Source organism: Providencia sp. UF-224 (assembly GCF_058245955.1).
Map to the genome: position 1 here is coordinate 1 of NZ_JBSICC010000029.1, position 47,922 is coordinate 47,922.

General features: G+C 40.5%; 44 protein-coding genes and 1 tRNA gene. 16 read left to right on the top strand and 29 right to left on the bottom strand.

Annotation, left to right across the window (positions count from 1 at the left end; translation table 11 throughout):
* Positions 1 to 134 precede the first annotated feature (134 nt).
* Together AC4IFO_RS19150 and AC4IFO_RS19155 are read right to left on the bottom strand one after the other, a co-directional pair.
* Entirely contained in the window at positions 135 to 854 is a 720-nt protein-coding gene (locus tag AC4IFO_RS19150) for a TonB family protein (protein ID WP_490736819.1), read from the bottom strand.
* 126 nt (positions 855 to 980) lie between these two features.
* Positions 981 to 1,154, bottom strand: a complete 174-nt coding sequence (locus AC4IFO_RS19155; protein ID WP_206086122.1) for a YciY family protein — start codon at positions 1,152 to 1,154, stop codon at positions 981 to 983.
* A gap of 289 nt (positions 1,155 to 1,443) precedes the next feature.
* On the opposite strand from AC4IFO_RS19155, the gene cls reads away from it, so the two are divergent.
* Together cls and AC4IFO_RS19165 are read left to right on the top strand one after the other, a co-directional pair.
* Positions 1,444 to 2,904 carry a cardiolipin synthase gene (gene cls, locus AC4IFO_RS19160; protein WP_349424563.1) on the top strand — a complete coding sequence of 487 codons (1,461 nt, stop codon included), beginning with the start codon at positions 1,444 to 1,446 and terminating at the stop codon, positions 2,902 to 2,904.
* A gap of 22 nt (positions 2,905 to 2,926) precedes the next feature.
* The gene (locus AC4IFO_RS19165; RefSeq protein ID WP_490736821.1) at positions 2,927 to 3,259 is read left to right on the top strand and encodes an HI1450 family dsDNA-mimic protein; all 333 of its coding nucleotides are present in this window, start codon (positions 2,927 to 2,929) and stop codon (positions 3,257 to 3,259) included.
* Positions 3,260 to 3,297: 38 nt separating this feature from the next.
* On the opposite strand, the gene AC4IFO_RS19170 is transcribed toward AC4IFO_RS19165, so the two are convergent.
* From AC4IFO_RS19170 to AC4IFO_RS19205, 8 genes are all read right to left on the bottom strand, one after another.
* Positions 3,298 to 4,683 carry an SMI1/KNR4 family protein gene (locus AC4IFO_RS19170; protein ID WP_490736823.1) on the bottom strand — a complete coding sequence of 462 codons (1,386 nt, stop codon included), beginning with the start codon at positions 4,681 to 4,683 and terminating at the stop codon, positions 3,298 to 3,300.
* 168 nt (positions 4,684 to 4,851) lie between these two features.
* Positions 4,852 to 5,853: a murein tripeptide/oligopeptide ABC transporter ATP binding protein OppF gene (gene oppF, locus AC4IFO_RS19175; RefSeq protein ID WP_219247739.1), complete on the bottom strand. Its 1,002-nt coding sequence runs from the start codon at positions 5,851 to 5,853 to the stop codon at positions 4,852 to 4,854.
* Positions 5,850 to 6,839 (bottom strand): ABC transporter ATP-binding protein, encoded by a 990-nt coding sequence (locus AC4IFO_RS19180; protein WP_490736825.1) that lies wholly within the window; start codon positions 6,837 to 6,839, stop codon positions 5,850 to 5,852. Before AC4IFO_RS19180 ends, oppF begins: the two co-directional genes overlap by 4 nt.
* A gap of 11 nt (positions 6,840 to 6,850) precedes the next feature.
* Positions 6,851 to 7,759, bottom strand: coding sequence for an oligopeptide ABC transporter permease OppC (oppC, locus tag AC4IFO_RS19185; protein ID WP_490736827.1), 909 nt, complete (start codon positions 7,757 to 7,759; stop codon positions 6,851 to 6,853).
* Between the two features lie 13 nt (positions 7,760 to 7,772).
* Entirely contained in the window at positions 7,773 to 8,693 is a 921-nt protein-coding gene (gene oppB, locus AC4IFO_RS19190) for an oligopeptide ABC transporter permease OppB (RefSeq protein WP_219247737.1), read from the bottom strand.
* Positions 8,694 to 8,760: 67 nt separating this feature from the next.
* Positions 8,761 to 10,401, bottom strand: a complete 1,641-nt coding sequence (gene oppA / locus AC4IFO_RS19195; RefSeq protein ID WP_490736830.1) for an oligopeptide ABC transporter substrate-binding protein OppA — start codon at positions 10,399 to 10,401, stop codon at positions 8,761 to 8,763.
* A 90-nt stretch (positions 10,402 to 10,491) separates the two neighbouring features.
* Positions 10,492 to 12,099: an ABC transporter substrate-binding protein gene (locus AC4IFO_RS19200; protein ID WP_490736832.1), complete on the bottom strand. Its 1,608-nt coding sequence runs from the start codon at positions 12,097 to 12,099 to the stop codon at positions 10,492 to 10,494.
* Positions 12,100 to 12,599: 500 nt separating this feature from the next.
* Positions 12,600 to 13,244: a YchE family NAAT transporter gene (locus AC4IFO_RS19205; protein WP_206086132.1), complete on the bottom strand. Its 645-nt coding sequence runs from the start codon at positions 13,242 to 13,244 to the stop codon at positions 12,600 to 12,602.
* A 498-nt stretch (positions 13,245 to 13,742) separates the two neighbouring features.
* Between AC4IFO_RS19205 and adhE the strand changes: the two genes are divergently transcribed.
* Positions 13,743 to 16,451 carry a bifunctional acetaldehyde-CoA/alcohol dehydrogenase gene (adhE, locus tag AC4IFO_RS19210; RefSeq protein WP_490736834.1) on the top strand — a complete coding sequence of 903 codons (2,709 nt, stop codon included), beginning with the start codon at positions 13,743 to 13,745 and terminating at the stop codon, positions 16,449 to 16,451.
* A gap of 179 nt (positions 16,452 to 16,630) precedes the next feature.
* Here adhE and AC4IFO_RS19215 read toward each other — a convergent pair whose 3' ends face one another.
* On the bottom strand, positions 16,631 to 17,260 hold the full coding sequence (locus AC4IFO_RS19215; protein ID WP_490736836.1) for a thymidine kinase: 630 nt from the start codon (positions 17,258 to 17,260) through the stop codon (positions 16,631 to 16,633).
* A gap of 529 nt (positions 17,261 to 17,789) precedes the next feature.
* Here AC4IFO_RS19215 and hns point away from each other — a divergent pair.
* Positions 17,790 to 18,197 (top strand): histone-like nucleoid-structuring protein H-NS, encoded by a 408-nt coding sequence (hns, locus tag AC4IFO_RS19220; protein ID WP_490736838.1) that lies wholly within the window; start codon positions 17,790 to 17,792, stop codon positions 18,195 to 18,197.
* A gap of 442 nt (positions 18,198 to 18,639) precedes the next feature.
* Here hns and galU read toward each other — a convergent pair whose 3' ends face one another.
* The gene (galU, locus tag AC4IFO_RS19225; RefSeq protein ID WP_490736840.1) at positions 18,640 to 19,560 is read right to left on the bottom strand and encodes a UTP--glucose-1-phosphate uridylyltransferase GalU; all 921 of its coding nucleotides are present in this window, start codon (positions 19,558 to 19,560) and stop codon (positions 18,640 to 18,642) included.
* Positions 19,561 to 19,726: 166 nt separating this feature from the next.
* On the bottom strand, positions 19,727 to 20,737 hold the full coding sequence (gene rssB / locus AC4IFO_RS19230; RefSeq protein WP_490736842.1) for a two-component system response regulator RssB: 1,011 nt from the start codon (positions 20,735 to 20,737) through the stop codon (positions 19,727 to 19,729).
* 124 nt (positions 20,738 to 20,861) lie between these two features.
* On the opposite strand from rssB, the gene AC4IFO_RS19235 reads away from it, so the two are divergent.
* The 3 genes from AC4IFO_RS19235 (at position 20,862) to AC4IFO_RS19245 (ending at position 22,540) form a co-directional block, all read left to right on the top strand.
* A complete protein-coding gene (locus tag AC4IFO_RS19235; RefSeq protein WP_490736844.1) occupies positions 20,862 to 21,341 on the top strand; it encodes a YchJ family protein in 480 nt (159 codons plus the stop codon).
* A gap of 101 nt (positions 21,342 to 21,442) precedes the next feature.
* The gene (purU, locus tag AC4IFO_RS19240; RefSeq protein ID WP_490736846.1) at positions 21,443 to 22,291 is read left to right on the top strand and encodes a formyltetrahydrofolate deformylase; all 849 of its coding nucleotides are present in this window, start codon (positions 21,443 to 21,445) and stop codon (positions 22,289 to 22,291) included.
* 164 nt (positions 22,292 to 22,455) lie between these two features.
* A tRNA-Tyr gene (locus AC4IFO_RS19245) sits at positions 22,456 to 22,540 on the top strand.
* A 1-nt stretch (position 22,541) separates the two neighbouring features.
* Here the strand turns inward: AC4IFO_RS19245 and AC4IFO_RS19250 are convergent.
* Entirely contained in the window at positions 22,542 to 23,417 is an 876-nt protein-coding gene (locus AC4IFO_RS19250) for a LysR family transcriptional regulator (protein WP_490736848.1), read from the bottom strand.
* A 544-nt stretch (positions 23,418 to 23,961) separates the two neighbouring features.
* Between AC4IFO_RS19250 and xthA the strand changes: the two genes are divergently transcribed.
* Positions 23,962 to 24,774, top strand: coding sequence for an exodeoxyribonuclease III (gene xthA / locus AC4IFO_RS19255; RefSeq protein ID WP_490736850.1), 813 nt, complete (start codon positions 23,962 to 23,964; stop codon positions 24,772 to 24,774).
* Positions 24,775 to 24,826: 52 nt separating this feature from the next.
* Here xthA and AC4IFO_RS19260 read toward each other — a convergent pair whose 3' ends face one another.
* Genes AC4IFO_RS19260 through AC4IFO_RS19270 form a run of 3 tightly spaced genes read right to left on the bottom strand, consistent with a single transcriptional unit; the run spans position 24,827 to position 28,361 of the window.
* Positions 24,827 to 26,752 carry a DNA topoisomerase III gene (locus AC4IFO_RS19260; protein WP_490736852.1) on the bottom strand — a complete coding sequence of 642 codons (1,926 nt, stop codon included), beginning with the start codon at positions 26,750 to 26,752 and terminating at the stop codon, positions 24,827 to 24,829.
* A gap of 3 nt (positions 26,753 to 26,755) precedes the next feature.
* Positions 26,756 to 27,799, bottom strand: coding sequence for a selenide, water dikinase SelD (gene selD / locus AC4IFO_RS19265; protein WP_490736854.1), 1,044 nt, complete (start codon positions 27,797 to 27,799; stop codon positions 26,756 to 26,758).
* Positions 27,800 to 27,809: 10 nt separating this feature from the next.
* The gene (locus tag AC4IFO_RS19270; RefSeq protein ID WP_490736856.1) at positions 27,810 to 28,361 is read right to left on the bottom strand and encodes an NAD(P)H nitroreductase; all 552 of its coding nucleotides are present in this window, start codon (positions 28,359 to 28,361) and stop codon (positions 27,810 to 27,812) included.
* 349 nt (positions 28,362 to 28,710) lie between these two features.
* Here AC4IFO_RS19270 and sppA point away from each other — a divergent pair, with 349 nt between their 5' ends.
* The 3 genes from sppA (at position 28,711) to pncA (ending at position 32,393) form a co-directional block, all read left to right on the top strand.
* The gene (sppA, locus tag AC4IFO_RS19275; RefSeq protein WP_490736858.1) at positions 28,711 to 30,567 is read left to right on the top strand and encodes a signal peptide peptidase SppA; all 1,857 of its coding nucleotides are present in this window, start codon (positions 28,711 to 28,713) and stop codon (positions 30,565 to 30,567) included.
* Positions 30,568 to 30,735: 168 nt separating this feature from the next.
* Positions 30,736 to 31,755 carry an asparaginase gene (gene ansA, locus AC4IFO_RS19280; RefSeq protein ID WP_490736860.1) on the top strand — a complete coding sequence of 340 codons (1,020 nt, stop codon included), beginning with the start codon at positions 30,736 to 30,738 and terminating at the stop codon, positions 31,753 to 31,755.
* Positions 31,756 to 31,766: 11 nt separating this feature from the next.
* Complete coding sequence (pncA, locus tag AC4IFO_RS19285) at positions 31,767 to 32,393, top strand: bifunctional nicotinamidase/pyrazinamidase (RefSeq protein WP_490736886.1); 627 nt, start codon at positions 31,767 to 31,769, stop codon at positions 32,391 to 32,393.
* Positions 32,394 to 32,485: 92 nt separating this feature from the next.
* On the opposite strand, the gene AC4IFO_RS19290 is transcribed toward pncA, so the two are convergent.
* On the bottom strand, positions 32,486 to 32,788 hold the full coding sequence (locus AC4IFO_RS19290) for a YeaC family protein (protein ID WP_490736862.1): 303 nt from the start codon (positions 32,786 to 32,788) through the stop codon (positions 32,486 to 32,488).
* Between the two features lie 120 nt (positions 32,789 to 32,908).
* Positions 32,909 to 33,322, bottom strand: coding sequence for a peptide-methionine (R)-S-oxide reductase MsrB (gene msrB / locus AC4IFO_RS19295; RefSeq protein WP_490736864.1), 414 nt, complete (start codon positions 33,320 to 33,322; stop codon positions 32,909 to 32,911).
* Between the two features lie 355 nt (positions 33,323 to 33,677).
* On the opposite strand from msrB, the gene gapA reads away from it, so the two are divergent.
* Positions 33,678 to 34,673 (top strand): glyceraldehyde-3-phosphate dehydrogenase, encoded by a 996-nt coding sequence (gene gapA, locus AC4IFO_RS19300; protein ID WP_273803150.1) that lies wholly within the window; start codon positions 33,678 to 33,680, stop codon positions 34,671 to 34,673.
* 231 nt (positions 34,674 to 34,904) lie between these two features.
* On the top strand, positions 34,905 to 35,786 hold the full coding sequence (locus AC4IFO_RS19305; RefSeq protein ID WP_273826647.1) for a D-hexose-6-phosphate mutarotase: 882 nt from the start codon (positions 34,905 to 34,907) through the stop codon (positions 35,784 to 35,786).
* Positions 35,787 to 35,856: 70 nt separating this feature from the next.
* On the opposite strand, the gene AC4IFO_RS19310 is transcribed toward AC4IFO_RS19305, so the two are convergent.
* The 4 genes from AC4IFO_RS19310 to fadR form a co-directional block, all read right to left on the bottom strand.
* Positions 35,857 to 36,609 carry a MipA/OmpV family protein gene (locus AC4IFO_RS19310; protein WP_490736865.1) on the bottom strand — a complete coding sequence of 251 codons (753 nt, stop codon included), beginning with the start codon at positions 36,607 to 36,609 and terminating at the stop codon, positions 35,857 to 35,859.
* Between the two features lie 132 nt (positions 36,610 to 36,741).
* Entirely contained in the window at positions 36,742 to 37,821 is a 1,080-nt protein-coding gene (gene alr / locus AC4IFO_RS19315; RefSeq protein ID WP_490736867.1) for an alanine racemase, read from the bottom strand.
* A 62-nt stretch (positions 37,822 to 37,883) separates the two neighbouring features.
* Positions 37,884 to 39,185: a D-amino acid dehydrogenase gene (locus tag AC4IFO_RS19320; protein WP_490736869.1), complete on the bottom strand. Its 1,302-nt coding sequence runs from the start codon at positions 39,183 to 39,185 to the stop codon at positions 37,884 to 37,886.
* 498 nt (positions 39,186 to 39,683) lie between these two features.
* Positions 39,684 to 40,400 (bottom strand): fatty acid metabolism transcriptional regulator FadR, encoded by a 717-nt coding sequence (gene fadR / locus AC4IFO_RS19325; protein ID WP_047756875.1) that lies wholly within the window; start codon positions 40,398 to 40,400, stop codon positions 39,684 to 39,686.
* A 220-nt stretch (positions 40,401 to 40,620) separates the two neighbouring features.
* On the opposite strand from fadR, the gene nhaB reads away from it, so the two are divergent.
* Both nhaB and dsbB read left to right on the top strand, forming a co-directional pair.
* On the top strand, positions 40,621 to 42,168 hold the full coding sequence (nhaB, locus tag AC4IFO_RS19330) for a sodium/proton antiporter NhaB (RefSeq protein WP_490736871.1): 1,548 nt from the start codon (positions 40,621 to 40,623) through the stop codon (positions 42,166 to 42,168).
* A 156-nt stretch (positions 42,169 to 42,324) separates the two neighbouring features.
* Positions 42,325 to 42,846 (top strand): disulfide bond formation protein DsbB, encoded by a 522-nt coding sequence (dsbB, locus tag AC4IFO_RS19335; protein WP_490736873.1) that lies wholly within the window; start codon positions 42,325 to 42,327, stop codon positions 42,844 to 42,846.
* Between the two features lie 73 nt (positions 42,847 to 42,919).
* Here dsbB and AC4IFO_RS19340 read toward each other — a convergent pair whose 3' ends face one another.
* The 3 genes from AC4IFO_RS19340 to AC4IFO_RS19350 all read right to left on the bottom strand — a co-directional run bounded on the left by AC4IFO_RS19340 (position 42,920) and on the right by AC4IFO_RS19350 (position 44,904).
* Positions 42,920 to 43,219: a DUF333 domain-containing protein gene (locus AC4IFO_RS19340; protein WP_490736875.1), complete on the bottom strand. Its 300-nt coding sequence runs from the start codon at positions 43,217 to 43,219 to the stop codon at positions 42,920 to 42,922.
* Positions 43,220 to 43,258: 39 nt separating this feature from the next.
* Complete coding sequence (locus AC4IFO_RS19345) at positions 43,259 to 43,591, bottom strand: DMT family transporter (protein ID WP_490736877.1); 333 nt, start codon at positions 43,589 to 43,591, stop codon at positions 43,259 to 43,261.
* Between the two features lie 113 nt (positions 43,592 to 43,704).
* Positions 43,705 to 44,904, bottom strand: coding sequence for a sugar transporter (locus tag AC4IFO_RS19350; RefSeq protein WP_490736878.1), 1,200 nt, complete (start codon positions 44,902 to 44,904; stop codon positions 43,705 to 43,707).
* Between the two features lie 404 nt (positions 44,905 to 45,308).
* Between AC4IFO_RS19350 and AC4IFO_RS19355 the strand changes: the two genes are divergently transcribed.
* Entirely contained in the window at positions 45,309 to 45,530 is a 222-nt protein-coding gene (locus AC4IFO_RS19355) for a DUF2594 family protein (protein ID WP_490736880.1), read from the top strand.
* A 176-nt stretch (positions 45,531 to 45,706) separates the two neighbouring features.
* Here AC4IFO_RS19355 and AC4IFO_RS19360 read toward each other — a convergent pair whose 3' ends face one another.
* The 3 genes from AC4IFO_RS19360 to htpX form a co-directional block, all read right to left on the bottom strand.
* Entirely contained in the window at positions 45,707 to 45,985 is a 279-nt protein-coding gene (locus tag AC4IFO_RS19360) for a hypothetical protein (protein ID WP_490736882.1), read from the bottom strand.
* Between the two features lie 173 nt (positions 45,986 to 46,158).
* Positions 46,159 to 46,467: a DUF7677 family protein gene (locus AC4IFO_RS19365; protein ID WP_490736884.1), complete on the bottom strand. Its 309-nt coding sequence runs from the start codon at positions 46,465 to 46,467 to the stop codon at positions 46,159 to 46,161.
* Positions 46,468 to 46,524: 57 nt separating this feature from the next.
* Positions 46,525 to 47,406 (bottom strand): protease HtpX, encoded by an 882-nt coding sequence (htpX, locus tag AC4IFO_RS19370; protein WP_206086163.1) that lies wholly within the window; start codon positions 47,404 to 47,406, stop codon positions 46,525 to 46,527.
* Between the last annotated feature and the right edge of the window lie 516 nt (positions 47,407 to 47,922).

The following is a 47,922-nucleotide window of genomic DNA, read 5'->3' on the forward strand; positions in this document are numbered from 1 at the left end:
GTTCGTTTAGTGATTGGTTTCATTGCACTCTCCAATTTTAAATTGAAAAAGTGTCAACCTTATTCAGGACGGGTCACCCTGAAATTAAAAAAGCACCTGTTATAAGGTGCTTTTTTATTGTATCAAGTAGTGAGTTACACTTGGCTAACCGTACCATCAAGTTTGAAGTAAATTTCCGTGACATAACCTTTTGCAGGTTGTTTTTCGAATGTCCAACGGTTCATTGCACGTTTAACATCCCGCTCAAACAAGCCTTTAGGAGACACTTCAACAAATTCGATATTCGTCACACGGCCGCCATCATCAATATCATAACGCACTTTAACATAACCTTCTTTCCCTAAACGACGTGCACGTTCAGGATAGACTGGTGCTTGTTTATGTAATGCCCTTGGGCCACTTTTCGCGGTAGATTGACTATTGCTCGCCCCGGTATTTTTCGCTGTCGTGACGGGGTTATTGTTGGTTTTCTGAGCCGTTGCATCTGATTTGATGTTATTCATCGCAAGTTGTTTTTCAACTGGCTTCACATCTTCTTTAATTTTTTTCTTCTCTTCCTGTTTTGGTTTTGGCTTTTTCTTCACTTCAGGTTTTTTCTTCGGTAATACAATTGCCGGTTCAACCACAGGTTCGGGTTCAGGTTCGATAATCGGTTCTGGCTCAGGTTCGACAGGCGTTTCAACTTCCTGAACAGGCTCTGACGCAGGTTCAGGAGCAGCAAAAGCAACCATCGCAATCGTCATTGGCTCAGGATCCCTCGCCAAATGAGGTTGATTAAAAATCCATGCCATCGCAAGGCCTGCATGAATAGATAACGAAATGACGATTATTAAACTCCAACGGATCCAACGCATATGCAATTTCTACCCTACACCTGTCTACCTAAAAGAATATAGTCGCTAGTTTAAATGCAAATAGCAATCATATTCAATAAGGTTTGTCATACAAAGTGAAAAATGTGAATGTGCACCTTAATAACCCTACTCAACCCATTGAGTAAAAAGCAGTGAGTGTCTACGGCGATAAATGTCGATTTTGCGCATCGCATAAATGTGCATGTTGCGTCTTGAATGCCCTTCCAGCCAGCGTCGGCGACGACGTTGCACTTGCCTCAACATTCTCCAACGACCGACTTCGTGCCTACTGCGTCTCATTTTCCTGCCCTTTTTTTATGAAAAAAACACTGTAAAAAAAATATTATATTCCTTTGAAAAAAAGTGCCAAGTAGAACTTTTAGCACGCCATTTCTGAATCGATATTAATATCAATTATTAACTATTAATGAACGAAACTATTATTTCCTTATGAATTGTCTATTACACAAAGCTTTTACTGCAAAATTTTGCTAAATTCTATTAAGTTAATATGTTGCTAACTGTTTTTTCAGGTAAAACTTCTTTTTTTGATGATATTCCCCTATTAGCGAGAGGCATGTAATCCATTATGGCAACCGTCTATACCCTTATGAGTTGGCTTCTTTTTTTCCTTTACTGGCTACTTATTGCCGCAATTACTGTACGCATTTTAGTAAAAAGAAGGCCTGTTACCTCAGCAATGACATGGTTGCTAATTATTTATATCCTTCCTTTAGTTGGGATCATTGCCTATGTCGCTTTCGGTGAACTTCATTTAGGCAAACGCCGCGTTGATAAAGCCCACCATATGTGGCCCTCTGTCGCCACATGGCTCGAAAACCTACGCCATTCAAAACATATTTTTGCAAATGAAAACAGTTCTGTCGCAGAGCCACTTTTTCAACTTATTGAAAAACGCCAAGGTATTGCAGGGGTTAAAGGGAATCGCATTCAGCTATTAACCACTTGCGAAGATTCATTAAAAGCCATTGTCAATGACATTAATAATGCTCAGCATTCTATCGAAATGGTGTTCTATATTTGGCAACCTGGAGGGTTAGTCGATGGCGTGACTGAAGCCCTGTTAAATGCAGCGAAGCGCGGTGTTAAGTGCCGTATTATGGTTGACTCCGCGGGAAGTTGGCACTTTTTCCGCAGTGATTACCCCGCTAAAATGCGTGCTGCCGGTATTGAATTTGTCGAATCTTTAAAAGTCAATTTAATGCGTTTCTTCTTACGTCGCATGGATTTACGTCAACACCGTAAAATTGTCATTATCGATAACTATATTTCATACACTGGAAGTATGAATATGGTCGACCCCCGCTATTTTAAACAGGACTCAGGTGTTGGTGAGTGGATTGATATTTTAGTGCGCATGGAAGGCCCAGTGAGTACCACGTTAGGGATTGTATATGCCTTTGACTGGGAAATGGAAACAGGCCAACGTATTTTGCCGCCACCTCCTGATAGCAATATTATGCCGTTTGAGCAAGCCAATGGGCACACCACTCAAACTATCGCTTCAGGGCCCGGTTTCCCTGATGAGCTCATACAACAATCGCTGATGACCGCCATGTTTTCTGCTCGCAAGCAGTTAATCATGACGACACCTTATTTTGTCCCTAGCGATGATTTACTGCACGCAATTTGTACGGCTGCGATGCGTGGTGTGGATGTCAGTATTATCATGCCAAGGCAGAACGATTCGTTCCTCGTCCGTTGGGCAAGCCGTTCATTTTACAGTGAATTACTCGAAGCGGGTGTAAAAATTTATCAATTTGAAGATGGCTTATTGCACACCAAAAGCGTTTTGGTAGATGGCGAACTCAGTTTAGTGGGCTCTGTTAACCTCGATATGCGCAGTTTATGGCTCAACTTTGAAATCACTGTCGTTATTGATGATAAAAGTTTTGGTAGCGATCTGACGTTAGTTCAGTATGATTATATGGCTCGCTCGACACGTTTAGAAATTGAAGAATGGGAACAGCGCCCATTCTGGAACCGTGTGGTTGAGCGCGTTTGTTATTTCTTTAGCCCACTGTTATAGCGTAAATGAATTAGGAAAGGTCATGACTGAGACACACAATACACATTTAATCGATGAAGACGATATCATTGAAATGGCTTATGACCTTTTCCTCGATGGTGCAATGGATAACCTAGAGCCTGCTGATCAACTGATTTTTGCCTTACAGTTTGAAGACTCAGGTGCAGCTGAAATTGTTGATTTAACAGATAGTTGGCAGGGTATTCTGGCGAATGAAGCTAATTTATCACAGTTCAGTGAAGTGATTATTGGGTTAGCGAAAACTCCCGATGACGAACTCGACGATATTTTTGCTCGTGTCTTAATTAGCCGTCATCCTACAAAACCTTTTCAGCATATCCTCTGGAAAAAATAACATGCAGTTGAGGGGCATTCGCCCCTCTTCTTCACAACTTAATCTTCTTTAGGAAAGTTGCCTGTCACTGAAAATTTTCGCAAATAATTCTGAATATTGGTTCTGACATATTCATTTTTCTCTTTTGGAAATTTTTCCCATGCGCATTCTAATAGAGGAATAACATCAGGTATTACAGTATTAAGTTCAACTAGTGTTCGAATGGCTAGACAAGCCATGTCACCATCATCTGACGTAATGCTTGGGTAAAAAAGTGCAGATTTTTCCTTAACATTCACATCGGAACTCGCTGCATAAAGAGCCGTTCTTGCAAGGTCAAGATTTGAATGTTCAAATAAATGAGCAAAATCTTCCGCTTGCGTGGCTGCTAAGTCTTTAAGTATATACCCTGCAAAGCGAATAAAATCAGCATCTTCCACATTTTTGATTAGCTGCAGGACATTATCTTTGTAATCGGCTAGGTTTTCTTTTTGATTAAAATAGATAGTGCTAATCGCTAAATTTTGCCATGAACGGTCAGCACTTTTTAACGCAGACATAAGGTATGAGGAGGCAATGTTAGGTGCATACTGCGCTAAAATTTTCAAAGCCAGCCTTGACTCGTCCCCTTGTTTTTCATTAATAATTTTGGTCAAAAACGTCAAGCCTTTATCAGATAAAAGCTTAAGCTTAGTCAACCCTGACAATGCCTGACATCTTAGTTCCGAACAATCCATTTGGTTGTATAAATCAAATAATGTTTGCTCATCACCGCCAATTCTGTGACCAAACCAACTGGTTTCATAGCCTTGAATAACTTCATCTAACCAACGTTCATACCATTGTGAAAAACTCAATTCGTAAGAAAAGAAGAAAGGCTGATTAGAACCACACCAATGGTTTGTATAAATAATCCGCCCTGCATATTCCCCAGTAATCACTAATAATAAATCATATTCACACCCACAGGTTCCAAGGTAAAAAATGCCTTGGTAAATATAATTTTCTCTTTCATCGAATTCTTCATCACTGCAATCATCATCGAGGAAAGTCAGTTTTTGCCATTCCTCTTCGCTCATATCAGGGCTTAGAATAGAAGGTAATGCTGCCGTTTGATCAAAACGACTTTCACTGTCTTCAAAACGAACAATGCCGTAGTAAGGCCCTAACCCCCCATTACCAATTTGTGTTAAAAACTGCACAAAATCTTGCGGTAATGTAGCCCCTGTTCGTTTTTCCCATTTTTCAATATCGGCTAAGGCAATGACAGGGTTTAATTCGTATTCATGGCTATCTGCACCAAATAGGTCTAACTCGCTATCCACTTGTTTAACCAGTGGAATTTTTTCTCGAATTCGCGTTAATACGTCGTTCGGATACTGCTCATTAATCTGCAGCCATTGGCGTAAAATCGCCTCTTCATCCTGTGAAAAATCAGTCGCCATTGATTTTTAAGCCCTTATTTATATGAATAACTAATTTATTAACATATTTTATATCCATTATTCATTAACAATTATCTGAACATGACTAAAAACGTTATTTTTAAGATTAATAACAAAAAAGCAGAGCCAATTGACCCTGCTTTTTACGTTAATTGTGCTTTAAAAGCATTATAGTGGATCGATTTTTAAACAAGATACCGCATGTTTAAAACTGCCCTCTAATAGTGGGCGAGTTTTTGCACACCCTTCATCTGCCAATGGGCAACGAGTTCTGAAAACACAACCTGAAGGCGGGTTAATCGGTGATGGCAATTCCCCCTCCAGTAATTCAATGGTTTTATTTTTTTCCTTGTCAGGATCTGGCACAGGAACAGCTGACATGAGCGCGCGAGTGTACGGGTGCAACGGGTTATTATAGACCTCATCATAGGTACCTAATTCCACAGCATGCCCCAAATACATCACTAATACTCGGTCCGAAATGTGCTTAACCACTGCTAAGTCATGGGCAATAAATATCAGCGATAATTTCATTTCCCGCTGTAATTCTTGTAGTAAATTCACGACTTGCGCCTGAATGGATACGTCCAGTGCAGAAACTGGCTCATCACAAATAACCAGTTTTGGCTCTAATATCAACGCCCTAGCAATACCAATTCGCTGGCACTGCCCCCCAGAAAACTCATGGGGATAGCGGTTAATTAAGTTCGGTAATAGCCCCACTCGCATCATCATCGCTTTCACTTTTTCGGTGATTTGCGATTGTGGCATTTTTGGGTGATAGGTTTTTAACGGTTCAGCAATAATGTCACCAATGGTCATTCTCGGGTTCAGAGATGCCAATGGATCTTGGAAAATCATTTGGATATCGCTGCGCACACTGCGCCATTCTTTATCGCTTTTACCTAATAGATTTTGGCCTAACCAGCTGACCGTACCATCCGTTGCTTTGACTAAACCGATTAATGCACGAGCAAAGGTGGATTTACCACAGCCAGACTCCCCAACAACACCCAAGGTTTCCCCTTCATATAACCGAAGTGTAACACCATCTACCGCTTTTAAACTTTTATCGGGTTGCCAAAACCACTGCTTTTTATCCCTAATGGAAAAATGCACTTTTAAGTCATTCACTTCCAATAAGACAGGCCTATTTTCATGAGTGGTCATACTAATTCCTCCATAGGCTTAAAGCAGGCACGCAGACGGGTTTGTGCAAAAGAAGATAAGGTAGGTTCACTCTCTACACATTGTTGGGTTGCATATTGGCAACGCGGTGAAAATGGGCAACCTTTTGGTAATCTTAATAAATTTGGTGGATTGCCCGGTATAGTTGCAAGGCTTTCATCATCCCCATCAAGCCGCGGAACCGCCGCTAACAAACCCAGAGAATACGGGTGGGATGGTTGATAAAAGATATCTTTTGCAGTGCCATATTCCATGGTACGTCCCGCATACATCACCAACACTTTGTCACAAACACCCGCCACGACACCTAGGTCATGGGTGATCAAAATAATCGCCGTATCAAACTCATCTTTCAGTTCATTCAGCAACGTCATGATTTGCGCTTGTACTGTCACATCTAACGCCGTTGTGGGTTCATCCGCAATCAGTAATTTTGGTTGGCACAGTAGTGCCATAGCAATCATCACCCGTTGACGCATTCCACCTGAAAATTCATGGGGATACATATTCATGCGCTTACGCGCTTCTGGCATTTTGACTGCATCCAACATTTTCACTGAGGCTTCGAATGCTTCACTTTTCCCCATACCCTTGTGAAGCATCAACACTTCAGATAGTTGCGTACCAATTTTTAAATAGGGATTTAATGACGTCATTGGGTCTTGGAAGATCATCGAAATTTCTTCCGCTCGCATCCGATTTAATTCTTTTTCTTTCAAATTAAGAATTTCACGACCATTAAACATCGCTGAGCCATTAATTCGGCCATTTTTTGCAAGGAGCCCCATTAACGCAAACGCGGTTTGCGACTTCCCTGAACCCGACTCCCCGACAATCCCCAAGGTTTCGCCTGCTCGTAAGTCAAAATTAAGTTTATTAACCGCCGTAACATCGCCATCTTGAGTGGAGAAAGTTACACTCAAATCTTTAACCGATAATAGAGGGCTTTTGGTTGAATTTATTGACATAACATTTCCCTCTAACGGTCTTTCGGGTCGAGGGCATCACGTAAGCCATCGCCGATAAAGTTAAAACAAAACAACGTGATAACCAGAAAACCAGCTGGAATCAATAATAACCAAGGTGTCACTTCCATTGAGTTTGCCCCATCGCTGAGTAAAGCACCCCAGCTACTAAGTGGCTCTTGTGTACCCAACCCCAAAAAACTCAGGAATGATTCAAACAGGATCATGCTTGGTACTAATAACGATGCATACACCACCACCACACCCAATACGTTTGGCACGATATGGCGTAAAATAATATGCCGAGTGCTGACACCGCAAACTAATGCCGCTTCAATAAACTCTTTACGTTTTAACCCCAGTGTTTGACCACGTACAATACGCGCCATATCGAGCCAAGAGACCATGCCAATTGCGACGAAAATCAATAAGATATTGGTGCCAAATAAGGTTACTAAGAGGATAACGAAGAACATAAATGGAAATGAATTTAGAATTTCCAATAAACGCATCATGATTGAGTCAACTTTACCACCCACATAACCTGCCAGTGAGCCATATAACGTCCCAACCACTACTGCCACCAGCGCAGCGGCAACACCGACCATCAGCGAGATGCGTCCACCAATTGCGACACGCACTAACAAGTCACGCCCTGAGGCATCGGTACCAAAATAATGACCTGTCGCCATATCTGGCGGCATAGACATCATCTCCCAATCGGTATCGTCATATAAAAATGGTGATAGCATCGGCGCAAAAATGACAAATAACGTGATTAAAAACAATACACATAGGCTAAAAATCGCGGCGCGGTTATGCATAAAACGGCGACGTGCATCTTGCCATAAACTGCGCCCTTCAATATCCAATTGCTCTGAAAAATTCGCCAGAGCGTCACTATTTTTTTGATTCGAAATCATAGCGGTTCTCCAATTAATAGCGAATTTTCGGGTCGATGACGGCATACAGCACATCGACAATAGCATTAAATGTAATGGTTAATATCCCAACTAAAATGGTTAAGCTCAGCACCAAGGAATAATCACGGTTAAGCGCGCCATTAACGAATAGCTGGCCAATTCCTGGTAAACCAAAAATGGTTTCAATTACCATCGAACCAGTAATAATCCCCACAAATGCAGGCCCCATATAGGAAAGCACTGGGAGCAACGCTGGTTTTAATGCATGGCGTAGAATGATAGTTCTTAGCGGTAAACCCTTAGCACGTGCAGTACGGATAAAGTTTGAATGCATAATTTCTATCATTGAGCCGCGAGTAATACGGGAGATACTGGCGATATAAGCTAATGATAGTGCCACCATTGGCAAGATCATGTGTTTCAAATTACCGCCATCCCAGCCACCACCGGGGAGCCATTTCAAATGAATGGCAAAGATCAGCACCAAAAGTGGTGCCACAACAAAGCTTGGGATGACAACCCCCGTCATGGCAAACCCCATGACTGTAAAGTCCCATTTTGTATTTTGATTAAGGGCAGCGATGACCCCTGCCGTGACACCAAATAATACGGCGACCACAAAGGCAGTTGCCCCTAGTTTTGCGGAAACTGGGAACGCTTTCGCCACTAAGTCATTGACGCTATAGTCTTTATACTTAAATGAAGGCCCAAAATCACCTTGGGAGAGTTGAATAAGGTAGTTGAAGTACTGCTTATACATTGGGTCATTTAAATGGTATTTGGCTTCAATATTTGCCATGACCTCAGGTGGTAGCTTACGTTCACCGGTAAACGGGCTACCCGGCGCTAAGCGCATCATAAAAAATGAGATGGTAATGAGAATTAAAAGAGTCGGGATCGCCTCAAGCACCCGACGCAAAATGAATTTCAGCATTGCTCGTTCCTACTTCTATTGCCCATTAGGCTAATATCTGGCCCCTTTCGGAGCCAGAGCATTGTTATTAGTGTTTGATAATATACAAATCTTTAGTATGTAAGTTATCTAATGGGTCTTTACCGCTATAACCACCCACATACGGTTTCACCAAGCGGGTATTAACGTAGTAGTAAAGCGGAACAATTCCTGAGTCTTTATCGAGTAATTTTTCAGCTTGTTGATATAAAGCTGCACGTTCTTCGTCCGTTTTCACCTGTAATGTTTTCTTCATTACAGCGTCAAAGTCCGTGTTTTTATAGTGAACGGTATTATTACTGCTGTAAGAAAGCAGCATGTTCAGGAATGAAGAAGGTTCGTTATAATCTGCGCACCATCCTGCACGGGCAACATCATAGTTACCTTGATGTCGGCTATCCAAGAATGTTTTCCACTCTTGGTTTTCGAGTTTAACGTCTGCGCCAATGTTTTTCTTCCACATAGAAGACGCAGCAATCGCAATACGTTTATGTAAGTCTGACGTGTTATATAACAAGTTGAATTTTAATGGGTTTGCTTTATTATAACCCGCTTCTTCTAACAGTTGTTTGGCTTTTTCATTGCGCTGTTCCTGAGTCATATTGGCATACCAATCTGGTTTCTCAGTTTTCATACCGCTGGTGAATGGTGGAGTAAAGCCATAAGCGGGGATATCCCCCTGCGCTTTCACTTTATAGGTAATTGTGTCTCTGTCCATCGACAGTTTTAACGCTTCACGAACTCGCGGGTCGTTAAATGGCGGTTTTTCATTATTAATTTCATAGTAGTAAATACACAGATAAGGACTTACGCGTAGCTCATTGGGCATATTTTGTTGTAAGCTTTTAAATTGCTCAATCGGTAAGTTACTGTACGTCATATCAATTTCACCACTTCGATAGCGGTTTACATCAGTCACTTCAGAGGAAATTGGCAGGAAAGTCACTTGGTCAATAACGGTATTCGCATTGTCCCAATAAGTTGGGCTACGCTCTAGTACAATACGCTCGTTAACCGTCCAATCTTTCAGTTTATACGCACCATTACCAACAAAGTTTTGTGGTTGTGTCCATTTCGCACCATTTTTTTCAATCACTTTTTTGTTCACTGGCGACATGGATGAGTGCGCTAATAATTTAGGAATATAAGGCACAGCTTCGCTGAGAGAAATCACTAATGTTTTGTCATCAAGGGCTTTAACGCCAAGCTCTTCTGGTTTTTTCTTGCCAGCAATAATGTCATCAACATTTTTGATATGCGCATACTGCAAATAACTTGCATATGGCGATGCGGTATCGGGGTCCGCTAAGCGCTGCCAGCTGTAAACGAAATCTTCTGCCGTGACAGGGTCACCATTTGACCATTTTGCGCCATCTCGAATTTTAAAGGTCCATTCGGTAAAATCTTTGTTTTCCCAGCTGGTTGCTGAGCCAGGTAAAATTTCCCCGTCTGGGCCAACAATAGTAATACCTTCAAATAGATCCCTTGCTAAAGCAGATTCAGGTACCCCTTCAATTTTGTGTGGATCTAAAGATTGTGGTTCTGAGCCGTTATTTCTCACCATTACTTGTTTTTCAGCAAGTTCAACACCTGCTGGAACCGTCGCAGCAAAACTGGTTGCTATTGACCCCATCGCTAACCCAGCTGTCACGCTAAGTGCAATAATCGATTTATTGATTAATTTACTCATCTTATCGGTTACTCCCATACATATTTATTATGATTGTGTGTTGATGCAGGTTTATCTTTGAGATAAACACTTTTTATAATTATTTGGATATTATTTATTAGGTTCACTTATATATAACCGCTTAATATCCGTATAATCAAGGGGGTCTTTACCTTTAAATCCACCAACGGTGGGTTTTACCATACGAGCGCTGACGCGATAATAGACAGGAACTAACGCAGAGTCCTTGTCTAGCAAGGCTTCAGCTTGTTGATAAATCTGATGACGCGCTTGTTCATTTGGCGCAGTTAATGCTTGTGCAAGTAATGCATCAAACGCAGTGTTTGAATAGAAACCTGTGTTATTGCTATTACCCGTTAGCATCATATTTAAAAATGCCGTTGGTTCATTGTAATCGGCACACCAAGTTGCCCTTGCAACGTCGTATTGCCCCTCATGGCGACTTTGTAAGGACGTTTTCCATTCCTGATTTTGTAATGTAACTTTAGCGCCAATATTTTTTTGCCACATAGACGCCGCAACAATGGCTTGCTGTTTATTTTGATCTGATGTGTTGTATAACAACGAAAATTTCAGGGGATTCTCTTTGGTGTAACCTGCCTCAGCCAGCAGAGCCTTCGCCCGTTGATAACGCTGCTCAGCAGGTAAACTAGCCCACTGTGGCGGAACAAAATTTCCATTATTAATAAACGTTGGCGTAAAACCATAAGCCACTGTTTGGCCTTGATTGATGATTTTATTTGTAATGGTTTCTCTATCTAACCCTAACTTAATCGCTTCCCTCACTCGAGGGTCATTAAAGGGTGGGCGTTTATTATTGATTTCATAATAAAAAGTACATAAATAAGGCCTTACATATAGCTCATTAGGCCTTTCTTGTTTCATTTTTTGATAAAGCGCAGGCGGAATAGCGGAATTGCTGATATCGGTTTCACCACTGCGATAGCGGTTGATATCACTGACTTCTGATGAAATCGAGAGGAACGTTGCTTGGTCTATCTTGCTCTGCGCGTTATTCCAATATAATGGGTTACGTTTGACAACAATGCGCTCGTTAACCACCCATTTATCCAGTAAATAAGCCCCATTTCCCACAAAATTTTGTGGTTGAGTCCATTTATCACCATATTTTTCAACTGTTTGTTTGTGAACAGGTTTCATGGCGGTATGGGATAACATATCGACAAAATAAGGCACTGGGTGGCTGAGTGTGACTTGTAAATGATGGGAGTCTAAGGCTTTTACGCCAAGTTCATTGACAGGCTTTTTACCTGCAAGGATCTCATCTGCATTTAAAATATAAGCATTTTGTAGGTAACTTGAATAAGGTGAACCTGTTGTGGGATCCGCAAGCCGTTGCCAACTATACACAAAATCATCTGCGGTGACAGGCGTTCCATCACTCCATTTTGCATCATCTCTGAGTGTGAAAACCCAAGTTATGTAATTATCGTTTTCCCAGCTTTTTGCCACACCCGGTGTCACTTTTCCATCGACATCCGTATAAACCAAACCTTCTAACAGATTTAAAATGATATTACTTTCAGGAACCCCTTCCACTTTGTGGGGGTCAAGGGAGGCGACTTCTGAGCCGTTGTTAATGACAATTGACTGTACTGGCTTAGCTGAATTCGCGCTTACATAGGATGATGCAAAAAATAATGACAGAGCTCCCAAACCTATTGCCGTTCTTATCATTTTGTCCCTCATGATTAGCAACCTTCACTGTGATTAATTAAACCCTTTAGCTAGCCACACATAGCCAAATTTATCCTTTAGATACAAATAATCAAAACAACTAATTAACATTTGTTAGTTAAAAATTTTATATCAATCTTAAAATAATCTTGCACAGATAACATAAAACCCTTTAAATTCAATAAAATGCTTTACTCTTCGTTGTGTGGCGCAGTACATTCCCCCTTCACTCTTCCAAACATATCATTAACAAACACCAATTAGAATAGTGAATAAATTTACGCAGCTCACAATTCCTTACTTTTTATCCCTGATTTAGCAAAAAATGCGACATTAAATTACAGATAAGACTGTTTCTATTGCTGATTGTTTATGACAAAAAAAGTGAATTTACGACATATCCTGCTGTTGGATACTTTGAGGCTGTATTGGGAAGGTGGTAATTATCTCAATGCCGCTACTTGCAAAAATGCATAACAGCGGCATTGGAAAGAAATGGCTTAGAGTAAACCGGGGAAAAGTGCTTTGACACCAGTGACGATAAATTCGATGCCAAGGGACATCAGTAATAATCCCATGATCCTCGTGACAACGTTGATCCCTGTTTGCCCTAAATAGCGGACTAATAATGAGGCGGAGCGAAACAATAACCAGCAACAAAAAGCAAAGAAAATACTGGTGAGGGCTAAACCTAAAAAATTCTGCCAACCGTGCCATCTTGAAGACCAGACAATACAAGAACTTATTGCCCCCGGCCCTGCCATTAGCGGCAATGCTAAAGGCACAACACCTATGCTGTCACGAACAGCTGTTTCTGTTTTTTCCTGTTTATTCTGTTTATCTTCACCAATTTTTCCGCTTATCATTGACATTGCAATGGTAACAATCAATATCCCCCCAGCAATACGGAACGAATCAATTGAGATCCCAAATAACTGTAGGATTGAGTCACCAATCAATAATGAAGTACATAAAATAATAGCAACTGAAGTATTCGCAATGGTGTTGGTTTTATTTCTCCCAGCATTACTCTGGTAATTAGTCATACTGATAAACACAGGTAAAATACCCACAGGGTTTACCAGCGCAAATAGACCGATGAAAAACTTAATGTAGCCCGATAGGTCAAGTAATGCAGCACTCACTCATTCAATTCCTTAAATAACTCTGGTTAGAGATGTATTGATATCTTTTTTAATTTTATCACTGATGTAACAAATTTCCTTGAGCAAAGCACTATTTTCTGTAGATGTCTCTTTTTACCCCATTTTTTGTTAGCTTTATTATCAATCTCGATGCATTTAGCTTACTTATGTGAAAGTTAATTAATACACCAACAACACTATTTCAAACAGTACAAAAACAACCATGCTGAAAGGTGTCAGCTTGCTATTTTCGTGATTTAGATCACTTTATTTAATTTCTGTTTTGTTAATCTATCCTTAACTGATAGACCGAGTTATTGATAAGCTATTCATCAATAATTCACGTTTTAACAAGGTTTTTAAGCCAATAGGCGATGATGAGCTACGTTATTATTAATATTATCTATACTTTCTTTTTTAGGCAGTCTTTTTTAACCCTGTTTATAGATACATTGCTCATTGGCTTAAAAAGTTTAACATTTATCAGGAGTAATCTATATGTCCGTAACTAACGTTACCGAACTCAATGAACTCGTTGCTCGTGTCAAAAAAGCTCAACGCGAATTCGCTAGTTTTTCGCAAGAAAAAGTAGATGAAATCTTCCGCGCTGCTGCCCTTGCTGCTGCTGATGCACGTATCCCTCTTGCAAAACTCGCTGTAGAAGAGTCTGGTATGGGTATTATTGAAGATAAAGTGATCAAAAACCACTTTGCTTCCGAATATATCTATAATGCATATAAAGACGAAAAGACCTGCGGTGTTCTATCTGAAGACCCAACATTTGGTACAATTACGATTGCAGAACCTATTGGGATTATCTGCGGTATCGTACCAACAACAAACCCAACATCAACAGCTATTTTTAAATCGCTGATTAGCTTAAAAACACGTAATGCCATTATTTTCTCTCCGCACCCACGTGCGAAAGTGGCAACTAACCGTGCAGCGGAAATTGTTCTTAATGCCGCTATTGCAGCAGGCGCACCAAAAGATATTATTGGCTGGATTGATTCCCCATCCGTTGAATTATCCAATGCATTAATGCACCACCCTGATATTAACCTGATCTTAGCGACAGGTGGCCCAGGTATGGTAAAAGCAGCTTACAGCTCAGGTAAACCAGCCATTGGTGTGGGTGCGGGTAATACCCCAGTTGTTATCGATGAAACCGCCGATATTAAACGCGCAGTGGCTTCTATTTTAATGTCCAAAACCTTCGATAACGGCGTTATCTGTGCATCTGAGCAGTCTGTTGTTGTTGTCGATGAAATTTATAACCAAGTACGTGAACGTTTTGCAAACCATGGCGGTTATTTACTGCAAGGTAAAGAACTCAAAGCCGTTCAAGATATTATTTTAAAAAATGGTAACTTAAATGCCGCTATCGTGGGGCAACCTGCGCATAAAATTGCGGAAATGGCAGGCATTACGGTACCAATAAATACCAAGATTTTAATTGGTGAAGTAAAACTGATTGATGAGTCTGAACCTTTTGCCCATGAAAAACTATCGCCACTGTTAGCGATGTATCGCGGCAAAAACTTTGAAGATGCGGTAGCAAAAGCGGAGCAATTGGTTGAAATGGGCGGTATTGGCCACACCTCTTGCTTATATACAGACCAAGATAATGAACATGTACGTGTAAATTATTTCGGTCAAAAAATGAAAACAGCACGTATCCTGATCAACACCCCTGCTTCACAAGGTGGGATTGGTGACTTGTATAACTTTAAATTAGCCCCTTCTCTCACGCTCGGCTGCGGTTCTTGGGGTGGTAACTCCATCTCCGAAAACGTTGGTCCTAAACATTTGATTAATACCAAAACTGTAGCGAAGAGAGCTGAAAATATGTTGTGGCATAAACTTCCAAATTCAATCTACTTCCGCCGTGGCTGTTTACCGATTGCCCTTGAAGAGATTGCGACTGATGGTGCAAAACGTGCATTTATCGTCACCGATGGCTACTTATTTAATAATGGCTATGTGGATGAAGTGGTTAATGTTCTCAAAAAACACCATATTGAAACTGATGTTTTCTTTGAAGTTGAAGCCGACCCAACGTTAACAGTTGTTCGCAAAGGTGCGGCACAAATGCAAGCTTTCCAACCTGATGTCATTATCGCATTAGGTGGCGGTTCCCCAATGGATGCGGCGAAAATCATGTGGGTTATGTACGAGCACCCTGAAACGCATTTTGAAGAACTGGCATTACGCTTTATGGATATCCGTAAACGTATTCACCGTTTCCCTAAAATGGGCGTGAAAGCAAAATTAGTGGCTATCACAACCACATCAGGTACAGGTTCTGAAGTCACACCATTTGCAGTTGTGACCGATGATAAAACAGGGCAAAAATACCCATTAGCCGACTATGCATTAACGCCAAATATGGCAATTGTCGATGCTAACCTTGTCATGAACATGCCAAAATCATTAACTGCTTTTGGTGGTTTAGATGCGGTCACCCACGCATTAGAAGCTTATGTTTCCGTATTGGCCAATGAGTTTACCGATGGTCAAGCATTAAAAGCACTAAGCTTATTAAAAGATTATCTGCCAGCGAGTTATCATGAAGGTGCCAAAAACCCAGTAGCACGGGAACGTGTACACAATGGTGCAACCTTAGCGGGTATTGCCTTTGCTAACGCTTTCTTGGGTGTATGTCACTCAATGGCACACAAACTTGGCTCTGAGTTCCATATTCCTCATGGTCTGGCAAATGCGCTATTAATCTGTAACGTTATCCGTTTCAATGCGAACGATAACCCAACCAAACAAACTGCATTCAGCCAATACGACCGTCCTCATGCGCGTCGTCAATATGCTGAGATTGCAGATCATCTCGGTCTAACAAATCCAGATGACCGTACGGGTGTTAAAATTGAGAAGTTATTAGCGTGGTTAGATGAAATTAAAGCTGACTTAGGTATTCCTAAATCCATCCGTGAAACAGGTGTTGCGGAAGCTGATTTCTTAGCGCGTGTAGATAAGCTGTCTGAAGATGCTTTCGATGACCAATGTACCGGGGCAAACCCACGTTATCCATTAATCTCTGAAATTAAACAGTTATTATTGGATTCCTATTATGGTCGTGATTTTGTGGAGCACGCAGGTGCACCATCTGTTGAACTGAAAACAGAAAAGAAAGCTGTTGAGAAAAAAGCAGCCCCTAAAAAAGTTGCTGAAAAAAAACCATCTAAAAAATAATTCTTAGTGGTAATTAAATAATAAAGGCACCGCAAATGCGGTGCCTTTATTGTCTCTGTCGATAATATAATGGTATTAAAATACAATCATATATTAGATGAACTAAAGCACTTAGCCACTCATTCAAACACATCAAACTCTTCGGACTATATCGTTTATCTTACTGACTATTTTTAAACTTAATTAAAATCGATACCCTTTTTAGGAATAGTGCCTAAGTCCATTAATTTTGCTTGTTCTATCGCATCGGCATAATGCTTACGACATACAGAGATATACTTCTCATTACCGCCTATATCAACCTGTGCACCTTCGTAAACAGGAATACCATCACTACCTACACGTAATACTTTATTCGCTTTACGGCCACAGTAACAAACGGTTTTAAGCTCAACAAGCTTATCAGCCCACGCAAGTAAATATTGACTCCCTTCAAATAACTGCCCTGCAAAGTCTGTTCTTAAGCCATAACATAAAACAGGGATATCACTGTTATCAACAATATCGCATAATTGCTCTACTTGTTGTTTAGTTAAAAATTGACACTCATCAATAAGAACACAATGTACTTTTTGTGCGCTATTTTCTTGCTTAATAACCTCTGCCATATTGGTTAATGGTGAGAATAATAAAGCTTCAGCTGATAAACCAATGCGCGAAGATACCTTCCCCTGGGCAAAACGATTATCAATCTCTGCCGTGAATATCAACGTCCGCATTCCTCTTTCGTTATAGTTATACGATGACTGTAACAAAGACGTTGATTTCCCTGCATTCATCGCTGAATAATAAAAATAAAGCTGAGCCATCTGGCAGTTTCCTCAAAAATAATATCCAAAATATTTTACCATAAAACATGTTCTTGGATTAACTATAACCACTCACACTTACTTTACTTATTGAAAGTTTAACTTTTTTTACGTAAACATATCTGTGTTTTATACTTATAATGATTACCTTATATGCAATAAAAGCTAATTTTATATTAACAATAAACAGCCTGACTAAAGCACATTACAGTAAATTTTCTCATCAAAAAATGAAAATTTAAGTTAATCTCTACCCCAATTATTCTGAGTTAATGTAAAAAAAGACCTTTTACTCGTTTTGAAGAATATTAAGTTTGTTAAGCTTTTCCATATTGCTATTTTTTTCATTAGTTCAGTTATTGATAATAGTGGTATATATATCTACCAAAAGTTTATATTTCTTTAGTAAAAAAATTGCATTCGTTAAAGATTACTTTTAAACTAGGGAAGTAATTTAGCTATTGCAGAATTTAAAATAGCACTCTATTATTACTGTACACATGCCAACAAATAATTTGAGACCAGGAAAATGAGCGAATCATTAAAAGCGTTAAATAACATCCGTACTCTTCGTGCTCAAGCTCGCGAAGTTACTTTAGAATCTTTAGAAGAAATGCTGGAAAAATTAACGGTCGTTGTTGAAGAGCGCCGTGATGAAGAAAGCCAAGCACGTGCTGAATTAGAAGAACGTAACCGTAAGTTAGAAAAAGTTCGTGAAATGATCCTTGAGCAAGGCGTAGATTTAAACGACCTTCTGCAAACAATGGATTCAGGCAAAACAACAAGTACTCGTGCTAAGCGTGCTGCACGCCCTGCTAAATATAAATATGTTGATGAAAACGGCGAAACTAAAACTTGGACAGGCCAAGGCCGTACTCCAGCCGTGATCAAAGTTGCTATTGACGCAGGTAAATCTTTAGACGATTTCTTAATCTAATCGCCTAAAAGCTTATTCTAAACACCCTTTTTAAAAGGGTGTTTTTGTTTGTACCCTTATATATTATTTTATATTAGCCATCTGTTACGAAAGCACACTCGCATATAAAATAGGCTTCTTAATATCATTCTTCTCCCGCCCACGTTTAGACGTGTATTTCTTATCAGCAAACGGCTTGAAAAATTAATAAAAAACTCGAGATAGTAAAGAAATGTAATCTTAATTAGAATTAATCAGGTGTATAGACGTGTGTTTATTAGTCTGGTCTAAACATGTATTTTTAATGCTTAAGTCTCAAAAAACTAAAAAGTGGCTAAAGCCTCATATAGAAAATTTGATATACCTCTGATTACTTAGATAACAAGCTTAAATAATCCTAGTTCCTTGCATAAAAAAGGCTAACAAATTAAGTTAGCCTATAATAAAACCTGACTGTATAACACTATTTAGATGTATTTAAGCTTTCAGCTAAATCTTTCACCCATTTGGTAAAATCGTCACCTAACGTGTCATGTTGCATTCCATATTCCACAAAGGCTTTCATATAACCTAATTTATTACCGCAGTCATGGCTTTTACCACATAAGTGGTAGGCTTCAACAGGTTCATTATTTTCCATCATTAACGCAATTGCATCCGTTAATTGAATTTCATCTCCAGCACCTGGGGCTGTTTTCGCTAATGCATCCCAAATTTTCTCAGATAATACATAACGACCGACAATTGATAAATTAGATGGTGCTTCATCTTGCTTAGGTTTTTCTACCATCCGAATAATTTTTTTACTATCTCCCGGTTGTAATGTTTCCCCATTACAATCGACAATACCATAGTTAGACACATCTTCATGTGGAACAGGCTCAACAAGTATTTGACTCGCACCAGTGTCTTCGTAATGCTCAAGCATTTCACGTAGATTAAACTTGCTTAGGTCTGTACTGTAACGGTCTAAGATAACATCAGGTAAGATCACAGCAAAAGGCTCTTCACCAACTAATGGCTTAGCACATAAAATCGCGTGCCCTAACCCTTTAGCAATGCCTTGGCGAGTCTGCATAATCGTGACGTGGCTTGGGCAAATAGATTGGACTTCATCTAATAATTGGCGCTTAACACGAGCTTCTAAAATAGCCTCTAATTCAAAGCTAGTATCAAAATGATTTTCAATTGAATTTTTAGACGAGTGTGTAACAAGAACAATTTCATTGATACCCGCTGCAATACACTCATTAACAACATACTGAATCAATGGTTTATCGACGATCGGTAGCATCTCTTTCGGTATCGCCTTAGTTGCAGGCAACATCCGTGTACCTAATCCCGCAACAGGGATCACCGCTTTTCGCACCTTACGTTGTGTCATTTTATAGCTCCTGAGAATTTCTACGCAACTTTCCCTCATATTTCAAAAAAGTGAAGGGGGTATTTTTTTATTGCGCAGGAGTATATCAGGAATTGTTAATGAATAAATAGCGATGACGCTTATTGGTATTATTTCGCCCGTTATCGCCATGCATTTTAAGACAACATTAATTTTCAGGATTAAACATAAGTTTTATTTTTTGGCTGTTATTGCGAATTAAACACTGCCAAGCCGTCCCATTTATTTCTAAATGGTTTGGATGGTAGAATTTTAAAGCACCTAATGGAATACTTCTCTCCAGCTTAAAATGAGATTCTTCTGTAGTCACTTCGGCTTCTAAACCTGCACTAGCCAGAATAATGGCTTTATTGTGAGTATTAAAATACCCTAACAACAATGGAAATTGCCCATCAAACCCTGAATCTTCCAGCAAATGATTTATCTGATTAATAATTTTATCTATATTCGGTAATTTTTTGTCTGGATAACTCACTGCATTTTTTAGCAAATCATTGAAGACAACTCGGATTAAAAAAGCGGCCATGATCCCTTCTTGTGGTGAACGCTCAGTATCAATACAATAAAATCCAATTTGGTTCTCTGATATAGGCGCTAAATCAAGCAACAGTCCAAACCGGTTAGCCTCGTTTAATTGCCGATAATTTATACGATATCCATTAATGTTTTGACATACTGGAGGCTGCAATTGCTTTAAAACCGCTAACATATCTTGTGTATTACTTTGCATTAGAGCTGCTATTTGCTCGATCTCCTCCCCAATCTGGGCCGTGAGATTATCCTCTTCTGGGTACAATGCAGACAAAATGGTAATTTTAACTTCGTCTAGGTTCTTTATCGGTTTAAGTAATGCATCTCTTGCGCCGAGACGAAACATGCGGTCGAGTTTTGTAAAATCTGTTGTCGCAGAAATAACGATAACAGGAATGGTGATATTTCTTGCAACGAGTTCACGCATGAAGGCCTCACCATCCATCACCGGCATGTTGAGGTCACAAAGAATGACATCGGGTTCAATTTCCCCAATCGTCAACATAGTAATTGCTTGTTGGCCATTGCTTGCGGTATATATCTCTATCTCTAAACTTTCTAAGTAAGTTTTCAAGATGGTACAGAAGGTAATTTCGTCTTCTATTATCAATATTTTTCTATTTTTCATTTGATACCTACTGCGATGGCCTAGTTAATTAACAATACTATTATTCATATTATAGAATCATTTTTCACCTATCTTTTGAGTATAGTGACTTTTCAACCTTCTACTTATTTTTATCGAGAGTATTATGGATCACCAAGAAGAAAGTAAGTGCTGTTGTGGCAGCAGAGCACAATTTGAACATTGCTGTGCACCTTTTTTGAAAAAAGAAGCCACTCCTGAAACCCCTGAACAGCTGATGCGGTCACGTTATAGTGCCTATGTCCACCATAACGCTAATTATCTTATTGAAACATGGCACCCAGATTGCAACGCCAAACAGTGGGAGCAAGAAATAATAACCAGCTTCGAACAAACGCAGTGGTTAGGTCTCCGTGTTATTAGTTCTTCTTATGCTAAAAATCCAGACGAAGGCTATGTCGAATTTTCGACTTGCTTTATTGATGAAAAAGCTGATCATAAACAACTTATTCATGAACGTTCCCGCTTTATTCGTTTGAATTCGCGCTGGTATTATCTTGATGGCATTACGCCCAAAGTAGGACGAAATGATTTATGTCCCTGCGGTTCTGGCAAAAAATATAAAAAATGCTGTGACCAAGGCTAATTCATTTCAAGACCCAGAAATTTTACTGCCAATCAAGTTCATGACATCGTATGTTATTGGCCTTATGAAATAGGCTCTGTTAGTTAAGGATAGACAGCTTCATGCAACAAAAAATTGTACAAAAAAAAATCCTCAGGACAATTTGCCCTGATGCAAAAGGATTAATCGCAAAAATCACCAATATTTGTTACAAACACCAGCTTAACATTGTGCAAAATAATGAATTTGTGGATCACCGTACTGGCCGATTTTTCATGCGAACAGAGCTTGAGGGTATTTTTAATGATGAAACCCTCTTAGCTGATCTTGATGATGCTTTGCCTGTAGGCTCTAAACGTGAGCTTAATGTTTCTGGTCGTCGTCGCATCGTAATAATGGTGACAAAAGAAGCTCATTGCTTAGGTGACTTATTGATGAAAAGTGCCTATGACGGGTTAGAAGTTGAAATTGCTGCCGTTATTGGCAATCATGACACGCTAAAAAACTTGGTCGAACAATTTGGCATCCCATTCCATCTTATCAGTCACGAAGGTTTAACCCGTGAACAACACGATGAAAAAATGACGGCACAAATTGACCAGTACCAACCTGATTATGTTGTCCTCGCTAAGTACATGCGTGTTTTAACGCCAGCATTTGTTCAGCACTACCCTAATCAGATTATTAATATTCACCACTCATTCCTACCCGCCTTTATTGGGGCGCGTCCTTATCATCAAGCCTATGAGCGTGGAGTGAAGATTATTGGCGCTACTGCGCACTTTGTGAATGATAACTTGGATGAAGGGCCAATTATCACGCAAAACGTGATCAATGTTGACCATACATTTACAGCGGACGATATGATGCGTGCAGGGCGTGATGTTGAGAAAAATGTTCTGAGCCACGCATTATACTGGGTGCTGGCACAACGTGTATTTGTATATGGTAACCGCACCATTATCTTATAAACAAATACACGCTGGTGACTTTGCTAAGTGAAATTTGTAGACTTAACAAGCATTAAGAGCAAAAAAACAGCAAACGAACGTTTTATTGAAAATTAATGCTTTACAGCGGCGCGTCATTTGATATTATGCCGCCCGCTGTCAACGATTACAGCAATTCAAAATCTGGTGGGATACCCAAGCGGCCAAAGGGAGCAGACTGTAAATCTGCCGTCACAGACTTCGAAGGTTCGAATCCTTCTCCCACCACCATCTAAACACATTCAACGCCTAGTTTATCAACGACACCCATAAAACGGTTTAATACACTAGAATGTGCTTTTGATTTATAAACATAACATTCACTTTGCCCTAATATTTTATTCAATGATATATATATCAATGATTTATCGACTAACTCCTCTTCTGGATAATGATCGATGATACCAATAAAATCACCATCTTGAATAAAGCTTTGGCAGCACCCAATATTATCCATTTGCCTAACACTCACTTTACTATCTAACGTTTCTACCTTTCCTAATAAATCACTCATCAAAGAGCTTTTATAAAATGCAGGGTCACAAAGCCAAGTGCTTTCTTGTAATAGTGAGACGAGTTCATGATTAAATTTTTCATACAATTCTTTACGGCAATATATTCCTAGTGGGGAGTTCTCTATTTTTTTTTGTAATGAAAAACGCTCACTAACCACCAATTCTGAACTTAGAATCAATGTATTACCGTCATAGTCAACTATTTCATCCACTTCATCATAATTAAACCTTAATATATTTACTTGTACATTATTTTGATGAGCAGCTTGATAAAGATTAATTAAATGACTTTCCTTACCCCAGTCATAATAAATATTCGCTTCGTTAACAATATATCCTGAAAAGTGTTTTTTCGTGATTTCTTTCTCCTGCAAATAGAGATCTCTAAGATCGTTATAAAGCTCCTGGCCATCCTTAGTTAATGTCATTCCAAATTTTTCTCGTTTAAAAAGCCGCTTACCTAGGCTTGTTTCAAAGTCTTTGATAGACTTCGCGATAGGAGGCGTCGTACGGTTCATCACTCTTGCAGCTTTACTTAACGAGCCATTTTCAACAACCGCCATAAACGCCTCTAATTTTCTTGAAAAGAACATATCTATGACCCCATTCTATTTATTAATATGTTAATCAATAGCATTATTATCTAATAAATAACGTACCGATTAGCCCATAACCAAAATCATTCAATAAAAAATAAAATTTAATTTTTTATTGAATGAGTAACAATATTTCATAAAAGTATTTTTATAATTTCCAACATAGCAAAGCAATATATTATACTGTTTCGCTTAATTATTTTTTATGACTCCACTATTAAATCACATTAAAATACAAATAACCAATTGACTTTAAATGGAATTAATATCCCTTGTTTATTTTAAGTAACAACCATTTATTAATTATCCATAGTGTTTTTATATGGTAGATAATTTAATTCCTACTAATAAATTATAAATAATTAAATTTGTTGATATCTTTTTTTAATACACATCCTTTTCAATTTTGAATACCTTCAATTGATTAATTACTATTTAATATAAAAACTTTAACCCGTAACGCACATCATATGGGTTACAGTGTTCTTATCATCTGTTAGAATCAATCGCAGGAATACTGACAATAGGTGATAAAAAATCCATGAAATTCATATCGTTTAACATTAATGGTCTTCGTGCTCGCCCGCATCAACTTGCTGCCATCATCGAAAAACATCAACCTGAAGTCATCGGCTTACAAGAAACCAAAGTGCATGATGATATGTTTCCATATGAAGAAGTTAGCAAGCTCGGCTATCATGTTTTTTATCACGGCCAAAAAGCTCACTATGGTGTTGCGCTGCTAACAAAAAATGAACCCATCGCTGTTCGAAAAGGCTTCCCGACCGACGATGAAGATGCCCAACGTCGAATTATTATGGCTGATATCCACACAGAACGTGGGCCGCTAACCGTTGTTAATGGCTACTTCCCTCAAGGCGAAAGCCGTGACCATCCAACAAAATTTCCAGCTAAAGAAAAATTTTACCGTGATCTACAAAGCTATATCACCTCAACACAAACAGCAGAATCACAATTATTAATTATGGGCGATATGAATATCAGTCCAACAGACTTAGATATTGGTATTGGTGATATCAACCGCAAACGCTGGTTAAAAACAGGTAAATGTTCATTTTTACCTGAAGAACGTGAATGGCTAGATAAACTTTTAGGTTGGGGCTTAGTTGATACATATCGCGCTAAGAACCCGGATGTAGATGACTGCTATTCATGGTTTGATTACCGTTCAAAAGGCTTTGATGATAACCGAGGTTTACGCATCGATTTATTGCTGGCATCAAATAAGCTTGCTGAGCGCTGTATTGCAACAGGTATCGACTATGAGATCCGTGGAATGGAAAAACCGTCTGACCACGCCCCTGTTTGGTCTGAATTCGATTTAAGTAAATAGCTGATATTCCCTATAGAAAAAGGCACTCATTTGAGTGCCTTTTTCAGTTTGGTTAATCTGATTTCTTTTTCGTTTTCTTTGCAGTTTTAACGCTTTTCTTGCCACCTTTGCTTGGTGCAGGTGGTAACTCTCGAAAAGCGCGTAAATTAGTGGATTGGCGTGCATAATGAATCAGCTGTATCAATGTTTCACTCAAAGGATGCATAAAATCATCATACCGAGTTTGCTTTTCACTGATTTGCGTCAAAACGGACTCCCAGTGGGCGGTCATATCTGGCAAGGTCGCCATATCCGGCAATACATGAATTAAGGCTCTACCTGCGGGAGATGAATGAATATAACGCCCCTTTTTATAGAGAAACTGGCGTTTAAATAAGAGATCGATAATCCCTGCACGAGTTGCTTCTGTTCCCAAGCCATCCGTTTCTCGCAATACTTTTTTTAATGCTTTATCTTGCACAAATCTCGCAATACCGGTCATCGCGGATAACAACGTTGCATCAGTAAAAGGCCTCGGTGGCTGAGTTTGCCTTTCAACCACTTCCCCTTTTTCACACAAAAGCTCATCATCTTTAGCAACAACGGGCAACGGCATGCCATCATTTTCAGCATCACGCTCTTTTCCACCTAAAACAACCCGCCAGCCCGCTTCTGCCAGAAAACGTGCTTTCGCAATAAATTTGCCCTTTTCAATTTCCAATTCAATTGTACACTTGCGAAAAACCGCATCAGACATAAATTGGATAATATATTGACGTGCAATTAACTGATAAATATTACTTTCATTTTCTGTTAATTTCACCGCAGTCGCTTTCGCCGTAGGAATGATGGCGTGGTGAGCATCAACTTTTTTGTCATCCCAACAACGATTTTTCTTATCTAATTCAGGTAGCTCAAATTCAGTAAGATCGGGTTGGTGAACAGCAATCGCATTTAAGACACTATGCCGACCCGCAAAGTGTTCATCTGGTAAATAACGGCTATCTGAACGCGGGTACGTAATCAATTTGTGGGTTTCATATAAGCGCTGGCAGGTATCTAACACTTCTTGTGCGCTTAACGCATATTTTTTGGCGGCTTCAATTTGCAATGCAGACAATGAAAAAGGCAATGGCGCAATTTCAGACTCACGTTTATCTTGATATAGCGTGACAATTGCGGGTTTTCCTTCAATTCGGGAAACCACATGCTCAGCAAGCGGTCGATGAAATAAACGCCCTTCTTCGTCCTGATAATCAATGCAAGACTCACTCGGTTGCCATGTCGCCACAAAGCGCTCATCGTTTGGCGTCACAATATGCGCTTTCACTTCAAAAAAGTCTTTCGGCACAAAGTGTTCTATTTCTTCATCTCGCCTCACCACCAGTCCCAAGACTGGGGTTTGTACCCGTCCCACAGAAAGCACACCTTGATAGCCACCACGCTGCCCAAGCAACGTATAAGCCCGAGTCATATTAATGCCATACAGCCAATCCGCTCTTGCTCTGGCAAGGGCAGAAACGCACAATGGGATAAACTCACGGTTTTCCCTTAACCGCTCAATAGCACGCTCTACCGCTTGAGGGTTAAGGTCGTTGATAAGGCAACGTTTTACTGTTTTTCGTTTTTCTGCATCAAGTTGTAGATAATCGAGCACTTCATCCACCAGCAACTGTCCTTCTCTATCAGGGTCTCCTGCATGGATAACGACAGTTGCTTGTTTGAGTAGTGCTTCGATGGTTTTCAGTTGTTTGGTTACTGAGGGGCGCGGTTTTAACTGCCACTTTTCAGGAATAATCGGCAAGTCTTGTAAATTCCAACGCGCATAACGAGGCTCATAAGCATCGGGCTCAGCCTGTTCAAGAAGGTGACCAATGCACCATGTGACCGTTTGGCCATCACCGCATTTTATAAAGCCATCCCCTCGTTGATGAGGTTTTGGCAATACATCGGCAATCGCCCTAGCGAGACTCGGTTTTTCCGCAATAAACAAACGCATGAATTAATCTATCACTTCAACTAATGGGACATTGTCCTGATGGGGGAGCAATTTGCCGATAGACTGTAGCAAAACACCTTGCTGCTGTGCAATCTCTTTAATTTTAGCAACTTCTGACGGTTTTACAGCAATCAATAATCCACCCGAGGTTTGCGGATCACACAATAACTGACGCTGCATGTCACTCATCGGGCCAATAAGATGACCATAACTATCAAAGTTACGTGATGTTCCACCTGGAACACACCCTGCTTCAATATATTTTTCCACATCTGCAAGTTTAGGTACTTTTGTGAACGATACTTGAGCACGAACCCCAGACCCTTCGCAAATTTCGCTTAAGTGACCAAGTAAACCAAAACCCGTCACATCTGTCATCGCGGTAACGCCTTCGATTGGAGCAATCACTGCGCCGAGTTTATTCAGCTGGCACATGGTTTCTGCAGCAAGGTGCTGGTGCTCTTCTTTGAGTAAGCCTTTTTTCTCAGCGGTCGTTAACACACCAATACCCAGTGGTTTTGTTAAAAATAACTCACAGTCCGCGGTTGCAGCGCTGTTTTTCTTCACATATTCCGTGTTCACGACGCCTGTGACAGCCAAACCAAAAATGGGCTCAGGCGCATCAATAGAGTGACCACCGGCGAGAGAAATTCCTGCATCTGCACAAGCTGCACGGCCACCTTCAATCACTTCACGCGCAACCTCAGGAGGCAATTTGGCGATCGGCCATCCTAAAATCGCTATCGCCATAATCGGCTTGCCACCCATGGCAAAAATATCGCTAATGGCATTAGTTGCCGCAATGCGTCCGAACTCAAATGGGGAGTCAACAATTGGCATAAAGAAATCAGTGGTACTGATGATCCCAATGCCATTACCTAAATCGTAAACGGCGGCATCATCCTTCGTTTCATTGCCAACCAACAAGTGGGGGTCATGAAATTTGGCCTGCTCTGTATGTAAAATTTGTTCTAATACTTTTGGGGCAATTTTACAGCCGCAACCCGCACCGTGACTGTATTGCGTTAGTCTAATTTTCTCAGTCATTACTGTTACCTTAAAAATGTGTGATAAAACCGTCCATATCTGGCATTTGAACTTTGGTTGGTGCTTTAAGTTCTGGCGTGCCTAAATAGAGAAAACCCACGATACGGTCATTTTCTTCACAGCCTAACCCTGCACGTACAATTTCATCTTCTGTCCATGATCCGGAACGCCAAATCCCACCAAAACCTTGTGCTACAGCAGCCATTTGCATCGCTTGGACAGTGCAGCTCGCTGCAACAAGTTGCTCCCATTGTGGCACTTTAGGATGATCTTTAATTTTCGCAATCACGGTAATAATTAGCGGAGCGCGAAAAGGTGCATTACGTGCTTTTTCTTCGACTTCTGCACCTAACCCACCTTCAATCGCTGCTTTTTCAAGCAATTGGCTAAAACGTTTAATGCCATCACCTTGCATGATAACAAAATGCCAAGGGCGTAATGCACCGTGGTCTGGTGCTCTCATACCTGCCGCAAGAATATTGTTGAGCTCTTCGCCTTGTGGCGCGGGTGTAGTGAGCCTGGAAGCTGAACGACGGTTCAACAAAAGGGTTAAAGCATCCATATTTGTCTCCGATTAAGAGTAGACTGATTTGATAATCATTCAATCAGGTAATTATACCCACACAACCTATTGTTATAGTAAGCTTATCGTTAAACTGTGACTTTGCTTGACGATTAACGTGAGTTGCATTAATTAGATTATTAATTCATTGAATTATATCATTTGTCATGAGTGAAAAATATCATTGTGACATTGTATATCGCGCATAACGGATTTGTTATGCATAAAAAATGATTCATTAGTAAATAACTGTATTGCTAATGAATGAATTAGAAAGCAGTATCCAATATAGCTTGCGCCTCAAGACCATCAAAAACATGAGCGCAAAATATGCAGGATAGGAGAAAAAATGCGTCAACTATGGGACATCCTCGCCACCATCTTTAAAATTAGTTGGAAGGCACTTAACTTCATTCGAGAATTCGTTTTTAACGCAATTTTCCTTGTGCTGTTCTTTATTGTGATTGGGTCTTTTGCCCTTTATCAATCAGAATCTGAGCCTGAAAAAAATTACTATGGCGCGTTGTATGTGGACTTGCAAGGTGTGGTCGTTGACCAAGTTTCTGCTCCAGACCCATTTGGGCGTATGAGCCGTGAATTATTAGGCACCTCAAATAACCGAATGCAAGAAAACTCCCTATTCGATATTGTCGACACCATCCGCACTGCGGCCGATGATGACCGCATTACGGGGATGGTTTTGCGCCTTGATAACTTAGTGGGAGCGGATCAGCCTTCCCTCGCTTATATCGGCAAAGCGATTGCACAATTTAAAAGCAAAGGTAAACAAGTTTACGCAGTAGGCAGCCATTTTTCTCAGCCACAATATTACCTTGCAAGTTTTGCGGATGATATTTACCTCACCCCGCAAGGCTCCGTTGGCTTATATGGCTTCGCGACAAACAGTATTTACTACAAGTCTCTGTTAGAAAAACTGAAAATTAGCAGCCATATTTTCCGTGTCGGAACGTATAAATCTGCGGTTGAACCAATGATGCGTGATGATATGTCCCCTGAAGCACGCCTAGCGAATCAACAGTGGTTAAATGCACTATGGAACAATTACTTGGATGCGTTAGCGGCTAACCGTAAAATGACTAGTTCACAAATTTTCCCTGGTGCAGATGCTATTCTTAGCCAGCTACGTGCAGTCAAAGGGGATAGTGCTCAATACGCATTAAAACAGAAATTAGTGGATAAAATTTACACCAATGAGCAAGTTGAAGAGCTCCTTAGTAAGCACTTTGGTTGGAATAAAGATGCTAAGCAATTCAATAATATCAGTATCTATGATTATTCCGCTAAGATTGCCGATACCACTGCAAACCAAGGTGGCAATATTGCGGTGATCGTGGTGCAAGGCGCGATTATGGATGGCCCTCAGACACCGGGAATTGCCGGTGGTGATACCATTGCAGCGCAAATACGTGATGCCCGCCTTGATGACAATATTAAAGCCATTGTCCTACGAGTGAATAGTCCAGGAGGAAGCGTTAGCGCATCTGACCTTATTCGTAGCGAATTAGCCTCTGCCCATGCAGCAGGTAAACCTGTTGTTGTTTCTATGGGCGGCATGGCGGCATCAGGCGGTTACTGGGTTTCCACGCCTGCGGATTATATTATCGCAAGCCCAAGCACGCTAACGGGTTCAATTGGTATCTTTGGCGTGATTAATACATTTGAAAAATCACTGGATTCTATTGGTGTATACACTGATGGGGTTTCCACCTCACCACTCGCTGATATTTCCCTCACCAAAGGGATCAACCCACAATTTGCCGATATGATGCAAATTACCATCGAAAATGGTTATGACACCTTTATTAACCTCGTGGCAAAAGCGCGAAACAAGACTCCTGAGCAAATCGATAAAATTGCTCAAGGCCGCGTTTGGATTGGTCAAGATGCGCTGAAAAATGGCCTTGTCGACCAACTAGGTGATTTTGATGATGCGGTGGATAAAGCTGCAGAATTGGCTAAACTGTCCGATGTGCAGCTAGATTGGATGAAGCCAGAGTTGTCCTTTATGGATCAACTTCTACTTGAGTTAACCAGCAATGTTCAAGCGGCAATGCCAGATGTTCTGCAAGTCTTTTTACCACCTGCTGTGGCAACCGATATTCGCCAACAAGCTCAATTTTTCTTAAAAATGAATGACCCACAAAATCGTTATGCATTTTGCTTAAATTGCGCTGAAATTAATTAATTCACATCCCCCTCTCGCTTCCGGGAGGGGATTTCTCTCACAGTATACTCAAATCACCTCATTTCAATCTGCTAATTCGCAATTTAACGATAGTAATACACCTGTAATTACGTCAAAATTCAGATAATTATTTTCACTTCTCCATGCGCGAATAAATTAGGTAACCAAATGCAGAAGAAATCTATTTATGTTGTCTATACGGGCGGTACTATCGGCATGCGCCACTCACCACAAGGCTACATCCCTGTCTCGGGTCATTTACAAGCGCAATTGGCTCAGATGCCTGAATTCCACCGTCCAGAAATGCCTGAGTTCACAATTCGTGAGCACCAACCGCTAATCGACTCTTCTGATATCACACCTGAAGATTGGCAACTCATTGCCGATGACATTCGCCAAAATTATGAACTATATGATGGCTTTGTTATTTTACATGGCACAGATACCATGGCGTTCACGGCATCTGCACTTTCTTTTATGTTTGAGAACTTAAAGAAACCAATTATCGTGACAGGGTCACAAATCCCACTAGAAGCGTTACGTTCTGATGGGCAAACTAACCTATTGAATGCGTTGTATTTAGCAGCGAATTACCCGATTAATGAGGTCGGGCTATTTTTCAATAATAAATTGTACCGCGGTAATCGCACAGTCAAAGCTCACGCAGACGGTTTCGATGCTTTCAGCTCACCGAACTGCTCCCCGTTGATGGAAGCCGGTATTCACATTCGCACTTTCAATGCTTGCCCTGCACCTATTGGTGTGGGTGAATTCAAAACCCATCGCATCACCCCGCAACCTATTGGCGTTGTCACACTCTACCCTGGGTTATCGATTGAGATTGTTCGTAATATTCTTCAGCAGCCCGTCAAAGCATTAATTCTGCGCTCTTATGGTGTTGGAAACGCACCTCAGCAACCTGAGTTACTGCGTATCCTACGTGAAGCCACCAATCGTGGGATTATTGTGGTCAATCTAACACAGTGCATCTCTGGGCGTGTGAATATGGAAGGCTATGCCACAGGTCATGCCCTTGCAGAATCAGGGGTCATTAGCGGTTATGACATGACTTTTGAAGCGGCCTTGAGTAAATTACATTACTTACTAAGTCAAGATTACACACCTGCGCTGATCCGCGAATTAATGCAAAATAATTTACGTGGTGAATTGAGCTACGCTGATGAATAACTGAGGAAATGATGAAAACGGCCCTATTGTTAGTCGATTTACAAAATGATTTCTGTACAGGCGGTACGCTCGCCGTGAATGAAAGTGAACATGTTATAGTCGTAGCCAATAAGGCAATCAAGGTTTGCCAGCAAAAAGACATCACCGTCATTGCGAGTCAAGATTGGCACCCTGCGGAACATTTAAGCTTTGCTGAAAATTCAGGTACACAAGTTGGCGATATCGGTGAACTTAATGGATTACCACAAGTGTGGTGGCCCGTGCATTGTGTCCAAGGCGAGCAAGGTGCGGATTTTCATCCCCGATTAAACACGCAAGCCATCCAAGAAACGTTTACCAAAGGTGAAAACCCACAAGTTGATAGTTATAGTGCTTTCTTTGATAACGACAAAGTGAGCCAAACACGCTTACATGCATGGCTACAAGCTCAAGGGATCACCCACTTAATGATTATGGGGATTGCGACCGATTATTGCGTTAAATTTACGGTGCTTGATGCCTTAAATTTGGGCTACAGTGTCGACGTGCTTGTGGATGGCTGCCGTGGGGTTAACTTAACGGCTAATGACAGCCAGAATGCGTTAATCGAGATGGAACAGCAAGGTGCCAAACTTATCACATTAGATGATATCGTCTAATCGTCCATTATCTTCGGCAATATTTTCTCAGGCTCGGTGTCCCTTGAGAAAATATTGCCTTTTGGCACTCCATTAAAATACTGCAGTTTAACTTAATCGTTATTTTGCGGTTTGAGTGTGGCTAGCATTTCCCCTTGGAACATCGTTTTGAGCTCTTGCTTACTCTTCATGGTGATTTCACCGTTTGTCCCTACCGTCATATGCTCAGGGTTATGGTTGTTACGCGATTGCCATAGCATGACCATCTGTAAGCTATGTTCTTTCTGCTCCGCCGTTAAAGGAACCCCATCAGGCCATTTCCCTAACTCAACCGCGGTGACAAGGCGCTCATAAATTTCCGGGGTCATCACTGCAAGTAATTGTTCAATATGTTTTGGGTCGACTTCTACGCTCACGGCACGCTCCTTCGAAAATGTAAACTGACGTTTAATTAAACTGCTTTTTTATTTCTAGCTGAATCGTTATTGCCTGCAAAAGCTGAAAGTAAAAAATAAACTTCAGCACCCTTCAGCTGCCTATCCACGTGTCTTTTCACCTGACTCTTCATCCAAAAAGCTTAAGGATGCTGAATTAATACAGTAACGTTGCCCCGTTGGCATAGGACCATCAGGAAACACATGCCCTAAGTGTGCATCGCAATTTTGACAGCGAACTTCGATGCGGTGCATCCCATGAGAGAAATCTTCGATGTATTTGATGGTATGGTCGTTCACTGCTTCATAGAAGCTCGGCCACCCACAACCTGCATCAAATTTGGTCTCAGACATAAATAAAGGTGTACCACAGCACAGGCATTCGTACACACCCTCTTTACGGTTATGCAATAATTGACCACTGAATGGCGGTTCGGTGCCCGCTTGCTGTGTAACATAGCGCTGCATCTCATTTAAATCTGAAATATCAACGTGTTGTTTATCTTTCTGTGACATGACTTACCCACGTATTTAAATAGTTTGTTCGGTTGATGACTATCATGCTGTAATTTTTAGCAACAAAAAATTAACAACATTTTTTATAAAACTATTCTAAACTAAGAAGCATCTTACTTTCCGTTTTGATTTGTGAAGCGTATCACATATATCACTGATAGATGGTTTCATTATGCCGTACAATCCCGATAATACGTGCGGCTGTATTTGCCGCTGAAATGGCTGACAAATAAGCAGTTAGTGGTATCAGAATTGATTTTTTTCAATAATTGACACGATTCCGCTTGACGGCTGGCAAGGTTTTGGTAACTTTAACTACAACTTAATTCACGAATAAATAGCTGGTGGAAATACTATGACTATCAAAGTAGGTATTAATGGTTTTGGTCGTATTGGCCGTATCGTTTTCCGTGCTGCACAAGAGCGTTCTGATATCGAAATCGTTGCTATCAACGACCTGCTCGATGCAGAATACATGGCTTACATGCTGAAATACGATTCAACTCACGGTCGTTTCAACGGTACTGTTGAAGTTAAAGATGGTCACCTAGTTGTAAACGGTAAAAAAATCCGTGTTACTGCAGAAAAAGATCCTGCAAACCTGAAATGGAACGAAGTCGGTGTTGACGTAGTTGCTGAAGCGACAGGTATCTTCCTGACTGACGAAACTGCACGTAAACACATCCAAGCAGGCGCGAAAAAAGTTGTTCTGACTGGTCCTTCTAAAGATGACACCCCAATGTTCGTTATGGGCGTTAACCACAAAGCTTACGCAGGTCAAGAAATCGTTTCTAACGCATCTTGCACAACTAACTGCTTAGCTCCACTGGCTAAAGTTATCAACGACAAATTCGGTATCGTTGAAGGTCTGATGACCACTGTTCACGCAACAACGGCAACTCAGAAAACTGTTGATGGCCCTTCTCACAAAGACTGGCGTGGTGGTCGTGGTGCTGCTCAAAACATCATCCCATCTTCAACTGGTGCTGCTAAAGCTGTAGGTAAAGTTATCCCTGAGCTGAACGGCAAACTGACTGGTATGTCTTTCCGTGTTCCTACTCCAAACGTTTCAGTTGTTGACTTAACTGTTCGTCTGGAAAAACCAGCAACTTACGCACAAATCTGTGATGCTATCAAAGATGCGGCTGCAGGCGAGCTGAAAGGCGTTCTGGGTTACACTGAAGATGACGTTGTATCAACAGATTTCAACGGTGAAAAACTGACTTCTGTGTTTGATGCTAAAGCAGGTATCGCACTCAACGATAACTTTGTTAAATTAGTTTCTTGGTATGACAACGAGACTGGCTACTCAAACAAAGTATTAGACCTGATTGCTCACATCTCTAAATAAGAGCTGTTAAGTAATTAGTCTGACTGAGCCGCCTATTGGCGGCTCTTTTGTATCATATCGAATACTGCATTAACATTTTCACTCACCTCATTTATCTTTAATCCATTATTCGATACTGTATAAACATGATTTTCGTAAGATTTAAGATAAGTGCCACACATCGCACAAATCTGCCACACGCAAAACGTATAATGCGTATTCATTCTGTCTCCACTAACACAGGCCGATACCATGCACGAAAAAATTTTTGCTCTACCCGTCATTAAACAACTTTCTGCCTATATCACCCAACGTCAATTAGGTGACTTGCCACTGATTGTAGTTTCTCACCCAAAAGTACGTGGTGCAGTGAGTCTACAAGGCGCTCATCTCATTGATTGGCAGCCTGCAGGGCAAAAGCCGTGCCTCTGGTTAAGCTCTGAAAGTGCGTTTAAAGACGGTGTGGCTATCCGTGGTGGTATTCCTATCTGTTGGCCATGGTTTGGCCCTGTAGCAAGCCCTAGTCACGGATTTGCGCGTATTTTACCTTGGCAGTTTACTGCCCATAATGAACATGATGATGGCGTGATTTTAACTTTCACGCTCACCGACACAGAATATACTCGTAAACTCTGGCCCCATGAGTTCACCTTGATTTTGCGAATGAAACTCGGTGAGACCTGTGAGCTTGAGCTCGAAAGTTATGGTGATTTTGAAACGACGGCGGCATTGCACACTTATTTCAATATCAGTGATATCCATAAAGCCACTGTTTATGGCCTTGGTGGTCATTATTTCGATAAAGTCGCCGATAAAGAAGTGTATGAGTCTGAACCGTTAAAATTCAATAAACATACTGACCGCATCTATTCAGAACCTGAAGAGTACAGCCTTCTACGCGATGATGGCTGGAACCGCACGATTGAACTACATCATTATCATAATAGTGATGTGGTGTGCTGGAACCCTTGGGCGGAATTATCATGCAGCATGCAAGACATGCCGAATAATGGTTATAAACAAATGGTCTGTGTTGAAACGGCCAGTATTAATGTGCCAATGAAAAGTGATGCGCAGCACCCTGCTCGACTATCTTTAGTGATGGTAAGCCGCGATAATAAACCGCAAGATTGATATTGATATTGAGATAAAATAAAACCCCAGTAGGATCACCCTCTGGGGTTTTATGATTGTTAACGACACATTAGAATGTGTAAGTTACACCCGTCCACATAATCGCAGAAACGGATTTGTTAACCATTGGGCTGTCTTTAACTTCACTCGGTAGGCGGTCAACACGCCCCATCGCAAATACAGTCCAATTTTCGTCGAAACGGTAGTTACCTGTGACTTCCATATACGGCGTCCAGCTTGAGCCTGGGTTATAGCGTTTTAAACCACTGTTACGGGATTCTTTTGAAGAAACACCATACTCATAACGGTTTTGATTTTTGCTATCCCATTTGATACCCAAGCCCGGTGTGATTGACCATTTGTCACCTTCGAAACCATACAGGTACGCAAACTCACCACGAATACCGTTGCTTATCCCAAGGATGTCACCTGAAATATTGGTGCGCAGTGTTCCCCAGTCCGCTTTATGGCGATAAGTTAAACCTGACATGACAGTATCACGGCGACGGTCTAATTCACGCATCGCTTTGTCATCATTGTCTTTAGGTTTGAAAAATTGTGGGTAATAAAATGCATCTAAAGACAGTTGATCTTGCGTGTCATTCCACAGGTAGTATCCCGCAGCTAATGTATGAAAGTAAAAGTTTTCACTGTCATAATTTACAATGGGTACTGGTGTAATGTAATCACGAGACTTGATGCCTTTATATGGCGTAGATTGTGCCAATACTGAGCCACCAACAGACCATGTACCCGCTAAAGCAGCACTAGATAACACGCTCAACGTCACAGCAAGTGTGGTTAATTTAATTGTTTTAGACATATTTAAACCTAAAAATAATGAGAGACGGATCAACGTTATATGTTATATCAATATGGAAAGATTCCCAATATTCATAATCTAAATCACATTTAAAGCTAAATCTGTGAAATTATTTACATCATTGGTTAACAATTATTCTACGCTTTTTTCGTAATGAACAGGAACTCTTTTTGCAAGGGCACACATTAATTCATAACCGATCGTCCCCGCGGCTTGTGCCACGTCATCTACGGGTAGGTTTTGTCCCCACAATTCGACTTTTGTTCCTAACTTCACATCATCACAGTGGGTAATATCAATCGTCAGCATATCCATGGAGACAGCACCGAGTAAATCACAGCGCGTTCCGTTACACCAAACGGGCGTACCATTCGGTGCATGGCGAGGGTAACCATCCCCGTAGCCGCAAGCCACTGTCGCAATACGCATGGGTTTTGATGACGTAAATCGACTACCATAGCCAATCGACTCTCCAGCCGTAATATCGTGTATCGCTATCACTTCTGATTGCAATGTCATGGCAGCTTTTAGTGAATATTGATGCACATCTGCTGATTTACCACTTGGCGATGCGCCATACAGTAAGATCCCCGTCCGTATCCAATCATATTGCGTATCTTTATGCCAAAGTGTCGCCCCCGAATTAGCAATGCAAGTTTGTAGAGACAAGTGGCTAAATTGCTTAATTTGTTCAAATGGTTCAGCAACCCCTGTATGCGTATCTGAATTAGCAAAGTGACTCATTAATGTTACTGAGGCAACATTTGGCATACCCGCCAGCCGTTGAACAACCGCTTGATACTCTGTGGCAGTAAAACCTAAACGATTCATCCCACTATTGAGTTTTACATATACCGAAATTGGGGAAGATAACTGTGCATTTTCAATGGCATAAAGTTGCCATTCACTGTGTACACTGGTGGTTAAATGATATTGATCGATAGCGCCTAAATCTTGCGGCTGAAAAAAGCCTTCAAGGAGCAAGATTGGCCCCTCCCAACCTTCCTCACGCAACAAAATAGCTTCTTGAATATCTAACACTGCGAAACCATCTGTCGCTTTTAATGCGGGCCAAATGTGTTTAATGCCATGACCATAACCATCCGCTTTCATGACTGACCATATTTTTGCTTGCCCTGAATGCTGACGCACAACGGATAAATTATGTTGTAAATTGCCTAAATGAATAACAGCACTAATTGGGCGTGGCATCTCAATTCCTTAAATACATGTCTATTTTTATGTCAGCACATCGACTATATAACCTAAATAAATCAACGCGCAGGGTTTAAATGCCCACCTGCCACTAATTTCGTATTAAACCCATCTAAATACCGTGATACTGATAAATCATCAGAGGCAATATCAGGTGTATTTCCTGAAATTAAATCCGCCAGCAATTTGCCCGCACCGCATGCCATTGTCCAGCCTAACGTGCCGTGCCCCGTATTCAAATATAAATTGCTATATGCGGTTGGCCCGACAATCGGTGTACCATCTGGCGTCATAGGTCTGAGCCCTGTCCAAAATTGCGCTTGGCTGATATCACCACCACCTTGATACAAGTCTTGTACCACCATTTTCAATGTTTCACAGCGTTTTTTTAGGATCTCTAAATTAAAACCAACCACTTCTGCCATCCCACCGACACGAATGCGTTCGTCAAAACGTGTCACTGCAATTTTATAGGTTTCATCTAAAATGGTGGAGGTTGGCGCTCTTTCGGCATCAATAATTGGCATTGTCAACGAATAGCCTTTGAGTGGATAAACGGGGATTTTAACCAATTTTTGCAATATTGCTGTGGAATAAGACCCCATAGCCACCACATATCTATCCGCTTGCAGGATCTGACCATCAATACGCACACCACTTACGCGTTGGCCTTCCGTTAGAATTTGTTCAACCTGCACACCAAATTGGAATTTTACCCCTGCATCACTGGCCATTTTAGCGAGCTTCTTAGTGAATTGTTGACAATCCCCAGTTTCATCATTTGGCAAACGCAACCCGCCCGTCAATTTGTGTTTTACAAATTCGAGCGCAGGCTCTGCTTTGATCAATTCATCAGAGGTTAGCAATTCATACGGCACGCCCTCTTGTTGTAACACAGCGATATCGTTCGCGGCATTATCAAATTGCTTTGCAGTGCGAAACAGTTGCAGCGTGCCCCCTTGGCGCTCCTCATAATGAATTCCGATATCATGTCTAAGTTCACGCATGCAGTCACGGCTATATTCAGCAATACGAACCATTCGGCTTTTATTCATTGCGTAATGCTGAATATCGCAGTTTTTGAGCATTTGCCACATCCAGCGTAACTGAAACAGCGACCCATCTGGACGAATTGCCAGTGGCGCATGCTTTTCAAACATCCACTTCACGGCTTTCAGGGGAATTCCTGGGGCACCCCATGGCGTTGCATACCCGGGTGAAACTTGTCCTGCATTGCCCGCACTGGTTTCTTCAGCAACATCGTACTGTCTATCCACAACAATAACTTCATGGCCTTCTTGCGCCAAATACCATGCTGTTGTCACACCAATAACACCTGCACCTAACACGAGAATTTTCATAGGGCCCTCAGCCGCGAAATGATGAATTATTCATTAGAATAATATTCTAGTATTCTTTTGCCAATGCAGTGAATTAACACTTTTAACAATTCAGATAAAAAATTCAATTATTGTCACAATATATTTACAATATGGATTTTTATTCTAATAGATGGAATATAATAAAATCCATTTAAATCATAATTATCAATGAATTACAATAAGAATTGAAAATAAACCTAAAAATCAAAATGATATTTTTCAGTATAATCTATCAAAGAGTAAGAACTTACTGTCGATTACCTCACACTCACCAACGCCCACTTTAAAAGCCAATACATCGTTAATTGCAATATTCATAGAATATTATTTTAATTAAACGTTTTATATCGATTGTTATAGCGTACATTCCCATGAAGAACGATAAAACGCACGTCTTAAAAAGACTAACAATAAAAAAGCCAGCAATCATCATTGAATGCTGGCTTTAATCATTGAAATTTTGGTTATGCTATATGCTTAACGAATATGGGCTAAATCAGATGGCATATTGCCTTGCATTGAATGCCAAATCAGGCCACTTTCCTTACCGTAATTACGTACACATTCCATAATACGGTCATAGGCTTGCTCACGGCACAGGTGGCTCAGTTGCTGGTAAAAGCTTAATGCTAAGCGCCTTGCTTCCGGGTTAGAAAAATAATACCGGCCAACACGGGTATACAAACCTCTTAACCCATTAATAATCAGCCCATAAATTGGGTTACCTGACGCAAAAGCGAGACCGCGGAAAATGTTATAATCCAAATCGCTAAATGCATCAGAATTGTCTTCCACTTTTTCTCTGCCCGCTAATACTTCTAAAGACTTTTCTGGGTTGTTCCGAAATGCTGTTCGGATAAAAATCGCGGCAATATTTGTCCGTACCGCCAGTAAATTATCAATCAGTTGCGGAACTCTATCGTGATCTAATCGAGCAAGCGTTTCTAAAATGTTTAAGCCCGACGTTTCCCAATAGTTGTTCACCTTCGTTGGCTTACCATGTTGGATGGTCAACCAACCATCACGAGCCAGACGCTGTAACACCTCACGTAAGGTAGTGCGTGTTACACCAATTAACTCTGACAGTTCGCGCTCAGCGGGCAAGATTGAACCTGGTGGGAAACGGTTGTTCCATATACTTTCAATAATGTACTCTTCCGCAAAACCTGCCGGGCTTTGAGCTTTAATAACCATATTTTTATTATTCCAAACCTTTTAAACGGATATTGGGGAAATCATACCAGATTGTCTTCTTCTGATATAGTTAGACTCAAAATAAAGAGTGAAACAAATCATAGAATTTCCATATAATTCATACATTATCAATTAGCAAATAGACTTAAAATCCTTAAAAGATAAGAGTAGTATGTTGTGGAACGTGACATAACATCCAATAAGAGGATAACGAGCCATAATGGATTTTAGTTTAAAAAGTGCATTTTTGAAAAACTTTCTGGGAAATTCCCCCGATTGGTACAAACTTGCGATTATTATATTCCTGATAATCAACCCAATTGTTTTCTATTTTGCCAGCCCATTTATCGCGGGATGGCTATTGGTGATTGAATTTATATTCACACTCGCAATGGCATTAAAGTGCTACCCATTACAACCCGGTGGCTTACTCGCTATCGAGGCAGTTCTTATTGGCATGACAAGCCCTGCACAGATTTCCCATGAAATCAGTAACAACCTTGAAGTGGTTTTACTGCTGATCTTTATGGTGGCAGGCATCTATTTTATGAAGCAACTTTTGTTATTTGTTTTCACCAAATTACTAATAAACGTCCGTTCTAAACGAATTCTGTCATTATCTTTTTGCTTAGCAAGTGCGTTTTTGTCTGCTTTTTTAGATGCGTTAACCGTTATAGCTGTCGTGATCAGCGTTTCCATTGGTTTCTATTCTATTTACCATCAATATGCCTCCAATCAGCACAGTGATATTGACCTGCAAAATGATGGATTTATCGATAGCTGCGAGCAAAAACAAACGTTAGAACAATTTCGCGCGTTTTTGCGTAGCTTAATGATGCATGCAGGGATCGGTACGGCACTCGGCGGTGTGATGACTATGGTCGGCGAGCCCCAAAACTTAATCATTGCAAAACATGTTAATTGGGATTTCATCACCTTCTACCTACGCATGGCGCCTGTCACTATCCCTGTTTTCCTATGTGGTTTAATCGTTTGTTTTCTCGTTGAAAAATTCAAACTGTTTGGTTATGGTGCCGAATTGCCAGATAGTGTTCGCCAAATTTTAACCGACCACGATAAAAAAATGACAGCAAAGCGCACGAAAAAGGAACAAGCGCAGTTATGGGTACAAGGGTTAATTGGTATTTGGCTAATCGTCGCTTTAGCGTTCCACTTGGCTGAAGTTGGGCTTATCGGTTTATCTGTGATTGTGTTAGCGACTGCATTTTGTGGTATTACTGAAGAACATGCGTTAGGTAAAGCGTTTGAAGAAGCGCTCCCATTCACCGCATTATTAACCGTCTTTTTCAGTATTGTTGCCGTTATTATTGATCAACAGCTATTCACGCCTTTTATTCAGTTTGTTTTGCAATCATCTGAATCTTCTCAGCTATCACTGTTTTATCTGTTTAACGGGTTGTTATCCGCTGTATCTGATAACGTCTTTGTGGGTACTGTGTACATCACGGAAGCAATGAAGGCGGCGAATGAAGGGCTTATTTCATCTGAGCAATACCAGTTTTTAGCCGTGGCTATCAATACAGGGACAAACCTCCCTTCTGTTGCAACACCGAATGGGCAAGCCGCATTCTTGTTCTTATTAACCTCCGCACTCTCACCATTAATTCGTTTATCATATGGTCGAATGGTTTGGATGGCTCTGCCTTATACTATTGTCATGACCATTGTGGGCTTATTAGGCGTAGAATACTGGCTCGTACCAGTTACCCATTGGATGGAGTCCATCGGTTTGATAACTTTTGGATAGGGATTATACTCAACATCAATCAGGCGTTTTATCAGCGCCTGATTGTAATGTTAGGTAAAACCTAACTCGAATCGGTATTTATTTTGCTTTAGGTGCTTTTTTTATCAGGCAGATAGGGGCAAAATGTGCGCATCACTCAATTAGGATATCTCAAGTATGTTCCGATTTTTTAACTACTGCTCACAAGGACGAGGCGCATGGCTATTGATGGCCTTTACAGCCTTTATGTTAGAGTGTGCGGCATTATATTTTCAACATGTTATGAAGCTACAACCTTGTGTAATGTGTATTTATGAACGCGTTGCATTGCTGGGTGTTATGTTTGCAGGCTTAATTGGCGCGATCACCCCCCGAAATATCATTATCCGCTGGGTAGCTATTGTTGTTTGGATTTACGCAGCATGGCGTGGTTTAGATCTCGCATGGGAACACACCATGCTGCAACTTTACCCTTCTCCATTTGCGTCTTGTGATTTCTTTGTCAACTTCCCAGATTGGCTACCATTACAAGAATGGGTGCCTGCGATGTTCGAAGCGACGGGTGACTGCGCGGTGAGGCAGTGGGCATTTTTAGGCCTTGATATGCCACAGTGGTTGATTGGTATTTTTGCTGCTTATATTTTAGTGGCAGTTATTGTGTTAATTAGCCAGTTTTTCCCTGCTAAAAAATCGTTTTAATCACAAACAAATTCACTAAATGCAAAAAGCCCCAAATTAAAGGGGCTTTTCTTTTATTAGGCTGAAATAAACATTAAATACAGGCACCACTTTGGATAGCATTTGCGGCACAACGTCTACCATTAGCAAATTGGCAAACTGCCGTTTTATCGCCATTTAATTCAAGTGTTAATGCAGGCAATCCTCCCGCAGAGACACAAGCTTCTTGGATTCCAGGTCCTAAATTAACCACTTGCTTTGCATACTGAGCTGCTGAGTTATCAACGGTTTTATTCACTTCTGAGCTTCCACAAGCCGATAACATCACTGACATTACACCCGCAACAGCAACTGCCATCACAGGTTTTAATAACTGGCTGACCTTACGCCCCATGCTCTTTTTCTCCTATAAAACCGCTGTCATCCCTTGCACTTAATGCGTGCTGCTTTTTGAAAATAAATTGATGACTAAAACACCAACTATAATTAATAGCATACCAATAATTGCAGGTAAATCGAGTTTTTGGTTATAAATATAAATTGCAGCGACTGAAACTAATACGATCCCTAAACCAGACCAAATAGCATAAGCTATCCCCAGTGGCATCACTTTCACTACCTGTGATAATCCCCAGAAAGAAACACCATAACCAATAATGACGATTAATGACGGCCAAAAGCGGCTAAACCCATCAGAAGCTTTTAATGTAGTGGTTGCAATTACTTCTGCAATAATAGACATCAAAAGAAAACTTAACCCTTTCATTGTTGTTCCTTATTGTTGTATTAAAAAATAAAATATAGCGATAAAACAGAAAAAAGCTCCGTATGCTTTAAAAGCACTACAGAGCTTATTTAACAGGCAATTAATTTAACGTATTAATGTTGTGCGGCTGGAGTCAGTTTATCACTCAATGTTTGGCTATAACGTCTGAATAAATAGAGACACAAAATAAATGCTATTGCGCCAATAACCGCACCTACATAACCAATTCGCGTCATACCCATATGCACAATCACTTGGTTACCTAGCAACGCCCCGCCACCGATCCCAATATTAAAGATACCCGAGAAGATAGCCATGGCTAAATCCGTTGCATCCGGTGCCAAATCAATCACTTTCACCTGCATGCCTAAACTAATGCACATCATCGCAATTCCCCAGAACACGGACAAGATAATCAGTGACCAGGCATTGCCCCCCATAGGCAACAGCAACAACAGGCATAGCGTCATTAACGCTATCGCGGATGGCAAGAATATTAATGAAAGTTTTGTACTATAGCGGCTAAAAATAACGCTACCAATAATACCTGCTGCGCCAAAAATAAGCAGTAATACCGTCGCAAAGTTTTGGCTTTGATGTGCTACATCGCGGACAAAAGGCTCAATATAGCTGTATGCTGCAAAGTGTGCTGTCACCACTAACACAGTTAAAGCAAACATCCCTACCAACGCAGGGCGCTTAAATAATACAGGGAGGCTTTTCAATGAACCTGAATGTTCACTTGGTAAGCGTGGTAGGAAACGGATCAGTGCAACCATTGTGAATAGCGCCACAACACCTATACACAAGAAAGTCACCCGCCAGCCTAAAAACTGCCCAATAACACGACCAATTGGTAGACCTAAAACAGTGGCTAATGCGGTACCCGTTGCGAGTAACCCCAGTGCCTGTGCTTTTTTTCCTGCGGGGGCAACACGAATAGCCAAAGAAGCAGTAATCGACCAAAAGACTGCATGAGATAGCGCAACGCCCACACGCCCAATTATTAGCACGTCAAAATTCCACGCAAAACCCGTAACAATATGGCTAATAATAAAAATAACAAACAAGAATCCCAGTAACTTACGACGTTCTATTTTACTGGTTAATAACATTAATGGTAATGACATCAACGCTACCACCCACGCATATATGGTGATCATCAACCCTGTATGCGCTACCGTCATGTCAAAACTGGCCGCAATATCACTTAATAATGCAACAGGCACGAACTCTGTTGTATTAAAAACGAATGCAGCAACCGCTAGCGCTAAAACGCGGATCCAAGCGGTTTTTCTCGATACTTGTGTCATTATTTATCTTGCCTTCAGTTTTCCATAAGCTAATGACACAAATCGGTTACCGACTTGTGATGATGGCCTAAGGGAAACATATGTTTAGAACTAAACTGAACGATTAAGCGGTGTTTTATTGCTCTACACGCCATATTTTTGTGAATTGTATCACAACTATTTAGCTATTTTAAAGCTCACTCTTGATATTGATAATCAACCTCAAAGCACTAAACTCCAATAATAATCTTTTCTAAAAAGCATCACGACAAAAAACTGGCCAATATTTCCAAAACATTAATCAAATGCATCAGAATTTGCATGCTTTATATTCGATTGCATACATCTTATTTATCTGAAAGCACATATTATTTTTTCTATGCTACAATCCATAAAATTACTTTTTATCTTAAAGGATCGATTTAATGAAAACCCATTTTCCTACTGAGCCTGATGTCCAAGCACTTGCCGATGAAGTGACCTGCTTAAAGAATCTAGTGACTCATATGCTTAAAGCAATTGGCCAAGCTGATGCAGGTAAAATTTTGATCAAAATGCAACGTGAAGTTGCTCAAATGGAAGACGAAAAACAAGCAGAAACCTATACAAGCATCTTAGAACAAATTAAAACTGGCTATCGCCAATAGATTATTTAGCGATAAATGCTATTTAAAGCACAAAAGTATTCAAGAATGGATTAACTGCACAAATAACTAAGTTTTTGTTATCAAAATCATCTATCTTTATTTACGAATTAAACCATTCTTTATTCATTTAGCTCCCCCTTCAAAACCCTATGAAGGGGGCTTTTTTTTGCTTTTAATTATTGCCCTGCTTGCGTAAACAGGCTATTGCAGTAGTTCGCGTACTCATCCACTGTTGTATTCTTCGTTTGCTTATCCCAACTTTTTTGCTCTTCAAAAGCCCAAACGCGAAAGACCTGCCCTACGTTTGCACCAGACATCCCGACTTCTTTGTAAATTCGGTGGTAAAACCCTTGGTTTGATTGGTAAATTTCAAATTTAATGGGAATAAGTCGCGCAGGGTTAGGCTCTGTTTGAAAAGAGTTACCGAAGAGTATTGTTTTAACAAGTATGTCCATGTATTGGCTCCCATATGAAATTAAACACAAGCAAAATTACCCATAGTTAGAGTTAATATAGCTTATTGTGGAAGATATTAATGTCTCGCTATCAAATAAATAGGTATTTTTACGTGATAACAATAAATGACGAGTCAGTTTTAGCTGATTTTCTAGAAATTCATATTCTGGTTTTAATTCGCGGGTATGCAATACAGCTCAGTTTCCCAATCTTCATAGGGCGGTTCGACAACATATGAGTGGTCATCATACCAACGAATATAGTCTGTTGCGCGTTTTTGCGCATGTTTGAAATTAGTGACATCTCCATTTTCATCAAGCTCTAGGGTATTGATTAAGATGGCATACACTTGCTCAACTAAACTGGGGTTGTCAGCGCATAGTTTGACATAATCAACATCACTTAACATGTAGTGGCTACCACTAGTCATAAAATACGCAAAAGTTCTCAGTGCACCACTGACACTCTGTGAAAGTTTCATTACTATCCCTATGCATACACAATAAAAAAGCCACTTCACATGAAGTGGCTTTCTAGACTATTTTAAATATTCGCCTGAGCGAAGTGCTTCAATTCGTTTGTCTAATGGTGGGTGAGACAGGAATAATTCACTGAATGCCTTACCACGACCATTAATACAAAATGCCATCAAACGCCCTTCTTCTTGCGGTTCATAACTCGTTTTCAGCCTTTGCAGTGCCGCGATCATTTTTTCGCGCCCCACTAATTTTGCAGAGCCTGCATCAGCATGGAATTCACGGTAGCGAGAGAACCACATAGTAATAATGCTCGCTAAAATACCAAATACAATTTCCAATACCATTGAAACCGCAAAGTAAACCATTGGGTTACCGTTGCTACTCTCACTTTCGTTATCATTGTTTGACATAAAACCTGCCGCTAATTGGGCAATGATACGAGAAATAAAGATAACAAAGGTATTCACAACACCTTGCAGTAACGTCATTGTCACCATATCACCATTGGCGATATGACTGATTTCATGGGCAATAACCGCTTCTGCTTCATCGCGGCTCATATTTTCAAGTAACCCAGTGCTCACTGCAACTAGCGATGCATCACGGCGAGCCCCTGTTGCAAAAGCATTAATATCAGGTGCATGGTAAATCGCTACTTGTGGCATTTGAATGCCCACTTGCTGCGCTTGACGCTGTACCGTCGTCATTAGCCACTGTTCAGTTTGGTTACGTGGGTTTTCAATAACTTCCCCCCCCACCGATTTCAGTGCCATCCATTTAGACATCAGCAATGAAATAAAAGCACCGCCGAAACCAAACAAGCCCGCCATAATCAGCAAGCCTTGAACGCTACTTCCACGAATACCGGTTAAACTCAAAATTATTCCAAACACAAACATTACTGCTAAGTTCGTGAGCAAGAATAAAGCAATTCTCATCATTTTTTTGCATTCCTTGGTAAAAACTAAGATCACGTAGAATTTACTTTATAAATAAGGTTTTTTCACACTATTTCAAGTCAATTAACACGAAAACAGTAAAAAATAACATAACTTTACACTAAGAGGTTAAAAAATGGGAAAGCACTCCCTATGCCTTTCATCTTATTTAGCATCCAATTTTTAAATATTTGTTTTAAAAGGGTCAATTCATAACCATTTCAATTTAAACTTCTTTTTAATTGAATCGAGAAAGCTAATTATTGAAGGGTATGAATCTTAATAATGTATTTATCGGCTCTTTTGATCTCTTTCTTAGCCTGATAAGCAATAGTTAGGATTTCGTTTACAAAAAATAATGCCACACAGCGGTGGCATTATCATCACAATATAATAGGGAAACAGCAAAAAACGCGTGTTCTAATTGGCTTTCTCTTTAGCAACTGACCCGTCCTGAATAAGGTTGACACTTTTTCAATTTAAAATTGGAGAGTGCAATGAAACCAATCACTAAACGAA

Bases quoted from the DNA above. Each gene is read 5' to 3' on its own strand.
- AC4IFO_RS19235 (WP_490736844.1), top strand. From the start codon at position 20,862: ATGGATCACCAAGAAGAAAGTAAGTGCTGTTGTGGCAGCAGAGCACAA.
- AC4IFO_RS19180 (WP_490736825.1), bottom strand. From the start codon at position 6,839: ATGTCAATAAATTCAACCAAAAGCCCTCTATTATCGGTTAAAGATTTG.
- oppF (WP_219247739.1), bottom strand. From the start codon at position 5,853: ATGACCACTCATGAAAATAGGCCTGTCTTATTGGAAGTGAATGACTTA.
- AC4IFO_RS19260 (WP_490736852.1), bottom strand. From the start codon at position 26,752: ATGCGTTTGTTTATTGCGGAAAAACCGAGTCTCGCTAGGGCGATTGCC.
- AC4IFO_RS19270 (WP_490736856.1), bottom strand. From the start codon at position 28,361: ATGGATGCTTTAACCCTTTTGTTGAACCGTCGTTCAGCTTCCAGGCTC.
- gapA (WP_273803150.1), top strand. From the start codon at position 33,678: ATGACTATCAAAGTAGGTATTAATGGTTTTGGTCGTATTGGCCGTATC.
- pncA (WP_490736886.1), top strand. From the start codon at position 31,767: ATGAAAACGGCCCTATTGTTAGTCGATTTACAAAATGATTTCTGTACA.
- AC4IFO_RS19250 (WP_490736848.1), bottom strand. From the start codon at position 23,417: ATGTTCTTTTCAAGAAAATTAGAGGCGTTTATGGCGGTTGTTGAAAAT.
- selD (WP_490736854.1), bottom strand. From the start codon at position 27,799: ATGACTGAGAAAATTAGACTAACGCAATACAGTCACGGTGCGGGTTGC.
- AC4IFO_RS19165 (WP_490736821.1), top strand. From the start codon at position 2,927: ATGACTGAGACACACAATACACATTTAATCGATGAAGACGATATCATT.
- ansA (WP_490736860.1), top strand. From the start codon at position 30,736: ATGCAGAAGAAATCTATTTATGTTGTCTATACGGGCGGTACTATCGGC.
- hns (WP_490736838.1), top strand. From the start codon at position 17,790: ATGAGCGAATCATTAAAAGCGTTAAATAACATCCGTACTCTTCGTGCT.
- oppB (WP_219247737.1), bottom strand. From the start codon at position 8,693: ATGCTGAAATTCATTTTGCGTCGGGTGCTTGAGGCGATCCCGACTCTT.
- AC4IFO_RS19345 (WP_490736877.1), bottom strand. From the start codon at position 43,591: ATGAAAGGGTTAAGTTTTCTTTTGATGTCTATTATTGCAGAAGTAATT.
- rssB (WP_490736842.1), bottom strand. From the start codon at position 20,737: ATGAAAAATAGAAAAATATTGATAATAGAAGACGAAATTACCTTCTGT.
- fadR (WP_047756875.1), bottom strand. From the start codon at position 40,400: ATGGTTATTAAAGCTCAAAGCCCGGCAGGTTTTGCGGAAGAGTACATT.
- nhaB (WP_490736871.1), top strand. From the start codon at position 40,621: ATGGATTTTAGTTTAAAAAGTGCATTTTTGAAAAACTTTCTGGGAAAT.
- AC4IFO_RS19155 (WP_206086122.1), bottom strand. From the start codon at position 1,154: ATGAGACGCAGTAGGCACGAAGTCGGTCGTTGGAGAATGTTGAGGCAA.
- galU (WP_490736840.1), bottom strand. From the start codon at position 19,560: ATGACACAACGTAAGGTGCGAAAAGCGGTGATCCCTGTTGCGGGATTA.
- AC4IFO_RS19200 (WP_490736832.1), bottom strand. From the start codon at position 12,099: ATGATAAGAACGGCAATAGGTTTGGGAGCTCTGTCATTATTTTTTGCA.
- AC4IFO_RS19150 (WP_490736819.1), bottom strand. From the start codon at position 854: ATGCGTTGGATCCGTTGGAGTTTAATAATCGTCATTTCGTTATCTATT.
- htpX (WP_206086163.1), bottom strand. From the start codon at position 47,406: ATGATGAGAATTGCTTTATTCTTGCTCACGAACTTAGCAGTAATGTTT.
- dsbB (WP_490736873.1), top strand. From the start codon at position 42,325: ATGTTCCGATTTTTTAACTACTGCTCACAAGGACGAGGCGCATGGCTA.
- adhE (WP_490736834.1), top strand. From the start codon at position 13,743: ATGTCCGTAACTAACGTTACCGAACTCAATGAACTCGTTGCTCGTGTC.
- sppA (WP_490736858.1), top strand. From the start codon at position 28,711: ATGCGTCAACTATGGGACATCCTCGCCACCATCTTTAAAATTAGTTGG.
- xthA (WP_490736850.1), top strand. From the start codon at position 23,962: ATGAAATTCATATCGTTTAACATTAATGGTCTTCGTGCTCGCCCGCAT.
- AC4IFO_RS19365 (WP_490736884.1), bottom strand. From the start codon at position 46,467: ATGAAACTTTCACAGAGTGTCAGTGGTGCACTGAGAACTTTTGCGTAT.
- purU (WP_490736846.1), top strand. From the start codon at position 21,443: ATGCAACAAAAAATTGTACAAAAAAAAATCCTCAGGACAATTTGCCCT.
- AC4IFO_RS19305 (WP_273826647.1), top strand. From the start codon at position 34,905: ATGCACGAAAAAATTTTTGCTCTACCCGTCATTAAACAACTTTCTGCC.
- cls (WP_349424563.1), top strand. From the start codon at position 1,444: ATGGCAACCGTCTATACCCTTATGAGTTGGCTTCTTTTTTTCCTTTAC.
- AC4IFO_RS19350 (WP_490736878.1), bottom strand. From the start codon at position 44,904: ATGACACAAGTATCGAGAAAAACCGCTTGGATCCGCGTTTTAGCGCTA.
- AC4IFO_RS19215 (WP_490736836.1), bottom strand. From the start codon at position 17,260: ATGGCTCAGCTTTATTTTTATTATTCAGCGATGAATGCAGGGAAATCA.
- AC4IFO_RS19310 (WP_490736865.1), bottom strand. From the start codon at position 36,609: ATGTCTAAAACAATTAAATTAACCACACTTGCTGTGACGTTGAGCGTG.
- AC4IFO_RS19355 (WP_490736880.1), top strand. From the start codon at position 45,309: ATGAAAACCCATTTTCCTACTGAGCCTGATGTCCAAGCACTTGCCGAT.
- AC4IFO_RS19340 (WP_490736875.1), bottom strand. From the start codon at position 43,219: ATGGGGCGTAAGGTCAGCCAGTTATTAAAACCTGTGATGGCAGTTGCT.
- msrB (WP_490736864.1), bottom strand. From the start codon at position 33,322: ATGTCACAGAAAGATAAACAACACGTTGATATTTCAGATTTAAATGAG.
- alr (WP_490736867.1), bottom strand. From the start codon at position 37,821: ATGCCACGCCCAATTAGTGCTGTTATTCATTTAGGCAATTTACAACAT.
- AC4IFO_RS19170 (WP_490736823.1), bottom strand. From the start codon at position 4,683: ATGGCGACTGATTTTTCACAGGATGAAGAGGCGATTTTACGCCAATGG.
- oppC (WP_490736827.1), bottom strand. From the start codon at position 7,759: ATGATTTCGAATCAAAAAAATAGTGACGCTCTGGCGAATTTTTCAGAG.
- AC4IFO_RS19320 (WP_490736869.1), bottom strand. From the start codon at position 39,185: ATGAAAATTCTCGTGTTAGGTGCAGGTGTTATTGGTGTGACAACAGCA.
- AC4IFO_RS19360 (WP_490736882.1), bottom strand. From the start codon at position 45,985: ATGGACATACTTGTTAAAACAATACTCTTCGGTAACTCTTTTCAAACA.
- oppA (WP_490736830.1), bottom strand. From the start codon at position 10,401: ATGAGTAAATTAATCAATAAATCGATTATTGCACTTAGCGTGACAGCT.